47 protein-coding genes, 3 tRNA genes and 2 pseudogenes (1 of these 52 only partly in view) are annotated in these 57,671 nt (G+C 65.2%); 19 read left to right on the top strand and 33 right to left on the bottom strand.

Translation table 11 applies throughout. The features are described from left to right. Positions 1-191, bottom strand: partial view of an endolytic transglycosylase MltG gene (gene mltG, locus QCE69_RS06755; protein WP_309916056.1) — the 5' end (the start) only. 820 nt of this gene lie to the left of the window's left edge; 191 of the gene's 1,011 nt are visible here — the first part of the coding sequence; it begins with the start codon at positions 189-191; the stop codon falls past the left edge of the window. A gap of 100 nt (positions 192-291) precedes the next feature. Here mltG and QCE69_RS06750 point away from each other — a divergent pair, with 100 nt between their 5' ends. Further along, positions 292-1,278, top strand: a complete 987-nt coding sequence (locus tag QCE69_RS06750) for a folate-binding protein (RefSeq protein WP_309930015.1) — start codon at positions 292-294, stop codon at positions 1,276-1,278. A gap of 12 nt (positions 1,279-1,290) precedes the next feature. Beyond that, a complete protein-coding gene (locus QCE69_RS06745; protein ID WP_309930011.1) occupies positions 1,291-2,115 on the top strand; it encodes an NRDE family protein in 825 nt (274 codons plus the stop codon). Positions 2,116-2,122: 7 nt separating this feature from the next. Here QCE69_RS06745 and QCE69_RS06740 read toward each other — a convergent pair whose 3' ends face one another. From QCE69_RS06740 to QCE69_RS06690, 11 genes are all read right to left on the bottom strand, one after another. Beyond that, a complete protein-coding gene (locus tag QCE69_RS06740; RefSeq protein ID WP_309930009.1) occupies positions 2,123-2,371 on the bottom strand; it encodes a hypothetical protein in 249 nt (82 codons plus the stop codon). Between the two features lie 4 nt (positions 2,372-2,375). After that, positions 2,376-2,765: a tlde1 domain-containing protein gene (locus tag QCE69_RS06735; RefSeq protein ID WP_309931583.1), complete on the bottom strand. Its 390-nt coding sequence runs from the start codon at positions 2,763-2,765 to the stop codon at positions 2,376-2,378. Between the two features lie 232 nt (positions 2,766-2,997). Then, complete coding sequence (locus QCE69_RS06730) at positions 2,998-3,954, bottom strand: alpha/beta hydrolase (RefSeq protein WP_309930007.1); 957 nt, start codon at positions 3,952-3,954, stop codon at positions 2,998-3,000. Positions 3,955-3,981: 27 nt separating this feature from the next. Further along, positions 3,982-4,842, bottom strand: a complete 861-nt coding sequence (locus QCE69_RS06725) for an SDR family oxidoreductase (protein ID WP_309916044.1) — start codon at positions 4,840-4,842, stop codon at positions 3,982-3,984. Positions 4,843-4,861: 19 nt separating this feature from the next. Further along, complete coding sequence (locus tag QCE69_RS06720; RefSeq protein ID WP_309930005.1) at positions 4,862-5,866, bottom strand: NADP-dependent oxidoreductase; 1,005 nt, start codon at positions 5,864-5,866, stop codon at positions 4,862-4,864. 37 nt (positions 5,867-5,903) lie between these two features. Beyond that, complete coding sequence (locus tag QCE69_RS06715) at positions 5,904-6,392, bottom strand: PaaI family thioesterase (protein ID WP_309916039.1); 489 nt, start codon at positions 6,390-6,392, stop codon at positions 5,904-5,906. Further along, positions 6,389-6,691 carry a Dabb family protein gene (locus tag QCE69_RS06710; protein WP_309930002.1) on the bottom strand — a complete coding sequence of 101 codons (303 nt, stop codon included), beginning with the start codon at positions 6,689-6,691 and terminating at the stop codon, positions 6,389-6,391. Before QCE69_RS06710 ends, QCE69_RS06715 begins: the two co-directional genes overlap by 4 nt. An 87-nt stretch (positions 6,692-6,778) precedes the next feature. Next, positions 6,779-7,957: an acetyl-CoA C-acyltransferase gene (locus QCE69_RS06705; RefSeq protein WP_309930000.1), complete on the bottom strand. Its 1,179-nt coding sequence runs from the start codon at positions 7,955-7,957 to the stop codon at positions 6,779-6,781. After that, entirely contained in the window at positions 7,954-8,592 is a 639-nt protein-coding gene (gene pncA, locus QCE69_RS06700; RefSeq protein ID WP_309931581.1) for a bifunctional nicotinamidase/pyrazinamidase, read from the bottom strand. The genes QCE69_RS06705 and pncA overlap by 4 nt, the downstream gene beginning before the upstream one ends. 15 nt (positions 8,593-8,607) lie before the next feature. Then, positions 8,608-10,692, bottom strand: coding sequence for a 3-hydroxyacyl-CoA dehydrogenase NAD-binding domain-containing protein (locus tag QCE69_RS06695; RefSeq protein WP_309929998.1), 2,085 nt, complete (start codon positions 10,690-10,692; stop codon positions 8,608-8,610). A 164-nt stretch (positions 10,693-10,856) separates the two neighbouring features. Beyond that, a complete protein-coding gene (locus tag QCE69_RS06690) occupies positions 10,857-12,515 on the bottom strand; it encodes a 3-(methylthio)propionyl-CoA ligase (RefSeq protein ID WP_309929996.1) in 1,659 nt (552 codons plus the stop codon). A 170-nt stretch (positions 12,516-12,685) separates the two neighbouring features. Between QCE69_RS06690 and QCE69_RS06685 the strand changes: the two genes are divergently transcribed. The 5 genes from QCE69_RS06685 (at position 12,686) to QCE69_RS06665 (ending at position 16,602) form a co-directional block, all read left to right on the top strand. After that, positions 12,686-14,212, top strand: a complete 1,527-nt coding sequence (locus QCE69_RS06685; protein WP_404987353.1) for a protein adenylyltransferase SelO — start codon at positions 12,686-12,688, stop codon at positions 14,210-14,212. Positions 14,213-14,261: 49 nt separating this feature from the next. Further along, positions 14,262-14,678: a peptide-methionine (R)-S-oxide reductase MsrB gene (gene msrB, locus QCE69_RS06680; RefSeq protein ID WP_309916024.1), complete on the top strand. Its 417-nt coding sequence runs from the start codon at positions 14,262-14,264 to the stop codon at positions 14,676-14,678. Between the two features lie 159 nt (positions 14,679-14,837). Continuing rightward, positions 14,838-15,374 carry a septation protein A gene (locus QCE69_RS06675; protein WP_309916021.1) on the top strand — a complete coding sequence of 179 codons (537 nt, stop codon included), beginning with the start codon at positions 14,838-14,840 and terminating at the stop codon, positions 15,372-15,374. Further along, positions 15,371-15,685, top strand: coding sequence for a BolA family protein (locus tag QCE69_RS06670; RefSeq protein ID WP_309916019.1), 315 nt, complete (start codon positions 15,371-15,373; stop codon positions 15,683-15,685). The genes QCE69_RS06675 and QCE69_RS06670 overlap by 4 nt, the downstream gene beginning before the upstream one ends. A gap of 134 nt (positions 15,686-15,819) precedes the next feature. Then, a complete protein-coding gene (locus QCE69_RS06665; protein ID WP_309916016.1) occupies positions 15,820-16,602 on the top strand; it encodes a peptidylprolyl isomerase in 783 nt (260 codons plus the stop codon). Positions 16,603-16,786: 184 nt separating this feature from the next. Here the strand turns inward: QCE69_RS06665 and QCE69_RS06660 are convergent, their stop codons facing one another. Continuing rightward, a complete protein-coding gene (locus tag QCE69_RS06660; RefSeq protein ID WP_309929993.1) occupies positions 16,787-19,306 on the bottom strand; it encodes a family 20 glycosylhydrolase in 2,520 nt (839 codons plus the stop codon). A 164-nt stretch (positions 19,307-19,470) separates the two neighbouring features. Continuing rightward, a complete protein-coding gene (purL, locus tag QCE69_RS06655; protein WP_309929991.1) occupies positions 19,471-23,508 on the bottom strand; it encodes a phosphoribosylformylglycinamidine synthase in 4,038 nt (1,345 codons plus the stop codon). A 437-nt stretch (positions 23,509-23,945) separates the two neighbouring features. On the opposite strand from purL, the gene QCE69_RS06650 reads away from it, so the two are divergent. The 3 genes from QCE69_RS06650 to pgi all read left to right on the top strand — a co-directional run bounded on the left by QCE69_RS06650 (position 23,946) and on the right by pgi (position 28,692). Further along, positions 23,946-25,238 (top strand): FAD-dependent oxidoreductase, encoded by a 1,293-nt coding sequence (locus QCE69_RS06650; RefSeq protein WP_309929988.1) that lies wholly within the window; start codon positions 23,946-23,948, stop codon positions 25,236-25,238. A gap of 86 nt (positions 25,239-25,324) precedes the next feature. Further along, positions 25,325-26,890: an NAD(P)H-hydrate dehydratase gene (locus QCE69_RS06645; protein ID WP_309929986.1), complete on the top strand. Its 1,566-nt coding sequence runs from the start codon at positions 25,325-25,327 to the stop codon at positions 26,888-26,890. 167 nt (positions 26,891-27,057) lie between these two features. After that, positions 27,058-28,692, top strand: a complete 1,635-nt coding sequence (pgi, locus tag QCE69_RS06640) for a glucose-6-phosphate isomerase (protein WP_309929984.1) — start codon at positions 27,058-27,060, stop codon at positions 28,690-28,692. A gap of 51 nt (positions 28,693-28,743) precedes the next feature. Here the strand turns inward: pgi and QCE69_RS06635 are convergent, their stop codons facing one another. Further along, positions 28,744-29,445, bottom strand: coding sequence for an ABC transporter ATP-binding protein (locus tag QCE69_RS06635; protein ID WP_309929982.1), 702 nt, complete (start codon positions 29,443-29,445; stop codon positions 28,744-28,746). Between QCE69_RS06635 and QCE69_RS06630 the strand changes: the two genes are divergently transcribed. Together QCE69_RS06630 and QCE69_RS06625 are read left to right on the top strand one after the other, a co-directional pair. Continuing rightward, positions 29,444-30,139, top strand: a complete 696-nt coding sequence (locus QCE69_RS06630) for an arylesterase (protein ID WP_309915998.1) — start codon at positions 29,444-29,446, stop codon at positions 30,137-30,139. The genes QCE69_RS06635 and QCE69_RS06630 overlap by 2 nt on opposite strands. Before the next feature lie 127 nt (positions 30,140-30,266). Continuing rightward, on the top strand, positions 30,267-30,608 hold the full coding sequence (locus QCE69_RS06625; RefSeq protein WP_309808232.1) for a hypothetical protein: 342 nt from the start codon (positions 30,267-30,269) through the stop codon (positions 30,606-30,608). Between the two features lie 110 nt (positions 30,609-30,718). Here QCE69_RS06625 and QCE69_RS06620 read toward each other — a convergent pair whose 3' ends face one another. From QCE69_RS06620 to tig, 8 genes are all read right to left on the bottom strand, one after another. Further along, positions 30,719-32,644 (bottom strand): SurA N-terminal domain-containing protein, encoded by a 1,926-nt coding sequence (locus QCE69_RS06620; RefSeq protein ID WP_309929980.1) that lies wholly within the window; start codon positions 32,642-32,644, stop codon positions 30,719-30,721. A 279-nt stretch (positions 32,645-32,923) separates the two neighbouring features. Next, positions 32,924-33,000 (bottom strand) — tRNA-Asp (locus tag QCE69_RS06615). A 44-nt stretch (positions 33,001-33,044) separates the two neighbouring features. Next, a tRNA-Val gene (locus tag QCE69_RS06610) sits at positions 33,045-33,120 on the bottom strand. A gap of 75 nt (positions 33,121-33,195) precedes the next feature. After that, positions 33,196-33,468 carry an HU family DNA-binding protein gene (locus QCE69_RS06605; protein WP_309808230.1) on the bottom strand — a complete coding sequence of 91 codons (273 nt, stop codon included), beginning with the start codon at positions 33,466-33,468 and terminating at the stop codon, positions 33,196-33,198. A 263-nt stretch (positions 33,469-33,731) separates the two neighbouring features. Further along, positions 33,732-36,158: an endopeptidase La gene (lon, locus tag QCE69_RS06600; protein WP_309915993.1), complete on the bottom strand. Its 2,427-nt coding sequence runs from the start codon at positions 36,156-36,158 to the stop codon at positions 33,732-33,734. Positions 36,159-36,344: 186 nt separating this feature from the next. Then, entirely contained in the window at positions 36,345-37,616 is a 1,272-nt protein-coding gene (clpX, locus tag QCE69_RS06595) for an ATP-dependent Clp protease ATP-binding subunit ClpX (RefSeq protein WP_309808228.1), read from the bottom strand. A 129-nt stretch (positions 37,617-37,745) separates the two neighbouring features. Beyond that, on the bottom strand, positions 37,746-38,399 hold the full coding sequence (gene clpP / locus QCE69_RS06590) for an ATP-dependent Clp endopeptidase proteolytic subunit ClpP (protein WP_008349755.1): 654 nt from the start codon (positions 38,397-38,399) through the stop codon (positions 37,746-37,748). 137 nt (positions 38,400-38,536) lie between these two features. Further along, a complete protein-coding gene (gene tig, locus QCE69_RS06585; RefSeq protein ID WP_309808227.1) occupies positions 38,537-39,883 on the bottom strand; it encodes a trigger factor in 1,347 nt (448 codons plus the stop codon). Between the two features lie 569 nt (positions 39,884-40,452). Between tig and QCE69_RS06580 the strand changes: the two genes are divergently transcribed. Next, positions 40,453-41,598, top strand: a complete 1,146-nt coding sequence (locus QCE69_RS06580; RefSeq protein WP_309915990.1) for a glycerate kinase — start codon at positions 40,453-40,455, stop codon at positions 41,596-41,598. 13 nt (positions 41,599-41,611) lie between these two features. On the opposite strand, the gene QCE69_RS06575 is transcribed toward QCE69_RS06580, so the two are convergent. From QCE69_RS06575 to QCE69_RS06560, 5 genes and pseudogenes are all read right to left on the bottom strand, one after another. Continuing rightward, positions 41,612-43,069, bottom strand: a complete 1,458-nt coding sequence (locus tag QCE69_RS06575) for a PepSY domain-containing protein (RefSeq protein ID WP_309929977.1) — start codon at positions 43,067-43,069, stop codon at positions 41,612-41,614. 41 nt (positions 43,070-43,110) lie between these two features. Further along, positions 43,111-43,233, bottom strand: a complete 123-nt coding sequence (locus QCE69_RS06570) for a hypothetical protein (protein ID WP_309929974.1) — start codon at positions 43,231-43,233, stop codon at positions 43,111-43,113. Next, positions 43,179-43,556: pseudogene (locus QCE69_RS39500) on the bottom strand (TonB-dependent receptor domain-containing protein); the annotation flags it as partial. The gene QCE69_RS06570 and the pseudogene QCE69_RS39500, both read right to left, overlap by 55 nt. 152 nt (positions 43,557-43,708) lie before the next feature. After that, a pseudogene (locus tag QCE69_RS06565) lies at positions 43,709-44,125 on the bottom strand (TonB-dependent receptor plug domain-containing protein); the annotation flags it as partial. A 174-nt stretch (positions 44,126-44,299) separates the two neighbouring features. Further along, positions 44,300-44,704, bottom strand: a complete 405-nt coding sequence (locus QCE69_RS06560; protein ID WP_309929973.1) for a DUF2946 domain-containing protein — start codon at positions 44,702-44,704, stop codon at positions 44,300-44,302. Positions 44,705-44,985: 281 nt separating this feature from the next. Here QCE69_RS06560 and QCE69_RS06555 point away from each other — a divergent pair. Next, positions 44,986-45,072 (top strand) — tRNA-Leu (locus QCE69_RS06555). Between the two features lie 450 nt (positions 45,073-45,522). On the opposite strand, the gene QCE69_RS06550 is transcribed toward QCE69_RS06555, so the two are convergent. Then, positions 45,523-45,909, bottom strand: coding sequence for a hypothetical protein (locus QCE69_RS06550; RefSeq protein ID WP_309929971.1), 387 nt, complete (start codon positions 45,907-45,909; stop codon positions 45,523-45,525). 221 nt (positions 45,910-46,130) lie between these two features. Here QCE69_RS06550 and QCE69_RS06545 point away from each other — a divergent pair, with 221 nt between their 5' ends. Beyond that, entirely contained in the window at positions 46,131-46,973 is an 843-nt protein-coding gene (locus QCE69_RS06545; RefSeq protein ID WP_309931579.1) for a squalene/phytoene synthase family protein, read from the top strand. A gap of 5 nt (positions 46,974-46,978) precedes the next feature. Here QCE69_RS06545 and QCE69_RS06540 read toward each other — a convergent pair whose 3' ends face one another. Further along, a complete protein-coding gene (locus QCE69_RS06540; RefSeq protein WP_309929969.1) occupies positions 46,979-47,893 on the bottom strand; it encodes a DUF1501 domain-containing protein in 915 nt (304 codons plus the stop codon). A gap of 12 nt (positions 47,894-47,905) precedes the next feature. Further along, entirely contained in the window at positions 47,906-48,307 is a 402-nt protein-coding gene (locus QCE69_RS06535; RefSeq protein ID WP_309929968.1) for a hypothetical protein, read from the bottom strand. Positions 48,308-48,550: 243 nt separating this feature from the next. Between QCE69_RS06535 and ompR the strand changes: the two genes are divergently transcribed. From ompR to QCE69_RS06520, 3 genes are all read left to right on the top strand, one after another. Beyond that, positions 48,551-49,276 (top strand): two-component system response regulator OmpR, encoded by a 726-nt coding sequence (ompR, locus tag QCE69_RS06530; RefSeq protein ID WP_016345257.1) that lies wholly within the window; start codon positions 48,551-48,553, stop codon positions 49,274-49,276. Positions 49,277-49,352: 76 nt separating this feature from the next. Further along, positions 49,353-50,717: an ATP-binding protein gene (locus tag QCE69_RS06525; protein WP_309808219.1), complete on the top strand. Its 1,365-nt coding sequence runs from the start codon at positions 49,353-49,355 to the stop codon at positions 50,715-50,717. A gap of 75 nt (positions 50,718-50,792) precedes the next feature. Further along, complete coding sequence (locus tag QCE69_RS06520; protein ID WP_309915773.1) at positions 50,793-51,341, top strand: peroxiredoxin; 549 nt, start codon at positions 50,793-50,795, stop codon at positions 51,339-51,341. A 34-nt stretch (positions 51,342-51,375) separates the two neighbouring features. Here the strand turns inward: QCE69_RS06520 and ispF are convergent, their stop codons facing one another. Both ispF and ispD read right to left on the bottom strand, forming a co-directional pair. After that, the gene (gene ispF, locus QCE69_RS06515; RefSeq protein ID WP_309915770.1) at positions 51,376-51,867 is read right to left on the bottom strand and encodes a 2-C-methyl-D-erythritol 2,4-cyclodiphosphate synthase; all 492 of its coding nucleotides are present in this window, start codon (positions 51,865-51,867) and stop codon (positions 51,376-51,378) included. Positions 51,868-51,904: 37 nt separating this feature from the next. Further along, positions 51,905-52,636, bottom strand: a complete 732-nt coding sequence (gene ispD, locus QCE69_RS06510) for a 2-C-methyl-D-erythritol 4-phosphate cytidylyltransferase (protein ID WP_309915767.1) — start codon at positions 52,634-52,636, stop codon at positions 51,905-51,907. A gap of 134 nt (positions 52,637-52,770) precedes the next feature. On the opposite strand from ispD, the gene mfd reads away from it, so the two are divergent. Further along, positions 52,771-56,247, top strand: a complete 3,477-nt coding sequence (gene mfd / locus QCE69_RS06505) for a transcription-repair coupling factor (RefSeq protein WP_309929966.1) — start codon at positions 52,771-52,773, stop codon at positions 56,245-56,247. Positions 56,248-57,671: the final 1,424 nt, after the last annotated feature.

Genomic DNA, 57,671 nt, shown 5'->3' with positions numbered 1-57,671 from the left:
ACCGGCACGCCGCCGCGGTTCAGCTGATTGCTCACGCTGCGCAGGCTGCTATGCGGTTTGATGGTGACGTCAAGCTCGGGTGTCGCGAGCGCCATGGGACGCTGCGCCCACCAGACGACGCCGCCCGCGACGGCCGCCGCGACCAGCGCGGCGAACACGATGGCCACGACGCATTTCTTCAAGAGGGACATGCGGAACACGCTTGGGATAAGACCAATATAATAACTTGCCGCCTGTGCCGAAGTCGCTTTCACCGGTCCGGGCTTCTCTGAAAGGACAGCCGCGACCTCCATGAATTCCCAGACCCCGACCCTCGCCCCCGCCGATTTCGAAGCCGTCAAGACCGCCGGCGCGTTCATGCCGCTCACGCAGTTCGGCGTGATCGATGTCAGGGGCGAGGACGCCGCGACCTTCCTGCACAACCAGATCACCAACGACGTCCAGCATCTCGATGCCTCCACGGCCCGACTGGCCGGTTATTGCTCGCCGAAGGGACGGCTGCTGGCGTCGTTCCTGATGTGGCGCACGGCCGATGCGGTGCGCCTGCTGATCGCGCAGGACACGCAGGCGGCAGTGCAGAAGCGTCTGTCGATGTTCGTGCTGCGGCTGAAAGCGAAGCTCTCCGACGCGACGCCCGAGGTGGCCGCGGTCGGCTTCGCGGGCGACGTGCGCGCGGCGCTGTCCGGCATCTTCGATGCCCTGCCCGACGGCGTGCACGTGAAGGTCGAAGGTCCGAATGGCGCGCTGATCCGCGTGCCGGATGCGGCGCATCAGCCGCGTTTCCTGTGGGTCGGGCCGAAGGCGCTGGTGGACGAACAGCTCGCGGCCCTCGAAGACAAACTGGTGCGCGTGCCCGGGCAAATGTGGGACTGGCTCGACATCCATGCGGGCGAACCGCGCATCACGCACGCGACGGTCGAGCAGTTCGTGCCGCAGATGGTGAACTTCGACGTGCTCGGCGGCGTGAACTTCAAGAAAGGCTGCTATCCGGGACAGGAGATCGTCGCGCGCAGCCAGTATCGCGGCACGATCAAGCGGCGCACGGCGCTCGCGCACACCGAAGCGGCCGCGCCCGGAGCGGAGCTGTTCCATTCCGACGATCCGGGCCAGCCGTGCGGGCTGGTCGTCAACGCGGCGCCGGCGGAAGCCGGCGGCGTGGACTGCCTGGTCGAGATCAAGCTGGCCGCGCTCGACAACGGCAGCGTTCACGTGGGTTCCGCCGATGGGCCGGCGCTCGAATTTGCGCCGCTGCCCTACGCCTTTCCCGCCGATGCCTGAGGTCCCGCGCGCATGTGCCTGATCGTTTTCGACTGGCAGCCCGCGGCCGCGCCCGGCGAGCGCCGTGCGCTGCTGACGCTGTCGGCGAATCGGGATGAATTCTTGCGCCGCACCGCCGAGCCGATGCACTGGTGGACCGACGCGCGGGGCGTGCTTGCGGGACGCGATCTCACGGGCGGCGGCACATGGCTGGGTGTGTCGCGCGATGGACGCTTCGCGGCGCTGACGAACTATCGCGCGCCGAGCGAGACGCGCCCGGACGCGCCGACGCGCGGCACGCTGGTGAGCGACTTTCTAGCGGGCGAACGGCTTGCGCCGCTGACGTATCTGGAACGCGTGGCCGAGCGAGGTCAGCGTTATAACGGCTTCAACCTGCTGTGCGGCGATTTCGCGCGGCGTGAACTGGGCTGGTATGGCAATCGCGCGGATGCGCCGCCAGCCTTGCTCGAAGCGGGCGTGCATGGCTTGTCGAACAGTCTGCTGAACACGCCTTGGCCAAAGCTGGTGGCTCAGCGCGACGCCTTGCACGACCTGATTCACGCCGACGAGCGGCCGTCACTCGATGTGCTGATCGACACCTTGCGCGATCCGCGTACGGCCAACGACGCGCTGCTGCCCTCCACCGGCATTTCGATCGAGCGGGAACGCGTGTTGTCGGCGGCGTTTATCGAGACGCCCGAGTACGGGACACGCAGCACCACGGCGTTGCGCGTGGACCTGATGCCGCATGGGCTCGCGGTCGATGTCAAGGAACGCAGTGACGATGACGGCTTGCATCGGATCGTGCGGCCCGGCGCGTTCGAGCGGGCTTTTGACTTCGAAGTGGAACGCGGTTGACGCGGGCTTAGCGCGTGTGTCGTATCAGGTACAGAATGCCCCCGATGATCAGTGCGCCGATGCTGTCCACCACGGTCATTAAAGGAATGGGATTTGTCCATTTGTCCATGTTGGTGGTCCGCGAGTAATACGGCGGGCCGTCGCCGTAGTATTCAGTCAGAGCGAGCACATTCCAGGCGACGAGAAGAGCATAGAGAATGGCAACGATGACATATAAGCCCGCTCTCAACAGGGACTGGTAGCTCGTGATCTGCATTGGTTCAGTAGCGAACGGTCAAAGGAATGTAGCATTCCGGAGAATCGGCTGTAGCGGCTTTCAAGTCGCGGACGAAATCCTCCATTCGTGAACGGAGACCGATGCATCCAGCAGTTCTTGCATACACTCCGCCATGAATGAAGAATCCACCGCGACCGAAGGTTTCCGTGCCTGGGAATATGTGGATTGTGAGCCGATGATCTCCCCAGGTTGAACGTAGGCCCGCCTTGTACCATTTGATCGTCCACATCTGTGACGGTTGAATCCAATATCGACCCGGCGGAATGGGACCTTGATTGCGTGTTCGGTATCGGGCGGGAGAGAAATCAAACCTTCCCCCAATTAATGGTTTTCCGGAAATCGCAGGATAGGACCGTCCCTCCTGCGCATGCATCAAAAGCGACGAGCCATTGAACGAGAGAGAGGGTCCCTGAACGTGCACACATGGGACTGCGGGGAACACCGTGCTCTGCTGCATAGTCATCTGACATACATACGAGACAGTAGGATTGGACAGTAGTGCAGGGCAAGCTCGTCCCTGATCACTCAATTTCCCGATCCTATCATCCAGCAATCCTGAGGAATCCACCCGCCTGACATTTCAGACGATACTCAATCTTCATCCCTCACCCTTCAAATGCCTCCCGCAGCGCCCTCACCGCTTCCGCATGCGCATCGGCCACTTCAGGCACGAAGCCGCCCATCTTGAAGAACTCGTGGATCATCCCTTCATAGCGCCTGAGCGTCACCGGCACGCCCTGCTGCTCCAGCTTTTCCGCATACGCGACATCTTCATCGAACAGCGGATCGTGATCCGCCGCCGCGATCCACGCCGGCGCGACGCCCGCCATGTCGGGCACGCCGCCCGCGGCATCGAGCGGTGCGAAGCGCCAGTCATCGCGGTCGCGGTCATCGCGCAGATACTGGGCGAAGAACCACTGGATCGTTTCGCCCGAAAGCAGATAGCCCTCCGCCAGTTGCGCGTGCGACGCGCTCTGCTGCCGCGCGCTCGTGCCCGGATAGATCAGCAGTTGCAGCCGCAAGCCGATGCCCGCATCGCGCGCCAGCACTGCGCACACCGTGGCCAGCGTGCCGCCCGCGCTGTCGCCGCCGATCGCCAGTCGCGCCGCATCGATGCCGAACGTGCCCGCCTCACGCGCCAGCCATTGCAGCGCGTCGAACGCGTCGTTCACCGCGACGGGAAAGCGGTGCTCGGGCGCAAGCCGGTAATCGACCGACACCACCGCGCAGCCCGCATCGTGCGCGAGCTTGCGGCACAGCGCATCGTGCGTCGCCACGCTGCCGACGGTAAAGCCGCCGCCATGCAGATACAGCAGCCCCGCCACCGGCTGCGCCCAGTTCGGCTCGACGGGCTGATACACGCGCACGCCGATCGTCGCGCCGTCGCGCGTGGGCACCTGCACGTCCTCGACGCTGAACAGCGGCAGCGGCGCGATGTCGAGGATCGGCGCGCTCATCGCGTAGGCGGCGCGCGCCTGCTGCGGCGTCAGCGTGTGGAACGGCGGGCGGTTTGCACGCGCCACCATCTCGAGGATTTGGGCGATCTTGGGATTGAGCGGCATCGATTGAGGAGCGTTGAAAATACGCGGCTAACGCGGCCGCCTGAGCGACATCGGATCGGTCGGATTGCGCAGTTGCGCGATGTCGTCGAGCCGCAGTTGCACCGACGCCATGATGGCCGGATGCGTGATGACGTAAAAGCGGCGCGCGCGCACGGCATCGAAGGTCAGTGCGGCGATGTCGTCCGCCGTGAGCTTGCCGCCTTCCACCGCTTTCGTGAGTTGCCGCGCGGCGAGTTTCTGCGACGCGGTGTACGGAGCCGCGTTGGCGAGCGCTTCGGGCCGCGCGCGTTCGGCATCGGCGATCCCCGTCGGCACGAACGCGGGACACAGCAGCGACACGCCGATCAGGTCCGCACCCGCCAGCCGCAAATCATGCTGCAGGGTCTCGGTCAGCGCGACGACCGCGTGTTTCGACGCGTTGTAGACGCCCATCGCGGGCGCGGCGAGCAGGCCCGCCACCGACGCCGTATTGACGATGTGCGCCGGCTCGTTCTGCCGCAGCATGATGGGCACGAACGCACGCAGACCGTTCGCGACACCCATCACGTTGACGCCGAAGACCCATTGCCAGTCGTTGGCGCTGTTTTCCCACACGAAGCCGCCCGCGCCGACGCCCGCGTTGTTGAACAACAGATGCACGCCGCCGAAGGCATCGAGCGCGGCCTGCGCCAGCGCCTCGACCTGCGCCGGGTCCGAGACATCCGCCGTCACGCCGAGCGCTTCGCCGCCCTGCGCGCGGATGGCATCCACCGTGGCGGCGAGGCCGGCAGTGTCGAGATCGGCGAGCACGAGCTTCATGCCGAGCGCCGCGCCTTGCTGCGCGAACGCCCGGCCGAAGCCGCTGCCCGCGCCGGTGATGACGGCAACCTTGCCTGCGAAACTGTCCACGTGAGGTTTCCGGGTTCGATCAGATCAGCTTCACGAGCTGCTTGCCGAAGTTCTTTCCGCGCAGCATGCCGAGCAGCGCCTCGGGCGCTTGCTCGAGACCGTCCGCGATGCTCTCGCGGAACAGCAGCTTCTTCGTCGCGACGCGTTCGCCGAGATCCTTGAGCGCCTGCGGCCAGATATCCAGATGTTCGTAGACGATGAAGCCTTGCAGCAAGAGCCGCTGCGTCAGGATGAGCCGGGGCGCGTCCAGCGGCAGGGGTTTGCCGTCATAGCCGGAGATCATGCCGCACACGGCAATGCGTCCGAACGCGTTCATGCGCGCCAGCACTGCGTTGAGGATCTCGCCGCCGACGTTCTCGAAGTAGCCGTCGATGCCATCTGGCACGGCCGCCTTCAGGTCGGCGCGCAGGTTGCCCGCCTTGTAGTCGACGCAGGCATCGAAGCCGAGCGTCTCCACCACATAGCGGCATTTCTCCGCGCCGCCCGCGATGCCCACTGCGCGGCAGCCGGCCGCCTTCGCCAGTTGCCCGACGACGCTGCCCACCGCGCCGCTCGCCGCTGACACCACCACGGTCTCGCCCGCCTTCGGCTTGATGATGCCGTTCAGGCCGTACCACGCGGTGACGCCCGGCATGCCGAGCGCGCCGAGATAGGCGGAGAGCGGCACGCGCGAGGCATCGACCTGGTTCAGCATCGTGCCGTCCGAGGTGCCGTACTCCTGCCAGCCGAGCATGCCCACGACGTTGTCGCCGACCGCGAACTTCGGATTGCGCGACTCGCTGACGACGCCCACCGTGCCGCCGATCATCACTTCGTTCAGCGGCTGCGGCGGCGCGTAGGACTTGGCGTCGTCCATGCGGCCGCGCATGTACGGATCGAGCGACAGATAGTGGTTGCGGACCCGCACCTCGCCCTCGGCGAGCGGCGCGAGCGGCGTTTCGACGAGCTTGAAGTTGCTCGCCGAGGCTTCGCCATCGGGACGTGAGACGAGCAGGATCTGACGGTTCAGCGGTGCGTCTGCCATGGCGGGTTCTCCTGTCTTCAAAGGGATGATGCCGGTGTTATGCGTCGCTCGGGCCGGGCAGCGCCTTGGGATCGGTACGCATTTTCTGGCGTGCGATGTCGCGTCCGACCGCGAGCCGCTTCATGTACTTGAAGGTGCCGAGCGCCTTGGCCACGAAGTGTCCTTCGCTGTCGCGCACTTCGCCTTCGCAATAAGCCATCGTGGTCGAGCGGTGCAGCACGCGGCCGTAACCGCGCAACTCGCCGCGGCCGGGCTGCATGAAGTTCACCTTCATTTCGACGGTGACGACGCCCATGCCGTCCCCCGCGACGCTGCGCGCGGCGAGCGCGAGCGCGGCGTCGAGCAGGGTCATCGTGACGCCGCCATGGGCGATGCCCCAGGTATTCAGATGCGTGTCGCGCAGCGGCAGGCACACTTCGCTTTCGCCGTCCTGCGCGCGGACGAGATCGACGCCGAGCGAATCGATGAACGGGCTTTCGATGGACACGCCGGCGTTCGCCGGATCGGTGCTGGACATCGCGCTCATACCTCGTAGTCGACGCATTGACGGTCTTCACGGACCGCCGCGACGAAGTCCTTCACGGCCTGATGCTTCGGATGGACCTGATAGGCTTCGAGCGCGGCGCGGTCGTCGAAGTCGGACACCAGCACGACGTCATAGGTGCAGTCGAAGCCCGGCTGAGCGGTGCCGACCTCGAAGTGTCCCTGCCCTTTCACGATGCTGCGGCAGGTTTCGAGCCGGGCCTTCAGCTTCTGCGCATTCTCTGCGCGGCTGGCGCCCTCGGCGGTTTCCTTCAGCTTCCACATGACGATGTGACGCAGCACGGCGGCTCCTGATTCATGATGTCGGTCGAGACCTGAAGCGTAGCAAAAATCGCCGTGCAGTGAGGTGACGCGACGTACGCGCTTTGGTCACACGATCTCGAACAGTCCCGCCGCGCCCTGCCCGCCGCCGACGCACATGGTCACCACGACGAAGCGCGCCCCGCGCCGCTTGCCTTCGAGCAGCGCATGCCCGGTCAGGCGTGCGCCCGACACGCCATACGGATGCCCGACCGCGATCGCGCCGCCGTTCACGTTGAGACGCTCGTCGGGAATGCCCAGCCGGTCGCGGCAATAGAGCACCTGCACGGCGAAGGCTTCGTTCAGTTCCCACAAGCCGATGTCATCGACGGTGAGCCCCGCGCGTTGCAGCAGCTTCGGCACCGCGAACACCGGCCCGATGCCCATCTCGTCAGGCTCGCAGCCCGCGACCGCGAAGCCGCGAAAAATGCCGAGCGGTTGCAGTCCTTCACGCTCGGCAAGCGTCGCGCTCATGACGACGCACGCCGACGCGCCATCCGAAAACTGACTCGCGTTGCCGGCCGTGATGACGCCGCCCGGCAGCGCCGTGCGGATCTTCGCGACGCCTTCGAGCGTCGTGTCCGCGCGAATGCCTTCGTCGGCCGCGAGCGTGACTTCGCGCGTGACATGCCGGCCGCTGGCCTTGTCCGCGATGCCGGCGAGCACGGTGATCGGCACGATCTCGGCATCGAAGCGGCCCGCTGCCTGCGCGGCGGCCGCGCGCTGCTGCGAACGTGCACCGTATTCGTCCTGGCGCTCCCGCGAGATGTCATAGCGCCGCGCGACGTTCTCGGCGGTCTGGAGCATCGGCCAGTAGATCGCGGGCTTGTGCGCGTCGAGCCAGGCTTCCTTCAGCATGTGGCGGTTCATCTCGTTCTGCACGCAGGAAATCGATTCGACGCCGCCCGCGACGAACACTTCGCCCTCGCCCGTCATCACGCGCTGCGCGGCGAGCGCGATGCTCTGCAAACCCGACGAGCAGAAGCGGTTCACCGTCATGCCCGGCACCGCGGCCGGCAAGCCGGCGCGCAACGCGATCTGCCGCGCGACGTTCATGCCGGTGGCGCCTTCGGGAAACGCGCAGCCCATGACGACGTCCTCGATGCGCACCGGGTCGATGCCCGCGCGTTCGACCGCCGCCCGTACGACGTGGCCGCCGAGCGTCGCGCCATGGGTCATGTTGAGTGCGCCGCGCCACGATTTGGCGAGCGCGGTGCGCGCGGTGGCTACGATCACGGCGTCGGTCATGTCGTCTCTCTCGTTTCGATGTCGTTCGAACTCACGCGCCGCACGCCGGCGCCGAGCATGTCCTGCCACGCGCGCGCCAGCGACCCGTCCAGGTCGATCGCGCGGCATGCGTCCTCGATCACGCTCGTTTCAAAGCCGGCCGCGCGCGCATCGAGCGCCGACCACGCAACGCAATAGTCGGTCGCGAGCCCGGCCAGCCACACGCGCCGGACGCCGGTGTCGCGCAGATAGCCTGTCAGGCCGGTCGGCGTCGTGCGGTCCGCTTCGAGGAACGCCGAATAGCTGTCGACGTGCTCGTGATGCCCCTTGCGCACCACCATCCGCGCATGCGGCACGTGCAGGTCGCGATGCAGCGCCGCGCCCTCGGTATCCTGCACGCAGTGCACCGGCCACAGCACCTGCTCGCCGTAGGGCAGCGTCATGGTCTCGAAGGGCTGGCGTCCCGCGTGATTCGCCGCGAACGACACATGCGAGCGCGGATGCCAGTCCTGGGTCAGCACGACATGCGAAAAGCCGGCCGCGATACGGTTGATGACCGGCACGACCTCGTTGCCGCGCGTGACGGCCAGCGCCCCGCCCGGCATGAAATCAGGTTGCACGTCCACGACGATCAGTACGTCTTCCACGGGTTTCATCATGTTCAGGAAAGCTCAGGCGTTGAAGCGGCCGTTGGCGGCGGCGAGTCCGGCGATGCGCGCGGCGGGCTGCCACGCGTCGCCGTTGGGTTGGGCGGCGTACTTGCGCAACGCGCGATCGACGTTAAAAAGGCCGATGGTATCCGCATACAGCATCGGGCCGCCGCGCCACAGCGGGAAGCCATAGCCGGTGAGATACACCATGTCGATGTCGGAGGCCTTTGCCGCGATGCCTTCCTCGAGAATCTTCGCGCCTTCGTTCACGAGCGACAGCACCAGGCGCTCGACGATTTCCTCATCGCCGATCTCGCGCCGCGCCACACCTTGTTCGGCTGAGAACCCCACGATCATTTCGTCGACGGCCTGAGACGGAATGGCATCGCGCTTGCCCGGCGCGTAGTCATACCAGCCCGCGCCGGTCTTCTGTCCGAAGCGGCCCATCTCGCACAAACGGTCGGCCACGCGCGCATAACGCAACTCCGGCTGCTCGCGATAGCGCCGCTTGCGAATAGCCCAGCCGATATCGTTGCCGGCCAGATCGCTCATGCGGAACGGGCCCATCGCGAAGCCGAACTGTTCGATCGCGCGATCCACCTGCGCGGGCAGCGCGCCTTCCTCCAGCATGAAGAGCGCCTGGCGGATGTACTGCTCGATCATGCGGTTGCCGATGAAGCCGTCGCACACGCCCGAAACCACCGCGGTCTTTTTGATCTTCTTCGCAAGCTGCATGACGCTGGCGAGCACGTCTTTCGACGTCTCCTTGCCGCGCACCACTTCGAGCAGCTTCATCACGTTGGCGGGACTGAAGAAGTGCATGCCGATCACATCGCCGGGACGCTTCGTGAACGACGCGATGCGGTTCAGATCGAGCGTCGACGTGTTCGACGCGAGAATCGCGCCCGGCTTCGCCACTTCGTCCAGTTGGCGGAATACCTGCTGTTTCACGTCCAGTTCTTCGAACACCGCTTCGATGATCAGATCGGCCTGGGCGAGATCGGTGAACGAGAGCGTCGGACGAATCAGCGCGATGCGGTCCTCCACCTGTTGCTGCGTGAGCTTGCCCTTCTTGACCTGCGCCTCGTAATTGCGGCGAATCGTCGCGAGACCGCGATCCAGCGCGTCCTGCTTCGTTTCCAGCAGCGTGACGGGCAGCTTCGCGTTGAGGAAGTTCATCGCGATGCCACCGCCCATCGTGCCCGCGCCCACGATGCCGATCTGTTCGATCTTCCTGACCGGCGTGTTCGACGGCACGTCGGCGATCTTGCCGGCCGCGCGTTCGCCGAAGAACGCATGCCGCAGCGCGCGGCTCTCGGGCGTCTGCACCAGCGCAAGGAAGCATTCGCGCTCGAACGCAAGACCGCGTTCGAAGCCTTCCTTGACGCCCTTTTCGATTGCATCGATGCACTTGTGCGGCGCCGGGAAATGGCGTGCCACCGCCGCCACGCTGTTGCGCGCGAACTGGATGAAGCCCTCGGCGTTCGCATGCTCGATGCGGCGCTCGCGCACCTTTGGATATGGCCCGCCACGGTCCGCGGCTCCGCGCGCGAAGCTCAGCGCGGCGTCGAGCAGATCGCCTTGTATCAAGGCGTCGAAGAGCCCGCTTTGCGCGAGCTGTTCGGACGGCACCGGCGTGCCGGACACGATCATGTTGAGCGCCGTCTCCAGGCCGACCGCGCGTGGCAGCCGCTGCGTGCCGCCCGCACCCGGCAGCAGGCCGAGCTTCACTTCCGGCAGCGCGATCTGCGCGTCCGGCGCGGCGACGCGGTAATGCGCGCCGAGCGCGAGTTCCAGGCCGCCGCCCATCGCCACGGCATGAATCGCCGCGACGACCGGCTTGGCGCTGCCCTCGACGGCCTTGATGACGGTCAGGAGCGTCGGTTCCTGCGTGGCCTTCGGGGTATTGAATTCGGTGATGTCGGCGCCGCCCGAGAAGGCCTTGCCCGCGCCGATCAGCACGATGGCGCGCACGGTGGCGTCGCTGTTCGCGCGCCCGATGCCCTCGACGATGCCGAGCCGCGTCGCGTGCCCGAGCCCGTTCACCGGCGGATTGTCGAGCATGATGACGGCGACGCCGTCGCGGATCGAATAATCCACTGCCATGAAGCTGTCTCCCGATGGATCGCGATAAAGGAATGAGCGTGCCGCGCCAGGCGGAAAAGCACGATCGTCACACAGTGCGATCTTAACGCTCAAGCACGCCGAAGACGACAAAGCCCCGGACGCCTGCCTGCATCCGGGGCTTCAAAGACAAGGAAGACCACGTGTCAAATCGGATTTTCGGCCGCAGTGGGCAGCACGTGATCGCGATACTGATCGCGCAGCCGGACCTTCTGCAGCTTGCCGGTCGCGGTATGCGGCAGCTCTTCGGCGAAGATCACGTCGTCGGGGATCCACCACTTCGCCACCTTGCCGTCGAAATGGGCGAGCAGTTCCTCGCGCGTGACGGTCGCGCCCGGCTTCAGCACGGCCACGATCAGCGGCCGCTCGGTCCACTTCGGATGCGCGCACGCAATGCACGCCGCCTCGGCCACCTGCGGATGCGATACCGCGATGTTCTCCAGGTCGATCGAGCTGATCCACTCGCCGCCCGACTTGATCACGTCCTTGCTGCGGTCCGTGATCTGCATGAAGCCGTCCGGGTCGATGGTCGCGACATCGCCGGTCGGGAACCAGCCGTCGACGAGCGGAGAGTCGTCACGCCGGAAATAGCGGTCGATGACCCACGGCCCGCGCACGTACAGGTCGCCGAAGGACTTGCCGTCCCACGGCAGTTCGCGGCCGTCGTCGCCCACCACCTTCATGTCCACGCCGAACAGCGCGCGGCCCTGTTTTTCCAGCAAATGGCGCTGCTCCTCGGGCGGCCGCTGCTTCTGGCGGTAGCTCAGACGCGACAGCGTGCCGAGCGGCGACATCTCCGTCATGCCCCACGCATGGATCACCTGCACGCCGTACTCTTCCTCGAAGATGCGCAGCATCGCCGGCGGGCACGCGGAGCCGCCGATCACCGTACGCGTAAGCGTCGAGAAACGCAGGCCGTGCTGCTTCAGATAGGCGAGCAGGCCCATCCAGACAGTGGGCACGCCGGCTGAATAGGTGACGCCTTCCGCTTCCATCAATTCATACAGCGACTGGCCGTCGAGATCCTTGCCCGGCAGCACGAGCTTCGCGCCGACCAGCGGCGCCGCGTGCGGGATGCCCCAGGCGTTCACATGGAACATCGGCACGACGGGAAGAATGGAGTCGCTCGCGGATGCGCCCATCGCGTCGGGCAGCGCCGCGCCGTACGCGTGCAGCACGGTCGAGCGATGTGAATACAGCGCGCCCTTCGGATTGCCGGTCGTGCCCGACGTGTAGCACAGGAACGAAGCCTGGCGTTCGTCAAGCATCGGCCAGTCGTAGTCGCCGTCATGCGCGCCGATGAGCGTCTCGTAGCTCATCACGGGCACGCTCAGGTCCGACAGATGCGTCTCGATGCACGATGCATCGCCGAGCGCAATCCAGCCTTTCACCTTCGGACACTGCGGCGCGATGATCTCGACCAGCGGCGCGAAGGTCATGTCGAAGCAGACATAGGCGTCGTCGGCGTGATCGATGATGAAGGCGACCTGATCCGGGAACAGGCGCGGATTGATCGTGTGGCACACGGCGCCCATGCCCGACACGCCGTAGTAGCACTCCAGGTGCCGGTAGCCGTTCCATGCGAGCGTGCCGACGCGTTCGCCCTGCGCGACGCCCAACGCGGTCAGCGCCTGCGCGAGTTGCTTCGCGCGCCGTTCGCAGTCGCGCCAGGTGGTGCGGTGGATATCGCCCTCGATACGGCGCGAAACGATCTCGGTATCGCCGAAGTGGCGCGAGGCATGGGACAGCAGGGACGACGCGAGCAACGGTACTTCCATCATCTGGCCGTGGAGCGGCGACATCATGGGCGAAGTCCTCGGAGGGTCGATGGCCTTGGTCGATGGTCTGGTCACGCCCGGGCCGGCCCCTGCAGGCCGGCGGGCGCGGAATTACAATATCGTTTAACTCAGAGGCGCTCAATATGTCGTTTTCCCCAAGCGTTTCGCGAGACGAGACACCCGCGGACGCGCAATCGATGCAGCAGGTCGCCGATGCCGTCGAAGCCGGCAAGCCCGGCTCCTTCGCGGCGCTCGGCACCGCGTTCCTCACCCGTCTGCCTGCCGCGCCCGTGCCGGAGCCGTATCTTGTCGGACTGTCGCGCGAGATGGCGCAGACGCTCGGCTTCGATCCCGACATCGCCACCGGCCCGGAGAAAGACGCCTTCGCCGCGTACTTCGCGGGCAATCCCACGCGTGACTGGCCGGCCGATGCCCTGCCCTACGCCGCCGTGTACTCGGGGCATCAGTTCGGCGTGTGGGCGGGCCAGTTGGGCGACGGACGCGCGCTCACGCTCGGCGAAGTGGAGCACGGCGGCGCGCGCCTCGAAGTGCAGCTGAAGGGCGCCGGACGCACGCCGTATTCACGCATGGGCGATGGCCGCGCGGTGCTGCGCTCGTCGATCCGCGAATTCCTGTGTTCGGAAGCGATGCATCACCTCGGCATTCCGACCACGCGCGCCTTCGCGGTGGTCGGCTCCGACCTGCCGGTGCGCCGCGAGGAGATGGAAACCGCGGCGATCGTTACGCGCGTCGCGCCGAGCTTCGTGCGCTTCGGGCACTTCGAGCATTTCTATTCGAACGACCGCCCCGACGATCTCCGCAAGCTCGCCGATCACGTGATCGACCGCTTCCATCCGCACTGCCGCGCGCAGCCGGACCCATATCTCGCGCTGCTGGCCGAGGCGGTGCGCACGACCGCCGACCTGATGGCGCAATGGCAAGGCGTCGGCTTCTGCCATGGCGTGATGAACACCGACAACATGTCGATCCTCGGTCTCACCATCGACTACGGTCCGTTCGGCTTCATGGACGGCTTCAACGCGCATCACATCTGCAATCATTCGGACACGCAGGGCCGCTATTCGTATGGCCGTCAGCCGCAGGTCGGCTACTGGAACCTGTTCTGTCTCGCGCAGGCGCTCGTGCCGCTGTTCGGCGACACCCTGCCCGAGGAAGGCCGCGCGGAACGTGTCGTCGAGGAAGCGCAGAAAGTGCTGGAAGGCTTCAAGGCGCGCTTCGCTCCGGCGCTCGTCGCGACGATGCGCGCGAAACTGGGCCTGGCTGTCGAACGCGAAGGCGACGACGCGCTCGCCAACGGCCTGTTCGAAATCATGCATGCGAACCGGGCGGACTTCACGCTCACGTTCCGCAATTTGTCGAAGCTGCGCAAGGCCGATGCAAGCGGCGACTCAGCCGTGCGCGACCTGTTCCTCGACCGGGCCGCGTTCGACGCGTGGGCCGTGAAGTATCGCGAACGTCTCGCGCACGAAACCCGCGACGACGCCGCGCGCGCCGACGCGATGAATCGCGTGAATCCGAAATACGTGCTGCGCAATCATCTGGCGGAACAGGCGATCCGCCAGGCAGCTGAGAAGGATTTCTCCGAAGTTGCGCGCCTGCTGGACGTGCTGCGCCGCCCCTACGACGAGCAGCCCGAGAACGAGGCCTATGCCGGCCTGCCGCCCGACTGGGCAAGCGATCTCGAAGTGAGTTGTTCTTCGTAGGATCGTCCTCATATACAGGGCCTTCCCGGCCAGACCAAAGGAACCACAGATGAGCCACGACGACACCCCCGCGAGCTATCCGCTGCAAAAGGACGATGCGACCTATCGCAACGAACTGGACGACATGCAGTACCAGGTGACGCGCCATGCCGCGACCGAGCGGCCGTTCACCGGCAAATACTGGGATCACACGGAACGCGGCGTCTATGATTGCGTGTGCTGCGGCACGCCGCTGTTCGAGTCCGACACGAAATTCGACGCCGGTTGCGGCTGGCCGAGCTATTTCAAGCCGATCAACGGCGAAGTGGTGCAGGAAAAGACCGACCGCTCGCACGGCATGCTGCGTATCGAGGTGGTCTGCAAGAACTGCGGCGCGCATCTCGGCCATGTGTTCGAAGACGGCCCGGCGCCGACCGGCCTGCGCTATTGCATCAACTCGGCTGCGCTACAATTCGAACCCAAGTAAGCGAAACCATGTAATTGGGCGCATGCACGGGACACCGGGTTGCGCTCCTGTTTCAGCTGTCTGATGCCCGCTTGACGCCCGTTCGACGCCCGCTGCAATCCGAGCGGGCGTTCGTTCATGCGCTGCACCTCATCCGCCGCCTTTCATGTCCGGACGCCAATGAAATTTCTGTTCGATCTGTTTCCGATCATTCTCTTTTTCGTCGCATTCAAGGTCTGGGGTATCTACACCGCGACGGCCGTGGCGATCGGGGCGACCTTGCTGCAGATCGCCTGGGTCGCGTTCCGCCACCGCAAGGTCGATCCGATGCTGTGGGTCAGTCTCGGCGTGGTGGTCGTGTTCGGCGGCGCGACGCTCGTGCTGCACAACGACACCTTCATCAAATGGAAGCCCACCGCGCTGTACTGGCTGTTCGCCGTCGCGCTGATCGTCGCGCAACTGGGTTTCAGAAAGAATCTGATCGAAGCGATGATGGGCAAGCAGATCGTGCTGCCGCATCGCGTCTGGGGACAATTGAATGTCGCGTGGGCGGTGTTCTTCGGCTTGCTCGGCATCGTGAACCTGTTCGTCGCGTATCACTTCACGACGGACCAGTGGGTCAACTTCAAGCTGTTCGGCGCCACCGGCTGCCTGGTCGTGTTCATCGTCGCGCAGAGTTTCTGGCTCGCGAAGTACATGAAGGAGGATGGTCAATGAGCGATGCCTTCGATTTCATGAACGCCACGGCCGCCGAAAAGATCGCCCATCTCGAGGCGCGCCTGAACGCGGCGCTGACGCCCCAGTCCGTGCATATCGACGACGACAGCGCGGCTCATGCAGGCCACGCCGGCGCGGCTTCGGGCAGCCACTACACCGTGACGATCGTCGCGGAATGCTTCGCCGGCCGGGCCCGCGTGGGGCGGCATCGGCTGGTGTATGATGCGCTGGCCGACGAAATGCGGCGTGGCGTGCATGCGCTGGCCATCCGGGCTTATACGCCGCAGGAGTTCGCGGAACAATTCGAATAGGTGCGCGAACAGGTGCACCCGGCCACGAATCGTTACGAATTCATGTGACCCGAGACGCGCTCCTTGCTTGCCGCTTTCCCTGCTTTATGAATCTCGCCTGTGAAGGCGTCTGTTTGCTCAGTTAGGACTCTCCGATGACTCTGAAAAAACCCCGCGTCTGGGTGTTGCTGGCTGCGTTCGCGGCGGCTCCCGCGTTCGCGCAGAACGTCGCCGTCGTGAACGGCACGCCGATTCCCACGTCGCGCGCCGATGCGCTCGTGAAGCAACTGGTCGCGCAAGGTCAGCAGGATTCGCCGCAGCTTCAACAAGCCGTGCGCGAAGAACTCATCAATCGCGAAATTCTGATGCAGGAAGCCGCGCGCGAAGGCATCGCGTCGCGTCCCGACGTCAAGGCGCAACTGGCGGTCGCGCAGCAGACCGTGGTGCTGCGCGCGATGATCGAAGATTTCGTCAAGAAGAACACGCCCACCGACGCCGAGATCAAGGCCCGCTATGACCAGCTGGTCAAGCAGAACGGCGGCGGCACGGAACTGCATCTGCATCACATCCTCGTCGACAACGAAGCCCAGGCGAAAGACCTGATCGCCAAGATCAAGGGCGGCGCGAGCTTCGAGGACCTCGCCAAGCAATATTCGAAGGACCCGGGATCGGGCAAGAACGGCGGCGATCTCGACTGGTCGGCGCCGTCGGCGTATGTGCCGGAATTCGGCGCCGCCGCCGAAAAGCTCAAGAAGGGCGAGGTCACGCCGGAGCCGGTCAAGACGCAGTTCGGCTGGCACATCATCCGCCTTGACGATTCCCGCGACGTCGCCCCGCCGCCGCTCGAGCAGGTCAAGCCCCAGATCGCCCAGCAGATCCAGCAGGAGAAGCTGCAGGCGTTCGAAGAAGGTCTGCGCAAGAAGGCCGTGGTGAAGTAAGCGGTACGCGGTACGGCTGGATCGTTCTTGAAGCAAAGCCGCCCTTGGGCGGCTTTGTCGTTTTCGGACGGCGGGTTCGTGTTGTCCCTGAACGTCATGACGATCGCGGGCGGCGCGGCTCAGGCGTCATGCGGTCAATCCGTTTGGCCTCCAAGCCGCTGGGCTCCCGCAAATACGCGCTGACTCACCCGCCGCTCGCAAGCCCGAGGCCTGGCCGAACCGTTGCTCCCGCCCGCACCAGCTTCGGCAGTTCGCGGTTCTCCACCACGCTCATGAAACCGGCCCAGTCATTCGCGAGCGCGGCCTTGTCGACCTTGTTCGTATCGCCCAGGCGATAGCGCTCGCCCGCCGCGAACGGCCGCTCCCACGCCGCCCTATGCCACGCCCGCTCCGCCAGCGCCAGCAGACGCGGATACACCATGTACTCGAACTGCGTGTCCGTGCGCATCACTTCGGCCCAGGCCTGACCCTGCATGCCCTCGATGCGCGGCGCCGAACCCGCGCTCGTCACCTCGAACGGACGGCCGTCGCGGTCGGGCATGATTTCCGCGTTCTGCGGCAGGTTGTCCGGTGCCAGCGAGAAGGTCTTGAAGCTGTCGGTGGCGTGCGAAGCCCAGTAATAACCGCGCTCCTTCGGATCGAACGAATAGGGAAAGTCGAAGTACAGATAGTCGGGCAGCGCGAGCACGGTCTGGTAGCCCTGTGTATCGAGCGTGCGTGCGGTGTCGGCGGCGCCCCAGAAGAGCGTGTCCCACAGCGTCACCATCACGTTCGAGGTCGCGAAATCCTGCGGCCCGTTCGCATGCCGGATGCCGTCCTGCCAGGCCGCCATCGTGCCAATGCCGTTCGTCCGCACGATCTGGCTGACTTGCTGCGCGAACATCGAAGGCAGTTCGTCGACGGAGGCCGCCTGCCCTGACCTGATCAGCGCCGCGCATTGCGGCGAGCGCCCCCACGGCTTGTCCTGCGCGGCGAGATTCACGCGCCCCTTGCCGGGGTCCGTGCCGTCGAGCGGCTGGAAGCCCGCGCCGAGCAGGATGTTCTTCGCTTCGTCGCCGCCGAAATGCCAGATGGCGAGCGGCGCGCCTGCCTCGCGATGCATCGACGCGATCTCGCCGATCACCTTCGACGCAAACCGACGCGCACCGTCCCCGCACGGATTGAGAAAGCTGCGACGGTCGTAGAACTGGACCGTGGTTGCGTTCGTGGTGTCGGCGGGATCGAGCAGGCGGTAGGCGGTGGCCGCCGCTTCGTCGCCTTGTGCGTGCAGGCGCCGGTAACGCGCTTCCATCGACACCACGGCCGCCCGCGCGTGACCCGGCATGTCGATTTCCGGAATGATCTCGACGAAGCGCTCCGCCGCGTAGCGCACCAGCGCCACGTACTCGGCGCGGCTCAGGTAGCCGCCGCCCGAACGGTTGTCCGGCCCCGACGCAAGCTGCGGCACGAGACAGCGGGTTTCGCTGAGGTCATGGCAACGCTTCGCGCCGACCTCGGTGAGTTCGGGCAAGCCTGGAATCTCGATACGCCAGCCCTCGTCGTCCGACAGATGCAGATGCAGCCGGTTGAGCTTGTACGCGCTCATCTGGTCGATCAGGCGGCGCAGCGTGGCCGGCTGGCGAAAGTTGCGCGCGACATCCACCATCATGCCGCGATGCGCATAGCGAGGCGCATCCTCGATGGTCATGGCCGGCACACTGCCGCCGCCCGCGGGCGTCAGCGACAACAGCGTCTGCGTGCCGTAGTAGAGCCCGGCGGCGTCGAAGGCGTCGATGCTGACGCCGCCCGGCGCAATGCTCAGCCGGTAGCCGCCGTGCTTCGCGATATCGGCGGGCAGCGTGCCGGCGGCGATGGCGCCGTTCACGCGCACGGCGGGACCGTTGAGTCCGAGCGTGGCGGCCCGCGTGGCCAGAGCCGCGGTCTGTGCTGCCGTCAGCCCCGGCAGGTTCAGTTCCACCGCGCCGATCTGCGCGACGCCCTGACCGGCCGTCTCGCGCAGCACCGAAGGCAACGCGCGCGCCGCGACCTGCCGGGCATCGGGCAAGGCGGCTTCCGCCCGCGCGCGCAATACTTGAGTGGGCGTCGTGACGAAGGCGGACACGTCGTCCGCAACGGCCGGAAGACGATCGACGTAACGGGTTTCGTCGTCGGTGTCGTTGTTGCGGAGAACGGCCGATCCGGTATCGCCGTCCGCCACGACATACGCGCGCGGCAGCAGGTCGCTGGTGCGCCGGTACCAGTACTCGCCGACGAACGGCACCTCGAGCCGCTCGCCGCTGCCCAGCGTGAACGCGCCTGCCGCGGGCGTCAGCGCATACAGGTCGCCGGTGATGTGCTTCCACGCGATGGCGGGATGCTCGATCATGAGCAACCGCCTGATGCTGTGTACGTACAGCGTCCAGCCGCCAGCTGCCAGCTTGCGCGCCCCGCCGTTCTCCAGGATCAGTCTGCCGCGCGCGCAACTGGCCCAGTCCGCGCCAAGGTCCGCGCAGTTGGTGCCGGTCGCCGCTGCGTCATTGACGTCGATCGCCACGCGCACGGTCAGTGCATCGCCGATGGCGGCAGCCCGCGCCGCAGGCGACAGGCGACTGGCATCCGCATCCGAACTCGAACCGCCGCACGAGGCTACGATGCAAGCCGTAACGACGATGGCCGCCGCTCTTGAAATAGGTATGCCTAAGTAATGTGAAACCCACCGCCGCATTTTGCCTCCGTGATCCACACGCGTCGTCGGGACACGTCGAAGCACTATACCTGCAACTTGCGGCCCTATTTTTTTGGGATAGCGGCCGACAGGCAAGCACAAAACAAAACAAAACACCCCGAAGCGTGAACTTCGGGGTGTTTGTGTGAGACGCGCGCGGCGGATCAGCCGAGGAAGCGTCGCGCGTTCTGGAACACGCGCAGCCACGGGCTGCCGTCGCTGGTCCAGTCTTCCGGCGTCCAGCTCATCTGCACGTTGCGATGCACGCGCTCCATGTGCGGCATCAGCACGGAGAAGCGGCCATCGGGCGTCGTGACCGACGTAATGCCTTGCGGCGAGCCATTCGGATTGAACGGGTACTGTTCGGTCGCGTTGCCGCGATGATCGACGTAACGCATCGCGACGAGCGCCTTCGCCTGATCGCCCTGCTGCGAGAAGTCGGCAAAGCCTTCGCCGTGCGCAACCGCCACCGGAATGCGCGAGCCTTCCATGCCGGCGAAGAAGATCGACGGCGAAGCCTGCACTTCAACCAGCGAGAAGCGCGCCTCGAACTGCTCCGACTTGTTGCGCGTGAACTTCGGCCAGTGTTCGGCGCCGGGGATGATCGACGCCAGGCTCGACATCATCTGGCAGCCATTGCAGATGCCGAGCGCGAAGGTATCCGCGCGGCCGAAGAACGCGGCGAACATGTCCGCGAGTTGCGCATTGAAGCGGATGGTCTTCGCCCAGCCCTCGCCCGCGCCGAGCACGTCGCCGTACGAGAAGCCGCCGCACGCCACCGCGCCCGCGAAATCGGCAAGCGTGGCGCGGCCTTCCAGCAGGTCGCTCATGTGGACGTCGTGTGCGTCGAAACCGGCGCGGTCGAACGCGTACGCCGTTTCCAGATGCGAGTTCACGCCCTGCTCGCGCAGGATCGCGACACGCGGCCGCGCTTTCGTCGCGATGAACGGCGCCGCCACGTCTTCCGCCGGATCGAAGCTCAGGACCGGCGCGATACCGGGATCGGCGGCGTCGAGGAGCGCGTCGTATTCGGCGTCGGCGCAGGCCGGGTTGTCGCGCAGGCGCGCAATGCGCCAGCTGACCTCGCTCCACGCGCGATGCAGTTCGACACGCGGCGCGTCGAAGATCTTCTTCGCGTCGCGATAGATTTCGATGGCGCCGTTTTCGTTCGGCTTGCCGATCACATGCGAACACGCCGACAGACCGTGCTCGCGCAGCGCGCCCAGCACCGCGTCGCGGTCCGCTGCGCGCACCTGCACCACCGCGCCGAGCTCCTCCGAGAACAGCGCGCGCAGCGTGCGGTCTTCGCGGCGGCCGCTGGTCTGCTTGGCCCAGTCTTTCGCGTCGCCGTAATCGGACTCGTGGTTGGGATCGAGCGTCAGCATGTCCACGTTCAGCGATACGCCCACGTGACCCGCGAAAGCCATCTCGCACACGGTGGCCCACAGGCCGCCGTCCGAGCGGTCATGGTAGGCCAGCAGCTTGCCGTCCAAGTTCAGCGCCTGGATGGCCGCGAAGAAGCGCTTGAGGTCTTCCGGATCGTCGACGTCCGGCACCGTGTCGCCCACCTGCTGCGTGACCTGCGCGAGAATGCTGCCGCCCATGCGGTTGCGGCCCCGCCCGAGGTCGATCGCGATCAGCACCGTGCTGGTGTCGTTGACGAGCTGCGGCGTCAGGTGACGGCGCACGTCCTCGACCGGCGCGAACGCCGAGATGATGAGCGACACCGGCGACACCACTTCGCGCGCGCCGCCGCGTGCATCCTGCCACTTGGTGCGCATCGACAGCGAATCCTTGCCGACCGGAATGCTGATGCCGAGCGCCGGGCACAGTTCCATGCCGATGGCCTGCACCGTGTCATACAGCGCGGCGTCTTCGCCGGCGCTGCCGCAGGCGGCCATCCAGTTCGCCGAGAGCTTCAGCTTGTCGAGCGACGCAATGGGCGCCGAAGCGATATTGGTCACCGCCTCGCCCACGGCCATGCGGCCGGATGCGGGCGCGTCGATCACGGCGAGCGGCGTGCGCTCGGCCATCGTCATGGCTTCGCCGCGATAGCCGACGTAGTCCATCGTGGTCACCGCGCAGTCCGCCACCGGCACCTGCCACGGACCGACGAACTGGTCACGCGCGGTCGTGCCGCCCACCGAACGGTCGCCGATGGTGATGAGGAACGACTTGCTCGCGACCGTCGGATGCTTCAGCACCTCGACCGCGACTTCCGACAGCGGCAGACCGGTGACATCGACTTCGTTGAATTGCGCGCGCTCGCGCCTCACGTCGCGATGCATCTTGGGCGGCTTGCCGAGCAGCACGTCCATCGGCATGTCGACGGGTTCCTGGCCGCTGTTGGCTTCATCGACCAGCTTCAGCTGACGCTCTTCCGTCGCCACGCCGACCACGGCCACCGGGCAGCGTTCGCGCTCGCAGAGGGCCTGGAACGCGGGCAGATCGTCCGGCGCAATGGCCAGCACGTAGCGCTCTTGCGCCTCGTTCGACCAGATTTCGCGCGGCGACAAACCGCTCTCCTCCAGCTGGACCTTGCGCAGCTCGAACAGCGCGCCCTTGCCCGCGCCGTCGACGAGTTCCGGGAACGCATTCGAGATGCCGCCCGCGCCGACGTCGTGGATCGACAGGATGGGGTTGTTGTCGCCCAGCTGCCAGCAGCTGTTGATGACTTCCTGGGCGCGCCGCTGGATTTCCGGATTGCCGCGCTGGACGGAATCGAAATCGAGTTCGGCGGTGTTCGCGCCGGTGGCCATCGAGGACGCCGCGCCGCCGCCCATGCCGATGCGCATGCCCGGTCCGCCGATCTGGATCAGCAGTGTGCCGGCCGGCAGGTCGAGCTTGTGGGTGTGCTGGTCGGAGATGTTGCCGATGCCGCCCGCGATCATGATCGGCTTGTGATAGCCGCGCACGCGGCCCGCCACGTTCTGCTCGAAGGTGCGGAAGTAGCCGCCGAGGTTCGGCCGGCCGAATTCGTTGTTGAAGGCGGCGGCGCCAATCGGGCCGTCGATCATGATCTGCAACGGCGACGCGATGCGGTCCGGGCGGCCATACGGCTGATGCGCGTCGGCGGGATTGCGCGAGGCGAGCGGCACGGCGGCGTCGCGGTCGTTTTCCCAGTTGCGGCGGGCGTCGGGCAGATCCAGGTTCGACACCGTGAAGCCCGCAAGACCCGCCTTCGGACGCGCGCCGCGGCCGGTGGCGCCTTCGTCGCGAATCTCGCCGCCGGAGCCGGTGGCCGCGCCCGCGAACGGCGAAATGGCGGTCGGGTGATTGTGGGTCTCGACCTTCATCAGCGTGTGGGTCATCTCCACGTGACGCCGGTATTGCTCGTCCTTGCCGCGCGGGAACCAGCGCTCGGCCATGCCGCCCTGCATGATCGCCGAATTGTCCGAATACGCGACGATCGTGCCCGCGTGATTCAGCTTCTCGGTGTTGCGGATCATCTGAAACAGCGACATGTCCTGCTTCGCGCCGTCGATGGTCCATTCGCCGTTGAAGATCTTGTGGCGGCAGTGCTCGCTGTTGGCCTGCGCGAACATCATCAGCTCGACGTCGGTGGGGTTGCGCTTCAGTTCTTCGAACGCGCTCACCAGATAGTCGATTTCGTCGTCGGCGAGCGCGAGGCCCAGTTCCAGGTTGGCGGCTTCGAGCGCGCTGCGGCCCGCGCCGATGATGTCGACCGTTTGCAGCGGCCGGGCAGGCAGTTCGTCGAAGAGATGCAGCGCCTGCTCGCGCGAGGCCGCGACGCTTTCGGTCATGCGGTCGTGCAGCGCGTCGGCGACGGCGGCGCGCGCCGCGTCCGTGAGCGCCTTCTTGCCGCCGAGGAAGCCGCTCTTCATGATCACCGTGTACTCGACGCCGCGCTCGATGCGCCGTACCTTCGTGAGCCCGCAGTGATGGGCGATGTCGCTGGCCTTGCTGGCCCAAGGCGACACGGTGCCGAAGCGCGGCACGACCATGAAGGTTTCCGTCGCGCCGCGCTCCTTCGATGCCTCGAAGGGTGCGCCGTAGTGCATCAGCGCCTCGATGCGGCGATTGTCTTCATCCGTGAGCGGTTCCGACGCATTCACGAAATGCAGGAACTGGCCGCGCACGCCGACGATGTTGGCGTCGATGCGGGCGAGCGTTTCGAGAAGGCGGGTCTGACGGAAATCGGAGAGGGCCGAAGCGCCGGGGAAACACGAGAAGTGGGCCATTGTGACGGTGCGTCGATGACGTCTGTGTGCCGCTCGCGAGGCGCTCGCTGGTGCGCGAAACAAGGCTTGGCGCTCCGTCTGCGAATCTGGACATTCGCAAAACCGGACCCGAGCACGCGAAACGACATGAGGCAAAAGGAAGACCGCGATTATAACCCGGAAGCGGCGCCTGACTGGTCGCGTCCCGTTGGCGCGGGGCGCGCAGTCTGCGCGCTTGTCGCGAACCGTTCCTTTCGATCGCCCGTCGCGCGCGGACTACCCGAGGATTACCCACGGTTTACCAGCAGATTGCCGTCCCCCGCAAACGGTTTTGACGCTATCATGGCGCGCTTTCTCCCGGTGCGCGCCGCGCTCGGCGCCGGTCCGCCGCGCTTCCCGTTTCATCGCGCAACGCCGCGTTTCTCGCCCCTGCGGGCGCCATTCAGCATCAGACAGTCATGGATGTCATCGTCATCGGCGGAGGAATCGCCGGCATCGCCACCGCTTATCAGCTGCATGCGGCCGGTCATCGCGTCTGCGTGATCGAGCGGCACGCGACCGTCGCGCAAGGCGCCACCTACGGCCAGGGCGGCGCGCTCCTGCCCTCGCCGCTCGATGTCTGGTTCGGCCCGACCTTCATGACCTCGAGCCGCGCGAAGCAGAGCGGGATGGTGGTCAAGACCGGTTTCGACTCCGGCGCGCGCGAGTTCGTCAGGCAACTGTCGCTGCTGCGCGAGCCCGATGCGTTCACGGCCCAGTACACGAAGCTGGCACCGCTCGTCGAACTGTCGCGGCAGGTGATCGGCGACATCGAGCAGCGGCTGGAACTGGATTTCGAGCAACGGCGCGGCGTCCTGCACGTGTTCCGCCAGCCGCGCGAGCTGGAGGACGCCCACGCCGCCATCGAACTGCTCAAGCGCTTCCAGGTGCCGCATCGGGTGCTGACGCCGGCAGAATGCGTCGCCATCGAGCCTTCCGTGCCGGACGACCCCGCTTTTGCCGGCGGCGTGCTGTTGCCCGAAGAGCGCACCGCGAACTGCCCGCTGTTCACCAAACAACTGAAGCAGTTCCTCGAGGAACAAGGCGTGCAATTCCGCATGCAGCAGACCGTCGCATCGTTGCGTCTCGACGGCGCGCGAGCGGCGGTCGTCTTGTCTTCGTCAGGCGAAGGCGGGAAGCGCGCGCACGACGCCGAAACGCTCACGGCCGACGCGCTGGTCGTCGCGGCCGGAACGGACACCCCCGCGCTGGCGGGCGCAGGCAAGGCGGCCTCCGCGCTGTTTCCGCTGCGCGTGCATACGCTCACGGCGCCGGTCGCGTACGAAGAGCGCGCGCCGCATCTGAGCGTCGTCGATTCGGTGAAGCGCATCACGATGACGCGCATTCACCAGCGGCTGCGCGTCGGCGGCGCGGGCGTGCTGCAGAGCGCCGCCAAGGCCGACAAGCCGCTGGATGCCGCGCTCTCGCGCCGCGCGCTCGATCTGCTGGGCCAGGGCACGCACGACTGGATTCCCGGCGCGGCACGGGTGTCCGCCGCGCGCGCCTGGGACGGCCTGCGCCTCCTGAGCGCCGATGGCCTGCCGGTCGCCGGTGCGACGCGCCACCCGCGGCTGTTCGTCAACGCGGCGCACGGCCCGGCGGGCTGGGGCCTGGCGTGCGGCTCTGCTAAAGTAATTGCGGATCTCGTCTCCGGCGTCACGCCCGATCTCCCCGCCGACACCCTCGCCGCGCTGAGTCTCGAACGCTTCTAGTTCGCGCGGCGCGCCGGGCACGATTGCTGCAACGGCGTCGGGTTTCCGACCGCTCCGATTCCCGGAGCGCCCTTCCCTGCGCCGCCATGACCGTTCCCCGCTCGCCCTGGTTCACGCCGAAAGACGAACCGCTCCCGCTCCTCACGCTGAACGAACTGCGCGCGCTCGAAGCACGCGGCGCGGCCGGGCTGCCGCCGCATACGCTGATGGCGCGCGCGGGCGCGGCCGCCGGGCAATGGCTGGAAGAGGTCCTGTCGCACGATGCCGCGAGCCGCGCGCAGCCCGTGTGGCTGGTCGCCGGCCCGGGCAACAACGGCGGCGATGCGCTCGTGATGGCCGAAAGGCTGCATCGGTCGGGCATTGCCGTGCAGGTGTGCATGCCCGTCGAGGTCAAGCCCGACGACGCGCGCTGGGCGCTCGCGTCCGCGCGCGCGGCGGGCGTGCCCATCGATACCGCGCCGCCCGCTTCGTTCGACGGCTTCGGCTGGCTGGTCGACGGCATGTTCGGCATCGGCCTCACGCGGCCGCTCGAAGGCGTGTTCGCGGAGCTTGCCGCGCGCCTCACGCGCCGGGCGCGCAGCACGGGCCGCGTGCTGGCGCTCGACGTGCCGAGCGGCCTCGACAGCGACACCGGTACGCCGGTGCGCGGCGGCGACGCCGTGCGCGCGACCGACACGCTCACCTTCATCGGCGCGAAGCCGGGGCATTTCACGTCGCAGGGACGTGATCTCACGGGCCGGCTGTGCGTCGCCACGCTGGAACTGGAAGCGAGCGCGGCGCCGTCGCTCGTGCTGAACGCGCCCGCGCTGTTCGGCGCAGCCTTGCCGCCGCGCGACAACGCGACTAACAAGGGCACCTTCGGCTCGCTCGCGGTGATCGGCGGCGACACCGGCATGTGCGGCGCGCCGGTGCTGGCAGCGCGCATGGCGCTTTACAGCGGCGCCGGCAAGGTGAACATCGCCTTTCTCGGCGATGGCTTTCCGCCCTACGACCCGCCTCATCCGGAACTGATGCTGCATCACGTCGAAGGCTTTGCGCTCGACAAGATGGACGCGCTCGCGATCGGCTGCGGCATGGGCACGAGCGCGCGCGCCCGCAAGGTGCTCGAGGACGTCCTGAAGCTCGACGTCCCGAAGCTGCTCGACGCCGATGCGCTCAATCTCGTCGCCCGCGACGAGCCGCTGGCGGCCGCCGTCGCGGCACGCGGCGCGCAGGGTGACCCGTGCGTGCTGACGCCGCATCCGCTCGAAGCGGCGCGTCTGTTGCAAAGCGATGCGCAGGCGGTCCAGGCCGACCGCATCGCGGCGGCGCGGCAGTTGTCGGCGCGTTATGGCGCTGTCGCCGTGCTGAAAGGCTCGGGCACCGTGATCGCGGCGCCGGACGGCCGGGTGGCCGTGAATCCGACCGGCAATGCCGGGCTGGCTACGGGCGGCACCGGCGACGTGCTCGGCGGTTTGATCGGAGCATTGCTCGCGCAGAAGCTGCCGGCGTATGAAGCGGCGCTGGCCGGCGTCTATCTGCACGGCCTGGCCGCGCAGACGCTCACCGACGACGGCATCGGCCCGGCCGGCCTGACCGCGGGCGAGCTTGCGCCGGCGGTGCGCGCGCTGCTCAACCGGCGCTTCTATGCGGCACGCGAAGATCACGCCTGAAGGCGCCTGCGACACGTTGCAAGCAGCCGTTCATGCATCGTCGCTATACTCTTTTCGATTCGGGCATCCGCGGCATCCGTCACCGCGTTCACGACACACGCTGACCCAGGCCGCGCAGGCATTGCACGAACGTTTTCCTCTGTCACCCTCAGACTAACGGACCGCTCATGACCCAAACCTCGACGCTCAATTCGCTTCCTGCCTGGTCGGCGCTCCAGTCGCACTACGACTCCATTTCCGGCGAGCGCCTGCGCGACTGGTTCGCGCCGCAAAACGACAGCGCGCCCACGCGCGCCGAACGTCTGACGTTCGAAGGCGGCGGGCTCACCATCGACTTTTCCAAGAACCGCGTCACCGACGCCACGCTCAAGCTGCTGATCCAGCTCGCCGAGGAAGCCGGCGTGACGAAGAAGCGCGACGCGATGTTCAATGGCGATATCGTCAACGTCACCGAGCATCGCGCGGTCTTGCACACCGCCTTGCGCGCCCAGTCGCCGGATGCGCCCTTCCATGCGCAAGTGGAGGCCGAAAAGGCCAAGATGGCCGCCTTCGCCACCAAGGTCCGCGACGGCGCGTGGACCGGCTACACCGGCAAGCGCATCCGCCATGTGGTGAACATCGGCATCGGCGGCTCGGATCTCGGGCCGAAGATGGTCGTCCATGCGCTGCATCATCTCAGCTCGAAGGAGCTCGACACGCACTTCGTGTCCAACGTCGACGGCGCCGACATCTACAACGTGCTGCAACAGATCGACGCAGAGGAAACGCTCGCGATCATCGTCTCGAAGACCTTCACGACGCTCGAGACGATGACCAACGCCCACTCGATGCGCGACTGGTTCCTCAAGTCCGGCTGCCCGGAAAACCAGTTGTCGAAACATTTTGTCGGCGTGTCGGCGAATCCGGCCGAAGTGGTCAAGTTCGGCATCGCGAAAGAGAACGTCTTCGAGATGTGGGACTGGGTGGGCGGGCGCTATTCGCTGTGGTCGGCGGTCGGCCTCTCGATCATGATCTCGGTCGGCCCGGACAACTTCGACGCGCTGCTGCAAGGCGCGGACACGATGGACCAGCATTTCCGCACCGCGCCGCTCAACGTGAACCTGCCGGTGCTGATGGGCATGATCGGCATCTGGTATCGCAACTTCTTCGGCTCGCAGAGCGATCTGATCGCGCCGTATTCAGAAGCGCTGCATTTCCTGCCTTCGTATCTGCAACAGCTGGAGATGGAGAGCAACGGCAAGTCGGCGCGTCTGGACGGCACGATGGTCGATTACCCCACCGCCGCCGTGATCTGGGGCGAGCCGGGCACGAACGGCCAGCACGCGTTCTTCCAGATGCTGCACCAGGGCCCGACAATCATCCCGATCGACTTCATCGCGGTGCTGACGCCGGAGCATCCGCTCGTCGATCATCACGCGAAGCTGCTGGCGAACTGTTTCGCGCAGAGCGAAGCGCTGATGCTCGGCCGCACGCTGGAGGAAGCGAAGAAGGTGGCGGGTCCGGGCAAGGAAGAACTGGCGACGCACCTGAGCTTCCCCGGCAACCGTCCGACCACCACCATCATGCTCGACGCGCTGACGCCGCAGACGCTCGGCGCGCTGATCGCGCTGTATGAACACAAGGTGCTGGTGCAAGGCGCCGTGTGGAACATCAACTCGTTCGATCAGTGGGGCGTGGAGCTCGGCAAGATTCTCGGCAAGGTAGTCGAGGCCGACATCACCGCGGCGAGTGCCGATCCGGCAAAGCACGATTCGTCGACGTCGGCGCTGATCGCGCGGGCGCGCAAGGCCCTGAAGCGCTGACGCTGTCTCGTTGCAATGGAGCCCGCGCGCCCTACGCGTCGCGGGCTTTTTTTATACGCCCGATCCGTTGACGATGCGTCCGGCTTCGATGGTCACAGTGGCGTCGCAACGCTCGGCGAGTTCCGCGTCATGCGTGACCAGCACGAGCGTCGCGCCATTGCGGCGGTTCATCTCGAACATCAGGTCGATGATCGCGTAGCCGGTGGCGGCGTCGAGGCTGCCGGTGGGTTCGTCGGCGAACAATACGGCAGGATGCGTGACGAACGCCCGCGCCAGCGCGACGCGTTGTTGTTCGCCGCCGGACAACAGTTTCGGATAATGTCCCATGCGTTGCGCAAGACCGACCTGATCGAGCAATGCGCGGGCGCGTGCGGCGATCTCATGGTGCGGCATCTCGGCGCGCAGTTCGAGCGGCAGCATCACGTTCTCGAGCGCGGTCAGATGCGGCATCAACTGGAACGACTGGAACACGAAGCCCACGGCCCCGCTGCGCAGCGCGGCGCGCTGGTCTTCATCGAGCGTGGAGAGCTCCTTGCCGAGCAGGCGAACCGAGCCCTCCGTCGCGCTGTCCAATCCCGCGAGCAGGCCGAGCAGCGTCGACTTGCCCGACCCCGACGCACCGACGATCGCCACGCTGCTGCCCTGCGCGATCGACAGGTTGATCTGATTCAGGATGGTCAGTTCGCCCGTTGCGTCCTTCACCCGCTTGTTCAATCCCCGAACTTCGATGACCGGCTCGATATTGTTTTGCATGGACACCCTGAAGAAAAACTTGCGCGGCACGCTTCCCGTGCTGGGCCTGATGATGGCGGTCTGCGTCACGGCGCACGCAGCAGATGCCCAGGCGGCGCCTCAACCCGCTCCTCCCGCACAGACACAGACCAGGCCCGCGATCGTCGTGCTGGGCGACAGCCTCTCCGCGGAATACGGCCTGCCGCGTGATACCGGCTGGGTCAATCTGCTGCGCGGCAAGCTCGCGCAAGAGCGCTTCGATTATAGCGTTGCGAATTCGAGCATCAGCGGCGACACCACGAGCGGCGGGCGCGCGCGTCTCACCGCCGTGCTCGCGCGGCTCAAGCCTGCCGTGGTGATTGTCGAACTGGGTGGCAACGATGCACTGCGCGGCGTGCCGCTCACGACGACCGAGGCGAACCTGCGCGGTATCGTCGATGCATCGCAGGCCGCGCATGCGAAGGTTTTACTCATCGGCATGTACGTTCCACCCAATTACGGCCCCGACTACACGCAAAAGTTCCACGCGGTCTACGAGCGCATCGCGAAGGAGAAGAAGGTGCCGCTCGTGCCGTTCCTGCTGGCGGGCATAGCCGAAACGCCCTCGATGTTCCAGGCCGATCAGATCCATCCGACCGTGCAGGCCCAGCCTTTGCTATTGAACAACGTCTGGCCAACCTTGAAACCCTTGCTGGGCGCGGGCGCGTCGCATTAGGCGATACGCCGGCCGCACGGCTTGATCACATTGACGCGGAACCCGGCCACGATTCAGTCATCTGAAACTTTCGCGTAACTCTTATAACCCCGCTCGTACTGAGAGAGCGATCCGACAAGGAGGTCACGTGAAATTTATCCCTCTTCTCGCCCTGACCGTTGCAATCTCGGCCTGTGCCGCTCAACCGCCTGCCGGCGTGCAGCAAGTCGGCACGAGCCAGAAGGCGCCAAAGGCCGTGGCGCAATGCGTCGCCCAGAAGTGGGCCGACAAGTCGCAGCAGCAAGTCGTGTCGCAGGACACGCTGGCGAACGACCAGGCCGTCGATGTCTACGTTCCCGGCCAGCAGCCGCCGAACGGCGCCGCAGCCGTGGTTCGTCCGGCCTACACCGGTTCGGGCTCGTGGGTGGGCTTCCGCGCTTCGGGCGCGGCCGGCAGCGAGGCCAGCGGCGACGTGCAGGCTTGCCTGTAAGGTCGTGTCGAGGTCCTGCGCCCGCACGCTGGCAGTGCGCCGGGCGTGAATGAAAAAAAGCCCCGCTACTCTTCGGATAGCGGGGCTTTTTGCATCATGCGATCAACGGATCAGTTCGACGGATCCTGCGCCGTTGCGTGGCTCAGCTTGATCTTCGAACGCGCCTTCAGCGCATCCGTATAGGCTTCCATTTCCGCCTGCGCGTAGACCTGCGCGATCTGTTGCTGCGCGCCGGCGAGACGGTCCGCCGCGACCGCTGCGGGCTTCTCGACCGAGTTCACGCGATAGATGGCATAGCCGTCCGCACCGAGGTCGACGCCCACGTAAGCCGGCAGCTTCGCCGCATCCGCCTTGAAGATCGCGCTGAGCGCCGCGGGCGGCAACCCCTGTGCATCGTTGCGCGACACGGTGATCGGCGACGTGAAGCCGTCGGTCGACTTCGACTTCTGCAGGTCAGCAAGCTTCGTCTCGCCTTCCTTCTTCGCCATGGCAGCCGCCATCTCCGCGATGACCTGCTTGCGCACCTGGTCCTTCACGGCGTCGAACGCGGGCACGGCGGACGGCTTGTAGTCGGTCACGCGCGCGGCGATCATCGTGTTGTTGCCGACGTCGATGGCCTGCGTGTTGTTGCGCTCCTTCACCGCATCGGGTGCGAATACGGCGGCGAGGAACTTCGCGTTGTTGAGCGGGTTGTCCTGCGGCAACTGCGGATTCGGCTTCGGACCGACGGTCGCGGTCTGAATGGACAGCTTGTACTTGTCGGCGGCCGGCTGCAGCGACTTCGACTTCTCGTAGACGAGGTCCGTGAACCCTTGCGAGTCGTCGGCGAAACCCTTCGCGCCCTGTTGCGCCGCATAGTCCTTGGCGAGCGCGTCCTTCACTTCGTCGAACGGCTTCGTGACAGCGGGCTTCACGTCGGTGGCCTGGATGATGTGATAGCCAAAGTCCGACTCGACGATGTTGCTCACCTCGCCCTTTTTCAGGCTGAACGCGGCGTCGTCGAAGTCCTTGCCGCCCGCGATCTGGCCGCGTGCGAAGTAACCGAGATCGCCGCCCTTGCTGGCCGAGCCCGGATCTTCCGAATTCTTCTGGGCGATCTGCGCGAACTGGTCCGGATGCGCCTTCACCTGCGCGAGCAGCGCTTCGGCCTTCTGCTTGGCCTTGGCCTTGTCGGCGGCGCTGGCGTCCTTCGGTGCGTTGATCAGGATGTGGCTCGCGCGCACCTGCGCTTCCGTACGGTAGCGCTGGATGTTGTCGTCGTAGTACTTCTTGAGGTCCGCGTCGCTCGGCTTCGAGGCCGCCGCGAGCGCGCCCGGCGACAGCACCAGATACTGGATCGTGGCCGTCTCGGGCGTGGCGAAGGCGTTGCGATGCGCGTCGTAGTATGCGGTGAGCTGGGCGTCGGTCGGCTGGATCTTCGCCGTGTAGTCGGCCGTGCGCAGCGACATGCCCTGCACCGCGCGCTTCTGCTCGGCAAGTTCGGTGAGGCTTTGCGCGAGCGACTTCGACGTGAACGAGGTCGATTGAATGCTGCCCGGGATCTGCTCGGTGGCAATGCTGTAGCGCATGCGCTCGTCGTATTGCGCGGGCGTCATGCCCTGCATGGCGAGCAACTGCTTGTAGCGCTCGACGTCGATGGTGCCATCCGGCTTGCGCAGTGACGAGATCACCGGGTCGGCGAGCAGTGCGCGGCGCACGGCGTCATCGGAGGCGGTCAGATGCAGGCGCTGGGTTTCGTCGGCGAGTGCGCGCTGTTGCACGAGACTGTCGACCATCGCGGCTCGGGCTTCGGGCGTGTCGAACATCTTGGCGTCGAACTGCGCACCGAGCATCGAACGGGCGCGGTCCACTTGCTGGCGGAAGGCGTTATCGAAATCGGGACGGGTGATCTTGTGACCATTGACACTGGCGACCCAGGCGCTTTCGTCGAAGAAGTTGCTGAAACCCTGGATACCCACGATACCCAGACCGGGCACCACGATCAGGATCAGCAGGGCCATCATCAGGCGCTGGTGATTTCGGAAGAAGTCGAGCATGTAGCGCTGCGTTGTCGGAACAAAACGCTCGATATTACAACAGTGGCCGGGGAAAAGGCGAAAGGTGACGGGGAATTGGCCGCGCGAGGCAGGCAGCCATGGTGATGAGGTCCGCACGTGCCAGCCGAAACGGCCGATGAATCAGTGAGTTGAACGTCTCTGTGACACACTCGCCCGCAGTGTTTCGGCGAAGCGTTGAGGACTAGAAAGGCACCGCATCAGAACGCATAAAACAAAAGTCCCGCAGGCCATGAAGCGTGCGGGACTTTCGTTTGAATCTGGCGGAGCGGACGGGACTCGAACCCGCGACCCCCGGCGTGACAGGCCGGTATTCTAACCAACTGAACTACCGCTCCAGATACTACGTGCGGCGAGTTGAGTGTGTAATGTCATGCAGACCTGGTGGGTGCTGAGAGGCTCGAACTCCCGACCTACGCCTTGTAAGGGCGCCGCTCTACCAACTGAGCTAAGCACCCGGCCGATGACTTCTTCAACTTGCGCTGCGCTGGTTCAGTGACTCGTCATGCGAGACGCCGTATCCAGCAAGTCCGCTAGTTTAGCGCATCCTTCAGAGCTTTGCCAGGGCGAAATTTCGGTACCTTCGCGGCCTTGATCTTGATCTCGGCGCCCGTGCGCGGATTGCGTCCGGTGCGCGCCGTGCGCTTGCCGACCGCAAACGTGCCGAAGCCCACGAGTGTCACGGTGCCGCCCTTCGAGAGCGTCGCGCGCACGCCGCCGATGAGCGCATCCAGCGCGCGGCCGGCGGTGGCTTTGGAGATGTCGGCTTCCTGCGCAATGTGGTCGATCAGTTCCGTCTTGTTCATGATGATCCCCGAATCGTTGATGGCACGTTGTAGTGACAGTTGTAGTCAGCCGGATGGTGTCCGGATGCGGCGCTCATTAGACGCAGCCGAAAGCGCGGTGTCAACGAGGGTTGAGCCTGATTCCGCGGGCCTTTCGGGGAATTGGAGGCGCTTCACTAAACGGCGCGGGCAATAAAAAACCCGCGGGAAAATCCCGCGGGTTTCGAGTCCTGCCTTGAGCGATGCAGCGCCGATCACCTCGCGCCGCACTCCAGGACAGAGGCTTAGTGCTTCACGAACTCGCCTGCTGCCGGCGCATCCTTCTGCTGTTCGGCAGCGACGGGTGCAGCAGCCTTCGCCTCTTCTTCGGGCAGCGCTTCCGGCGTGCGTTCGAGCGCCAGTTCCAGCACGCGGTCGATCCAGCGCACCGGCACGATCTCGATGGCGTTCTTCACGTTGTCGGGGATGTCGGCCAGATCCTTGGTGTTCTCTTCCGGGATCAGCACGAGCTTGATGCCGCCGCGATGCGCCGCCAGCAGCTTCTCCTTCAACCCGCCAATCGGCAGCACTTCGCCGCGCAGCGTGATTTCGCCCGTCATCGCGACATCCGCGCGAACCGGAATACCGGTCAGCACCGACACCAGCGCCGTGGTCATCGCGATACCGGCGGACGGACCGTCCTTCGGCGTCGCGCCTTCGGGCACGTGGATGTGGATGTCCTTCTTTTCAAACGACTCGTCCGTGATGCCGAGACGGCGCGAACGCGAACGCACGACCGAGCGCGCCGCTTCCACCGATTCCTTCATCACGTCGCCGAGCGAACCGGTGCGGATCACGCCGCCCTTGCCGGGCATCACGGCCGCTTCGATCGTCAGCAGATCGCCGCCCACTTCCGTCCACGCGAGACCGGTGACCTGACCGGTCTGGTTTTCCTTCGCGGCCAAACCGAAGTCGTACTTGCGCACGCCGAGGAAGGTATCGAGATTGGAGCCGTCGACCTTCACGGCGCCCTCGGCCTTCTTGAGCAGCAGCATCTTCACGACCTTGCGGCAGATCTTCGACACTTCACGCTCGAGCGAACGCACGCCCGCTTCACGCGTGTAGTAGCGGATGATGTCGCGGATAGCCTGCTCCGTGACTTCGATCTCGCCTTCCTTCAGGCCGTTGTTGCGCTTCTGCTTCGGCAGCAGGTAACGCTGCGCGATGCTGACCTTCTCGTCTTCCGTGTAACCCGACAGACGGATGACTTCCATCCGGTCGAGCAGCGGCGGCGGGATGTTCAGCGAGTTCGACGTGGCAACGAACATCACGTCGGACAGGTCGAAGTCCACTTCGATGTAGTGGTCCGCGAACGTGTGATTCTGTTCCGGGTCGAGCACTTCGAGCAGCGCGGAGGCCGGATCGCCGCGGAAATCCATGCCCATCTTGTCGACTTCGTCGAGCAGGAAGAGCGGATTGCGCACGCCGACCTTGGTCAGGCTCTGCAGGATCTTGCCGGGCATCGAACCGATATAGGTGCGGCGGTGACCGCGAATCTCGGATTCGTCATGCACGCCGCCCAGCGCCATGCGCACGAACTTGCGGTTCGTGGCGCGGGCAATGGACTGCCCGAGCGAGGTCTTGCCGACGCCCGGAGGCCCGACGAGACACAGGATGGGCGCCTTCACCTTCTCGACGCGTTGCTGGACCGCGAGATACTCGAGAATGCGTTCCTTGACCTTTTCGAGGCCGAAGTGATCTTCGTCGAGCACGCGCTCGGCGTTGGTCAGGTCGTTGTTGACCTTGCTCTTCTTGCGCCACGGCAGGCCGATCAGCGTGTCGATGTAGTTGCGCACGACGGTCGCTTCCGCGGACATGGGCGACATCAACTTGAGCTTTTTCAGCTCGGCGTCGGCCTTCTTCTTGGCTTCCTTCGGCATGCGCGCAGCGGTGATGCGCTTCTCGAGTTCCTCGAGATCCGCGCCCTCTTCGCCTTCGCCCAGTTCCTTCTGGATGGCCTTGACCTGCTCGTTCAGGTAGTACTCGCGCTGGCTCTTCTCCATCTGGCGCTTGACGCGGCCACGGATGCGCTTTTCAACCTGGAGAATGTCGATTTCGGCTTCGAGTTGCGCGAGCAGATGCTCGAGGCGCTCGATGACCGGGAACATCTCGAGGATGTGCTGCTTCTGGTCGAGCTTGAGCGGCAGATGCGCCGCGATGGTGTCCGCCAGACGACCCGCTTCGTCGATGCCCGACAGCGACGTCAGGATCTCCGGCGGAATCTTCTTGTTGAGCTTCACGTATTGATCGAACTGCGACACGATCGCGCGGCGCAGCGCTTCGGTTTCGGCGCTGTCGGCGTGATCGGGTTCGAGCGGCATCACGTCGCAGGAAAACTGCGTTTCCTGTTCTTCGATCGTGAGCGTCTTCGCGCGCTGCAGGCCTTCGACGAGCACTTTCACGGTGCCGTCAGGCAGCTTCAGCATTTGCAGGATGTTGGCGATACATCCCACTTCATACATGTCTTTTTCGGTCGGCTCGTCCTTCGCCGCCGTCTTCTGGGCGACCAGCATGATGTGCTTGCCGCCTTCCATCGCGGCTTCGAGGGCCTTGATCGACTTGGGTCGCCCGACGAAGAGCGGAATCACCATATGCGGGAAAACGACTACGTCGCGCAGCGGGAGCAGCGGCAGCGTAATGCGTTCCTGCGGGAGGAGTTGGGTTCCTGACATTTCATTTCCCCATGAGTGGAATCAGTTCAGTCGTAAGTAAGGCCGTTCAGAGCTATTGCAAGCCTTTATCGGAAGGGAAAAGTCGGTAGTCAAAGATCGCGTCAGTCACGTCCACACAATAAACCGAAAAAAATAAAAGGCCGTTCACGTTGCCATGAACGGCCTCTCGCCGAGCCACAGCCTGCTTCAGTTGGAACCCGCCACCTTGGGCGCATCTTCATAGATGAGCAGGGGCTTGCCGTCGCCGTCGATGGTGTTGTCGTCGAGGATCACCTTCGAGACGCCCTTCATGGTCGGCAGTTCGTACATCACGTCGAGCAACGCTTGTTCCAGAATGGAACGCAGCCCGCGCGCGCCCGTCTTGCGACGGATGGCCTTCTGCGCGATGGCCTGCAGCGCCGCCGGACGGATCTCGAGTTCCACGCGTTCCATGGCGAACAGCTTGTGATATTGCTTCACGAGCGCGTTCTTCGGCTCGATCAGGATTTTCACAAGCGCGGCTTCGTCGAGCTTGCCGAGCGTGGCGACCACCGGCAGGCGGCCGATCAGTTCAGGAATCAGACCGAACTTGATCAGATCCTCGGGTTCCACGTCACGCAGCACTTCGCCCGCGTCGCGATCCTGCTTGCTCTTCACGCTGGCTGCGAAACCGATGCCGGTCTTCTCGGTGCGGTCGGTGATGACCTTTTCGAGGCCGTCGAACGCGCCGCCGCAGATGAACAGGATGTTGGTCGTGTCGACCTGGATGAAGTCCTGGTTCGGATGCTTGCGTCCGCCTTGCGGCGGCACCGACGCCATCGTGCCTTCGACCAGCTTGAGCAGCGCCTGCTGGACGCCTTCGCCCGACACGTCGCGCGTGATGGACGGGTTGTCCGACTTGCGGCTGATCTTGTCGATTTCGTCGATATAGACGATGCCGCGCTGCGCCTTGTCGACTTCGTAGTTGCAGTTTTGCAGCAGCTTCTGAATGATGTTCTCGACGTCCTCGCCGACATAGCCGGCTTCGGTCAGCGTCGTGGCATCCGCGATGACGAACGGCACGTTCAGCATGCGCGCCAGCGTCTGCGCGAGCAGCGTCTTGCCGGAGCCGGTCGGCCCGATCAGCAGGATGTTGCTCTTGGACAGCTCGATGTCGTCCTTCTTGTCCAGATGCTTGAGCCGCTTGTAGTGGTTGTACACCGCGACCGCGAGAATCTTCTTCGCGCGTTCCTGGCCAATCACGTACTGGTTGAGGATGTCGCTGATTTCCTGCGGGCTCGGCAAGTCGGACTTGGTCAGTCCGGCCTCTTCCGCCGCACCGGCCGCTTCGTCGCGAATGATCTCGTTGCAGAGGTCGATACATTCATCGCAGATGAACACCGACGGGCCCGCGATGAGCTTCTTCACCTCATGCTGACTTTTTCCGCAGAACGAGCAATAGAGCAGCTTTTCGCTACTGGAACCTTTCTTGTCCGCCATAAATGTGTACGCCTCCGGACACGCTTGTTACATGATACGCCCTTCAATCCGGCCACGCAGATTCGCACCCGCGCGGCCTGGTTGAAGCGCTGTGTGGCGCGGCGCCGCTTCGTGCGCCCTCAAGTCTGCTTAGGGACGCTTGTGCAACACCTGATCGACGAGGCCATAAGCCTGCGCGTCATCGCCCGACATGAAGTTGTCGCGGTCGGTGTCGCGCGCAATGCGCTCGACCGGCTGACCGGTGTGATGCGACAACAGCTGGTTCAGACGTTCCTTCAGGTACAGGATCTCGCGCGCCTGGATCTCGATGTCCGATGCCTGGCCACGTGCGCCGCCGAGCGGCTGGTGGATCATCACGCGGGCGTTCGGCAGCGCGACGCGCTTGCCCTTCGCGCCTGCGGCCAGCAGGAACGCACCCATGCTGGCGGCGAGACCCATGCACAGCGTGGAGACGTCCGGCTTGACGAACTGCATCGTGTCGTAGATCGCCATGCCGGCCGATACCGAGCCACCCGGGCTGTTGATGTACAGGCTGATGTCCTTGTCGGGATTCTCGCTTTCGAGGAACAGCAACTGTGCCACGACGAGATTCGCCGACTGATCGTTCACTTCTCCGACCAGGAACACCACGCGCTCCTTGAGAAGACGCGAATAAATGTCGTAGGCACGCTCGCCGCGGCCGCTCGTTTCGACGACCATCGGAACGAGGCCAAGCGCCTGGGCTTCGAAGTCCCGTGGTGCGTGGGATGCCAGCGTGTCGAGCAATTCAGCGCGAAAGGTCATGCAATTTCCTTGTTCGGAATAGGGATACTGGATGACAAAGGAACATCACTAGAACGGCCTGGAAACGCCCAAACTTTAATGCAAAAAAGGCGTGAGAGCCGTGAACCCACGACTCGCACGCCCCTTGCCACCGCGCGTCAGGCTTGCGCCGTTGCGCTGGCCAGTTCCTCGAAGCTGACTTCCTTGTCGGTCACCTTGGCCTTGCCGAGGACGAAGTCGACGACGTTGCTCTCAACGACGAACGCTTCCATTTCGGCGAGGCGCTGCTGGTTCGAATAATACCAGCGGACGACTTCCTTCGGGTCTTCGTAGCTTTTGGCGAATTCGTCCACTTCAGCGCGGATCTGCTCGGGCTTCGCCTGCAGTTCGTTGGCCTTCACCAGTTCGGCCAGCACCAGGCCCAGCTTGACGCGGCGCTCGGCTTGCTCGGCGAACATTTCGGCCGGGATCGGCGCGTCCGCGGCGTTCGGCACGCCACGTTGCTGCAGGTCCTGACGGGCCATTTCGACCAGACGCTGCTGATCCTGCTCGATCAGCGCCTTCGGCACGTCGAGTTCGGAAATCTTGAGCAGTGCGTCCATGACCTGGTTCTTCACGATCTGCTGCGTGCGGCGCTTGGCTTCGCGCTCCAGGTTGTCCTTGATCTCGCCGCGCATCTTCGTCAGGTCACCGTCTTCAATACCCAGCGACTTCGCGAAATCCGCGTTGATTTCCGGCAGATGCGGCCATTCGATCTTCTTGATCGTGACGGTGAATTGCGCCGTCTTGCCCGCCACGTCCTTGCCGTGGTAGTCCTCGGGGAACTTGAGGTCGAAGTCCTTCGACTCGCCCACCTTCAGCCCCGTCGCAGCCTGTTCGAACTCCGGCAGCATGCGGCCTTCGCCCAGCACGAACGCGAAGTCCTGCGCGCTGCCGCCTTCGAATGCGACGCCGTCGAGCTTGCCGACGAAGTCCAGCGTCACGCGGTCGCCTTCCTTGGCGGCCGTGTCGCCGCCGCCGTCGCCATGCTCGCCGGCTTCGCCGCGTGCGTGGAAGTGCACGCGCTGCTTGCGCAGGATGTCCAGCGTGCGGTCCACTTCGGCTTCGGAAATGGTGGTGACCGTGCGTTCGATTTCAGCGTCGGCGACGTCGCCCAGTTTCACGTCCGGATAGACCTCGAAGGTGGCGTCGAACGCGTAGGCGTCGGCGGCGTCTTCGACCTTCGGCGCGAAGCTCGGCTGGCCTGCGACGCGCAGGTTTTCCGCGCGGGTGACATCGAAGAATTCCTTGCCGACCTTGTCGCTCAGCACTTCAGCTTCCACTTGGCCGGCGTACTGCTGGGTCACCATCTTGAGCGGCACCTTGCCCGGGCGGAAACCCGGCATGCGCACGTTCTTGGCCAACTGGCGGATTCGCGAATCCACTTCCTTCTGCACTGTCTCTTTCGGCAGGGAAATCGTCACGCGGCGTTCGAGCTTGCCGAGGTTCTCAACTACGTTAGCCATGGCTGAAATCGTCCTAAAGTGAAACGTCAATTCGGTGTTCGGTTCTTCCGCGGTTCTAAAGGCGCGGGTCCGGATGCGGGCTCTGGCCGGATCTGTTCCCAGAATCCGGCTGCTGCCGCCGGCCGGGATCGGTGACCGGCACCGCGGCGCGCATTGCAGCGCATTGAATGCGTCGTGAGCGTCTCGCGGAGTGCCGGGCCGTCGCCCGACACGGTGTCAGCCAACAGAGCCCAGTAGTTTAGCAAACAAATCAGACCGCTCTGTCCGACGCATCCGCGCAGCGCCCGTGACGTCCCTGCACGGCTCGAAAAACGCCTCGTTTGCGCCTGAATTCGGCGTAATTCCGCGTTTTCCCGGCTTCGCCGCGCGCGCAGAATCCCCATTATCCGCACGCGGCTATTTTGCGCGGCGCGCCACGCTGATAAGCTTGCCTGCGCACGATTCACGCGATCAATCGGCACCTTGCGCAATCCATGACCGAAAGGCATGAGGCGCATGCAATAAATGAATGGCCGATGACGCCTCGCACGTGCGTTCGTACACTTTCAAACCAGAACATTCGAGACACCATGTCCAACGTCATGTCCGCTCCAGTCGTCGTCATCGCTCCCGATTCGTTCAAGGGCTCGCTTTCCGCGGAAGGCGTCGCGGACGCGATCGCCGAGGGCATCCGGCGCGCGCGGCCGGACGCCGAGATCCGCATCCGTCCGATGGCCGACGGCGGCGAAGGCACGCTCGACGCAATGCTGGCCGCCGGCGGCGAGCGCCGCCTGCTCAACGTGCGCGGCGCGGCGGCGGCACGGCGCGACGCCGCGACCGGTCTGCTCGCCGACGGCGGCGCGATCATCGAGACGGCCGAAGTGGTCGGCATCACCGATCCGGACGGCATGGCGGTGCCCGTCACCGAGCGCAGCACGCTCGGCATGGGCGAGGCGATCCGCGCGCTGCTCGACTCGGGCGCCCGCACCTTCTACGTCGCGCTGGGCGGCAGCAGCACCAACGACGGCGGCGCGGGCCTGCTCGTCGGCCTCGGGCTCAGATTGCTCGATGCCGGCGGCAACGAACTCGAGCCGGTGCCTTCCGCGCTGGCGAAGATCGCGCGCATCGATGCGTCGGGGCTCGATCCGCGTGTGAAGGAGGCGCAGTTCATCGGCATGTCGGACGTGGACAATCCGCTCACCGGCGAGCACGGCGCCACCGCGATCTTCGGTCCGCAGAAAGGCGTGACGCCGGAACAGATCGCCCCGGTCGACGCCGCGCTCGGTCATTTCGCGGATCTGCTGGAACCGGCGCTGGGCGTCGTGAAGCGCGACGCGCCCGGTGCGGGCGCCGCGGGCGGGCTCGGTTTCGCGCTGCACATGCTGGGCGCGCGCTTCGAAACGGGCGCGGAAGTGGTGGCGCGCGAGATCGCACTCGACGACGCCCTCGCCGGCGCAAACTGGCTCATCACCGGCGAAGGCCGTTCGGATGTGCAGACGCTGCACGGCAAGGCGCCGTTCATCGCCTGCAAGCACGCGCGGGCGGCGAGCGTGCCGGCGTCGCTGCTGTCGGGCGCGGTGGATTCGGCGGCGCTGCCGCGTTTGTCGGAATTCTTCGAGGGATGCTTTTCGCCCGCGCCCGGCCCAATCACGCTCGACACCGCCATCCGCGACGCCGCGCGGCTGCTCGCCAACGAAGCCGAGCAGCTCACGCGGCTGAAGTTTGGTTCGCGCTGATTCGCGTTGAGCCTCACGCGGCCACGCGCTTCCCGCCAAGAGCAATCCGGTCGATGCACCACACCGCGAGCATCGTCGCGCCCATCAGCGGAAAGATCATGCCGAGCAGCGTCAGGCCGCCGCGCCAGGCGCGCATCGGCGGACGCCGTGCCGGACGCGACGGTGCGCCGATAGTCCGCGCCGGCCGGCGCTTCAGCCACATGACGAAACCCGTCAGCGCCAGCGCGGCGAGTCCGAGCGAAATCGCCGCGCAGACGATCTGGTTCGCCAGACCGAAATACCGCCCCATGTGCAGCGACGTGCCGTACGAGATCCACTGCGCGACGCGGCCATAGTTCGGGTACGCGATGTCGGCGAGCACGCGGCCGCTGTACTGGTCGATGTGCAGCGTGCGTTCATCGCGTGGATCGGCGGGGAACGACGACACCGTATAGACGCCGCCCGGTGTGTTCGGCAGCGCGATGCCGTAGTCGTCGGCGACACCTTTGCGCGCGGCGAGCACCACCACCTGATGCAGCGACAGCCGCGCAGCCGCGACCGGCGCCGCCATGCCGCCCGGCACGGCCGTCGCGCCGACGGCCCACGGCGTCTGCTTGAGCGGCAGGTCGTCCATGGTCAACGGCATCGCGTGTCCGGCATGTCCGGAATGTGCGGCGTGGGCATCGGCTTCCTGCGCGCGCGCCGCGGGCACGCTCGAATGCACGTGCGCCTCGCCCCACGCGCCTTTCGGATAACCCAGCGAAGCGGACGTCGCGAGCGCCTTGAACTCGCGCCCCCACGATCCCGACCACGGCAGTCCCGACAGCACGAAGAACAGCGCGCCCGCCGCGAGCCACACGCCGCCGACCGCATGCAGGTCCCGCCACCACGCGCGGCCCCGCAATGACAATCGCGGCAGCCAGACCCCGCCGTGGCGGACATTCGTGCGATCCGGCCACCACAGCGCGACGCCCGTGCCGATCATCACGAGCGTCCAGCATCCGGCCAGTTCCATCAGCAGTTCGCCGGTCTTGCCGAGCATCAGTCCGCGATGCAGGTCGCGCACCTGTTTCATCAGCCGATGCTCGACCGACAGCGTGCCGAGCACCGCGCCGTCGTAAGGATTCACATACACGCTTTCGCTTTCGCCCGAAGGCAGGCGAAACACGAATTCGGCGCTGCGCGTGCGGTCAGTTTCGATCTGCGCGAGCGTCGCGACGGCGCCGCGCGGTTCGCTTGCGGCGGCCCTGGCGAGCAGGACATCGCGCGGCAAGGGCGGCACGTGCGGATCCGCGACGACCATCCGGTCGCGATACATGAGCGGTTCGAGTTGCGGCTGGAAACAGTAGATCGTGCCGGTGATGGCGAGCACGAGCAGCAGCGGCATGACGAACAGGCCGGCATAGAAGTGCCAGCGCCAGAGCGTGCGGCGCTGCGCGATGACATCGCCTTGATTGGGATGAACGGCGGCAGGGGATACAGGTGCGAGCATGGCGATTCTCTGAAGGGGTTGTGCGTGTCCGGTCGATGGCATCAGATCCCGATGCGCCCTTCCACATAAAACGTGCGCCCTGCATACGGGTGATACACGTAATAACGTTCGTCGAACAGGTTGTCGACGCCCACGCCCAGGTCGCCGCGAGGTTCGCCCGCCACAACGGGATGCGATAGAAGTACTTCCCCACCGACGCCGGATTGCCGCTGTTCGCGATGATCTTCGACTGCGTGTACGCGACATTGGCCACGAGATCGAGGCCGCGCACGAGCACGTCCTGGCCTTCATAGGCGAACTCGGCGCCGCGCGAACGCACGCGGTCGATGTTCTGGACGTTAGTGATGTTAGGAATCACGGTCGTGTTGGTCTGGCTGAGGATCGTGTTCTTTACGTCGTCCTGGAACAGCGTGAAGCGATAGAGACCGTTGCCGTGCACCCACTCCGCGCTGAGCTCCTTCGAGAGATCGTCTCGTTCTACGTGCATCAGTGCGTGCTGCTGGCCATGGACGGCGAACCCGTGTGGTATGGGCGCGGCCAGGCGAATTGGGTCGGCATGCGCGTGGTGATGGCCACGGTCGCGCCGATCGAATTGCCCGGATAAAGCGCCGAGTAAGGGCCGTAGATAACGTCGGTGCGTTCGATGTCGTCCGCGAAGATCATCGACCAGCGCGGCGCGAAGTTCCACATGTTGCCGAGGAAGTTGCCGAGCAGCAGGCCGTCGGCATAGACCAGGCCGCGCGCCGTCTGCGCATTGCTGGCGCCGCGCACTGCGATCGTCGAATGGAGGTCGCCGATGAAACGCTTGCGCACGGCCAGATTCGGCGCGTACTTGAGCACGTCTTCGGCCGACGTCACGTTCCAGTACTGGAACTGGTCGGCGGTGACGGTGTTGACGGTCGCGGGCAGGTTCGGGGCCAGCGACGACGCGCGCGGCGCGGACTGCGCGCTGATGTGTACTGGCGCAAAGGCGGTGTCGGCTGTCTCGGTGGGATCGGCGGACTCCACTGCCGATGCGGCAGGCGTAGCAGCGGCCGATAGCGCCGCGTGCGCCATCAGCGAGATGGGAAGCCATGCGCGTGAATGCGCGAAGCCACGGCGGCGCGAACACTGCCGCGCGCGCGTGATGAGCGGGACCATCGTGAATTCCTGAAAGGACGGACGAGCGGTCACGCGACCGTCGTGCTCATGCGCGCGACGGATGTCGGTCGGACCGGACGAAGGACGGATTCAGGAAAGGACGGGCGGCGCGCGTGGACGCGCGGCGTTGAATGACTTCGAATGAATCGAGACAATCTGCGCGCGCGGTGCCACCCGCGCCACGCGCTCGATGCGCGCGGCCTGCGGCGTGATGCCCGGCGTGACCGGCAAATGATGCGCAAGCAGGCCGCAATAGGAGCAGGCGTCGAAATGGCCGGCGTCTTCGTGATGGCTTGCGGCATCGTGCGACGGCAGCAACGCCGATGTTGCATGCGCGGCTTGACCGGAAGGCGAGACGGCGCAGAGCGCCGCGAGCGGATCATCGGCGGCTGCACGGGCCGCGAGCGTCTGGCTGATGACCGGCGCGACAATGGCGAGCCACATGGCGGCAATGCCGAGCCAGGCGACGAAGCGATTGCGCGCGTTGCGGGTCATGAGAGCGGAGTGGAGGTCAAAGCGAAGAGTCGGACGAGATTGTAGGCAGCGCGCCGGCAGGCCGCAATCTCATGATGCACATGGAGAGCATCACGCGCGCAATTGACTCAATTGACGCAGGCGCGGCGCCGTCGCCGCATTGCCGCAAATTCCCGGACATCGACAGATGAATCGGTTAGAATCTCGGGCTTGGCACGTTGGACCGGTGCCGGACACGGCGGCATCGCCGGGCATCGAGACAGGCCGCAAGGCGTCGAGAACCCCGCCGCGCAAGCCGTGATGCGAGGATGGCGAAATTGGTAGACGCACCAGGTTTAGGTCCTGACGCCCGCAAGGGTGTGCGGGTTCGAGTCCCGCTCCTCGCACCACCCATCCCTCTCTGAATCAAGAGCCTGGATAAGCCAGGCGATCTTTGATTTGCCTGCATTCGCGCTGTTTTGCCATTCGAAAGACAGCAATGCGACAGCACAAAAAAAGCCACCGGGAAGGTGGCTTTTTGGTTTGTGCGCGAGTCAGCTTCCGCGGTGATGATCTGGCGCGCCGGGCGCGACTGAGACCGTGGGTAGCCGCGCTGGCAATGATCGAGTCATGGTTGGGGTCTACGCCGCATCGGGCCGAATATCAGCCTGCCGTATTCTCATGCAGTACAGGCGGCCGGAAACCCGTCAGACCCGTTTCTCTCGCCCGGACCTGAAACAAACCCGCGCCGGTTCCGGCTGACGCGGGTTTTTTTCGTCGACTCGATTCCGCTCGGACAGATCCCGTCCACGTCTCGCGCAAGCTCGCGATCGCGATCGCGAAGCATCCCGAATCATTCGCTAGACGCTGATATCGCCGAGTTCGACCATCATCACCTCGCCCTTCTCCTGCGAGCGGCCCGCGAAGTCCACTCCGGACTGATTCATCACCCGCCGGATCTCGTTCGGCAACAATTCGCTCGCGCGCGCCGCCGCGATCGGCCGATCCACGTGCGACAGGAACTGCCGCACGCCCGAGGGCTGCCAGAACACGAAGACATTGAGCGGATAGGACAGCGTGGCATCGGCCTTGCGATTCGCCGTGATGTGCAGACCCACCGTCGGCGACACATGCATCTGGCGCGGACACACACGGAAGTCGAAGCCTAAATCCGTCGCCACGCTCTTGACGAGGAACGGCAGGCATCGATCGCCGAATTGCTTGTTCTCGGATTTGCTCAGGGCCATGGGCGCCTCCCGACTGCGCGCACTGCAATGGAACGTCATACTCGGACGGATTGCGGCAGTGTTGCGCCGGGCGCGGGCGGCGTCAGTGGTGCGCCGCACATCCGGAACCAGCGGCGTTCGCCGGCAAGCGGCGGCAAAGGCATTGCGGGGCGGATAAAATGGGCGCCCATGCGTCGGCGGATATCGCCCCGCCCACCCTTGCCTCCCCACACATCAAGTTCGTGAATTTCGACGACTACTGCCAGCAGAAAGCCGCACCCGAAGGCTCCGGCACGTATTACGCCTTGCGCCGCGCCCCCGCCGCCGTGCAGCCGCTCCTGACCGCCCTGTTCGCGCTGCGGCGCGAGCTGGAGGAAACGGTCAAGGAAACCAGCGATCCGACCATCGGCCGCACCAAGCACGCCTGGTGGCAAAGCGAACTCGGCCGGCTCGACGAAGGCACGCCGACCCATCCCGTCACCAAGGCGCTGCAGGCGCACGCCGGCGACGCCCGGTATGCCGTGCTCGACGAGGCCGGGCGCGGGTTGCTGGCGACGGTCGTCGACGGCTTCGGCATGGATCTGGATCAGGCGCGCTATCTCGACTGGCCCGGCTTGCGGCGCTATCTCGACCAGACCGGCGGCGCGTTCGCCACGGCGATCGCCCGTGTGACCGCGCGCGAGCCGCAACAGGCCGCCGCGTGGGCCGCTCCGCTCGGCGCGGCGCTGCAACTGGCCGAACGCGTGCAGAACATCGGCGACGACGCGCGTCATGGCCGCATCTACATTCCGATCGACGAATTGCAGCGCTTCAACGTGACGGCGGCGGACATCATCAACCGCAAATATGGCGACGCTTTCGCCGAGCTGATGCGCTTCCAGACGACGCGCGCCCGCCAGACGCTCGACACGGCCCTCGCCGCCCTGCCGCCCGCCGAACGCGCCACGCAGCGCGTGCTGCGCGCCGAGGCGGCGCTCGCTTATGCCTTGTTCGATGAAATCGAGCGGGAAGACTTCAAGGTGCTGCATCAACGCATTTCACTCACGCCGATCCGCAAGCTGTGGATCACCTGGCGCACGCGTTGACTGCACTAGGCGCGCAATAGCGGCAGCGGCGCGAAGCGTTCCACCGATGACGACGGCACGACGCCCAGATGCGCGCACGCCGTGGCGTGCAGTTGCCTGAAGTCGAGGGTCACGGGTATGCCCTCATCGCCTTCGAGCCCATCGAGGCGCGGCGCCGCGCCCCACAGGCCGCCGCGCACGTTGCCGCCCATCAGGAAATGCGCCGCGGCGGCGCCGTGATCCGTGCCGCCGGCCGCATTCTCACGCACCGACCGTCCGAAATCCGAGCTCGTCATGACGAGCGTCCGATGCCAGTCGCCGGATGCGATCAACTGCGCTCGCAGCACCATCAGCCCCTTCGCCAGTTGCCCCAGCAGCGCCGCATGCCGCGACGCCTGGCTCTCGTGCGTGTCGAAGCCGTGCAGCGCGATGCGCGCCACGGCCGCTTCGCGTTGCGCGATCGAGCGCGCGGCGTCCTCGCATGAAGCAGCGAACGAGCCGGCGGGCGAGCTTGGGGCAAGCGGCACGCCCGCGTTTGCAAACCAGCTGTCGTCGCGGTATTCATGCGTATCGGAGGCCGTGTCCCAGATCTGCCGTGAACGGAAATGCGAGCGGTTGCACGCGTCATGACCGACGCCCTGCACGATCGCCAGTTCCTGTCCACGCCAGGCCCCGAGCAAGGGTAAAAGCGACGGATGCAAACCCGTGCGTGCATCGAGCGTCAAGACCTGCTCTTCCGGTACGGCGAGCGTCGGCCGCAGCGCACGGTACAGCGGATCGCCGATCGGGATGACGGTATTCACGCCATCGTTGCCGCCATCCAGGTCGACGAGCACCAGCGCGCGATCGAATGTGGAAGCTCCTGCAAGCGGCCGGCATGCGACGCCGCCCGACCATCCCGCGAACGCGCCGGCCGTGCAGAGAAACTGGCGTCGGTTCATCGGCGTGGGCGCCTAGCGCTTGTACAGATCGCGCACCGCTTCTTCGATGTGCTGCCGCAAGAGACGGCGCTCGTCGGCGGTCATCACGGTGTGGCGCGGCGGGCGCGCGGGCGGCGCCTGATCGACCTGCTGAATGGGTTGCATCGCGGGCGCCTGGCTGTCATGCGCACTGGTCGCACCGGACCCGCGCTTGCTCACGCGCTGCTGTGCGCGAATCATGCGGCCATCGAAACGTTTGGGTGATGTGGTGACGTTGCTGTCGAAACGGTCGGAACGGTTGCCGTCGAGCGCGAAACCGGCGTTCTGCGCATGCGCGTGAGGCGTGCTCAGTACTGCATAGAGCGCACTGGCAAGAAGTGTCTTTCTGAAAATGCGCTCGGCGCGCACGGGTCCGCGTTGCCGCGCTCCCTTCATATTGTTCCCTTCGTTGCTCGACAACCGGACAGCCTCAGTCTTTTCATGCACGTCCTGCCATGGCTGGTCGGGCCGCACGACGCGCTGGTCTAATGGAGTATCTACCGAATGGCGGGCTCAGGTAACGCAGTGTACGGCCCAAACCCTTAGGCCGTGCCACAGGCCCCGTAAATTTTGTAACCAACTGTTACACTCGCTTTTGTTACAAACTCGACGTTTGACTAATCGCGCTAAGATGCCGCCATGGAAACCAAGAACCCTTCAAAAATTCTCGTAGTCGACGACGACCCGCGCCTGCGTGACCTCTTGCGCCGTTACCTCGGCGAGCAAGGCTTCAACGTGTACGTCGCGGAAAACGCCCCGGCCATGAACAAGCTCTGGGTGCGCGAGCGTTTCGACCTGCTGGTGCTCGACCTGATGCTCCCCGGCGAAGACGGCCTTTCCATCTGTCGTCGTCTGCGCGGCAGCAATGACCGCACGCCCATCATCATGCTGACCGCGAAGGGCGAAGATGTGGATCGTATCGTCGGGCTGGAAATGGGCGCCGACGATTATTTGCCGAAGCCGTTCAACCCGCGCGAACTCGTGGCGCGCATTCATGCGGTGCTGCGTCGCCAGACGCCGTCCGAACTGCCGGGCGCGCCGTCGGAAACCACCGAGGTGTTCGAGTTCGGCGAATTCGCGCTGAACCTCGCAACGCGTACGCTCACGAAAAACGGCCAGGAAATTCCGCTGACCACCGGCGAATTCTCGGTGCTGAAAGTCTTCGCGCGTCATCCGCGCCAGCCGCTTTCGCGCGAAAAGCTGATGGAGCTCGCACGCGGCCGTGAATACGAAGTGTTCGACCGAAGTCTCGACGTACAGATCTCGCGTCTGCGCAAGCTGATCGAGCCCGATCCGAGCAGTCCGCGCTTCATTCAGACGGTGTGGGGCCTGGGCTACGTGTTCATTCCCGACGGCGCGGCCTGAGTGTTTCTAAGCTTCTTGAGCTTGAGCGAGTTTGGTCACGCTTTCTTCCCTTACCCGAGCTGAACCCGACAGACCCATGCGCATCGACAGGCGGCTACTGGCGCTCGCGTTCGGCGGCCTGTTCTGGCGTACCTTCGCGCTGATCGCGCTGCTCATCGCGGTCAGCCTGACCGCATGGTTCCAGAGCTTTCGCGTGATCGAACGCGAGCCGCGCGCGCAGCGCGTGGCGCTGCAGCTCGTCGCGGTCGTCAAGCTGACGCGCACCGCCCTGCTCTATTCCGATCCCGACCTGCGCCGCGCGCTGTTGCAGGATCTGGAGAGCAACGAGGGTGTGCGCGTCTATCCGCGCGAAACCACCGACAAGTACAAGCTCCAGCCCGACGAGTCGCTCAACCGGCTGATCGAGCGCGACGTGCGCGGCCGGCTCGGCAACGACACGATCATCGCCCAGTCGGTGAACGAGATTCCCGGCGTGTGGATCAGCTTCAAGATCGATGACGACGATTACTGGGTCGCACTCGACCGCGACCAGCTCGACACCGTCACCGGCCTGCAATGGGCCGGCTGGGGCGTGTTCGCGCTGGCGCTGTCGCTGTTCGGCGCGGCTTTCATTACAAGCCTCGTGAACCGGCCGTTCGCGCGGCTGGCGCTGGCTGCGCGCAAGCTCGGTTCGGGACAGTCGCCGGAACCCTTGCCGGAGCGCGGCATGGGCGTTGCCGCCGAGACCAACCGCAGCTTCAACCAGATGGTGCAGGACCTCGAACAACTCGAGGCGGACCGCGCACTGATGCTCGCGGGCATTTCGCACGACTTGCGCACGCCGCTCGCGCGGCTGCGGCTCGAAACCGAAATGAGTCCGTCGGACGAGGCCACCAAGCTCGCGATGATCGACGACATCGAGCAGATGGACATGATCATCGGCCGCTTCCTGGACTACGCGCGGCCGATGCAGCGCATGCCTGAAGCCGTCGATCTCTCGATGATCGCCAGCGAACTGGCCGCACGTTTCCACGCCGACGAAGGCGTCGTGATGCGCACCGATCTCGCGCCCGGCGCGGTGATCGAGGGCGATCCGACCGATGCGCGCCGCGTCGTCGGCAACCTGCTGGAGAACGCGCGCAAGTACGGCCGCAGCGAGCACGACGACATCGCCCGCATCACGCTGCAGACGCGGGTGTCGCACGGCAAGGTGGAGCTCTCGGTGATGGACGAAGGCCGCGGCATCCCCGACGACCAGGTCGCGCTGATCACGCGTCCGTTCTATCGCGTCGATACCGCGCGCACCCAGGCGAACGGCACGGGCCTCGGCATGGCGATCGTGCAGCGCCTCGTCACGCGGCAGCGCGGCACGCTGCGCCTGCGCAACCGCGCGCCGCTGGCGGGCTTCGAGGTGACGATCGATTTCCCGTCGATGAAGGGCGGCGCGCGCTTCGAAGGCTGAATCGCGGCTTGAAACCCGGCGACGTCATGGGTGTCTGATTCGAACGCGTTCTATTTCTTCCTCAGGAGTCTCTGCATGAAGACCGTCGGCGACAAAGTCGAGGCTTTCACCGTCACCGCGGCGAAGCCGGGCTTCAACCATTACGAGGAAAACGGCCAGTTTGCCTTCGAGGACATCACGGAGCAATCCTTTCCGGGCAAGTGGAAGATCATCTACTTCTACCCGCGCGATTTCGGCTTCGTGTGCCCGACGGAGATCATCGAGTTCGCGCGCATTGCACGGGACTTCGAGGATCGTGACGCGGTGCTGATGGGCGGCAGCGTCGACAACGAGTTCGTCAAGCTGGCCTGGCGCCGTGAGCACCGGGAACTGAGCAAGCTCAATCACTATGCCTTCGGCGACGTGAAGGGCGAACTGATCGATCAGCTGGGCATCCGCGACAAGGAAGCGGGCGTGGCGTTGCGCGCGACCTTCATCGTCGATCCCGACAACATCATCCAGCACGTGTCGGTCAATAACCTGAACGTAGGCCGCAGCCCCGAGGAAGTACTGCGCGTGCTCGACGCGCTGCAAACCGGCGAGCTGTGTGCCTGCGAGCGCCCGGCCGGCGGCGCGACGCTCTGAGCGCGCGCCGCTCGCCTGTCGCCTATAAAACGCGTCAAGCGTCGATGGACGTCCTGCGCAGCAGCACGGCCGCCTGCGCCTCGATGCCTTCCTTGCGGCCGAGGTAGCCGAGCTTCTCGTTGGTCTTGGCCTTGACGTTGACGCGGTCGAGCGGCAGGTCGAGGTCGTCGGCGATGTTCGCGCGCATGGCCTCGATATGCGGCGCGAGCTTCGGCGCCTGGGCGATCACGGTGCTGTCCACATTGACGATCGCGAAACCGGCGTCTGTCACGCGGTGCATCGCTTCTCGCAACAGCACGCGGCTGTCGGCGCCGGCGAATTCGGTCGCGGTATCCGGAAAATGCCGGCCGATATCGCCGAGCGACGCCGCGCCGAACAGCGCGTCGGTGATGGCGTGCAGCAGGACGTCCGCGTCCGAGTGGCCGAGCAGGCCGCGTTCGTAAGGCACCGTCACGCCGCCGATGATGAGCGGGCGGCCCTCGACGAGCTGGTGGACGTCGTAGCCCTGTCCGATTCTGAAATCCATCGATGCAAACCTTGGTTGAGTGAGAGGTGGACGAGCTTCAGGCGTGCGCGGCGAGCATCGCGCCGGCGAGCGCGAAGTCTTCCGGATACGTCACCTTGAAGTTGCGCAGGCTGCCCTGAACTAGCTTCGGCGAGTGGCCGAGCCATTCGATGGCGCTGGCTTCGTCGGTCAGGTCGTGGCCGTCGTGACGCGCACGTTCGATCGCCTCGCGCAGCATGCCGACGCGGAACATCTGCGGCGTCTGCGCTTGCCAGAGGCCGTCGCGCGATTCCGTGCGGGCGATCCGTACATCATGGACGTCGTTGCTGGGCACGTCGGGCATGTTCGGTGCGACGCGCTTGAGCGTGTCCGCGACCGGCAGCGCGAGAATGCCGCCCACTGCGTCGTCGCGCAGTTCCGCGACGAGCTTGCGGATCATCTCCGGCGTGATGCCGGGGCGCGCGGCGTCATGCACGAGCACCCAGTCGTCGTCGCGCGCGCCGAAGCCGGCGAGCGCGAGCAGACCGTTGTACACCGAGGCCTGCCGCGAAGGGCCGCCGCAGCGCGCCACCACGAAGCGCAGGCCGGCGAAGCGGCGCGCGTCGAAGTGCGGGTCGTCCGGTGCAAGCACGACCAGGGTCTGCGAGAATTCGGAACATGCGTCGAATGCCGCGAGCGTGTAGGCGAGCATCGGGCGGCCTGCGACGGTCTGGTATTGCTTCGGCATCGGCGCGCCGGAACGGCTGCCGGTGCCGGCGCAGGGAATCAGTGAGAAGAGGCGCGAAGTCACGGGCGGGTAACGTGGTTTAACGTGGCCAAGTCAAAGTCGAAGCCCGGATTTTATAATAGGTCCATCGCGACCACGTCCGGCGCACGCCAGTTCGCTCCTTCGAACGGCCTGCCGGACGGCTCCATGCACACCCTATGCCTTCCAAAGCCGTCACCGCGCAGTCCAGTTCTCCCATTGCCCTAGTCAAGCCTGGTCAGCGTTTCGTCTTCTCCGGCGCGACCGTTTCGTCCGACGCCCTCGCCCTCGCCCGCTATCACGCGGCGTATCGCGACAGCGTGCCGTTGCTGACGATCGTCACGGCCAGCGCGGTCGATGCCCAGCGTCTCGCGGCCGAAATTCCCTACTTCGCGCCCGATGCCCGCGTGCGGCTGCTGCCCGACTGGGAAACGCTTCCGTACGACACCTTTTCCCCACATCAGGACCTGGTGTCGGAGCGTCTGGCGACGCTGCATGATCTCGGCGAAGGCCGCTGCGACATCCTGATCGTGCCGGCGACCACGGCGCTGTACCGGATGCCGCCGGCGTCGTTCCTGGCGGCCTATACGTTCTCGTTCAAGCAGGGCGAGCGCCTCGACGAAGCGAAGCTCAAGGCACAGCTGACGCTGGCGGGCTACGAACATGTGAGCCAGGTCGTGCGGCCGGGCGAATACTGTGTGCGCGGTTCGCTGATCGATCTCTACCCGATGGGTTCGCCGCTGCCCTACCGGCTCGATTTGTTCGACGACCAGGTGGATTCGATCCGCGCGTTCGATCCCGACACGCAACGCAGCCTCTATCCGGTGAAGGACGTGCGCCTGCTGCCGGGCCGCGAGTTTCCCTTCGACGAAGCCGCGCGCACGGCCTTTCGCAGCCGTTGGCGGGAAGTGTTCGAGGGGGATCCGAGCCGCTCGCAGATCTACAAGGACATGGGCAACGGCGTGCCGTCGGCGGGCATCGAATACTACTTGCCGCTGTTCTTCGACGACACCGCGACGCTCTTCCACTATCTGCCCGAAGGCTCGCAACTGGCTTTCGTCGGCGACCTGGATGCGGCCATCAAGCGTTTCACGCACGACACCAAGCAGCGCCACGCCTTCCTGTCGCACGATCGCGAGCGGCCGCTGCTTGAACCGCGCCGCCTGTTCCTGACGGACGACGACTTCTTCACCTTCGCGAAGCCGTTCGCGCAGCTCAAGTTCCCGGCCGTGCCCGAAGGCGGCTGGGCCGCGCCCTTGCCGGGGCTCGCGCTCGACCGCCACGCCGACGAGCCCCTGCTCGCGCTGCGCCATTACCTGGAGCAGACGGAGAATCGCGTGATGCTGGTGGCGGAATCGGCGGGGCGGCGCGAGACCATCCAGCAGTTGCTCGCCGAGAATCACCTGCGCGGCGAGACGCACGACACCTTCCACGAGTGGCTGACGAGCGACGGCAAGTTCACGCTCGGCATCGCGCCGCTGGCGAACGGTTTTTCGCTGCCGTCCGAGAAGCTCGCGATCATCACGGAGACCGAACTCTACGGACCGCTGGCGCGCCGGCCCGGACGGCGCCGTCAGGAACAGGCGAGCAATGTCGATTCGATGGTGCGCGACCTTGCCGAACTGAAGGTGGGCGATCCGGTCGTGCATGCGCAGCACGGTATTGGCCGCTACATGGGATTGGTGTCGATGGATCTCGGCGAGGGCGAAACCGAGTTCCTGCATCTCGAGTATCAGAACGAGGCGAAGCTGTACGTGCCGGTGTCGCAACTGCATGTGATCTCGCGCTATAGCGGCGCGGATCCGGAGAGCGCGCCGCTGCATCAGCTGGGTTCGGGACAATGGGAAAAGGCCAAGCGCAAGGCGGCCCAGCAGATCCGCGATACCGCCGCCGAACTGCTCAACCTCTATGCACGCCGTGCCGCGCGAGAGGGCTACGCGTTCAAGCTGGAGCCGCGCGACTACACGAAGTTCGCGGAGAGCTTCGGCTTCGAGGAAACGCCCGATCAGGCGGCGGCGATTGCCGCGGTCATCGGCGACATGACGAGCGGCAAGCCGATGGACCGTCTCGTGTGCGGCGACGTCGGCTTCGGCAAGACGGAGGTGGCGTTGCGGGCTGCGTTCATCGCGGTGATGGCGGGCAAGCAGGTGGCGATTCTCTCGCCGACGACGCTGCTTGCCGAGCAGCATACGCAGACCTTCACCGATCGCTTCGCGGACTGGCCGGTGCGCATCGCGGAGCTGTCGCGCTTCAAGACGGGCAAGGAAGTCTCGACGGCCGTGCAGCAGATCAACGATGGCTCGGTCGATATCGTCATCGGCACGCACAAGCTCTTGTCCGGCGACGTGAAGTTCAAACGGCTGGGGCTGGTGATCATCGACGAGGAGCATCGTTTTGGCGTGCGTCAGAAGGAAGGGTTGAAGGCGTTGCGCGCCGAGGTTGACGTGCTCACGCTGACCGCCACGCCGATCCCGCGTACGCTCGGCATGGCGCTGGAAGGCTTGCGCGATTTCTCGGTGATCGCGACGGCGCCGCAGAAGCGTCTGGCCATCAAGACCTTCGTGCGTCGCGAGGAAGACGGCGTGATACGCGAGGCGATGTTGCGCGAACTGAAGCGCGGCGGCCAGGTGTACTTCCTGCACAACGAGGTGGAGACCATCGAGAATCGCCGCGCGATGCTGGAGGCGCTGGTGCCTGAGGCGCGCATTGCGGTGGCGCATGGACAGATGCATGAGCGCGAACTCGAACGCGTGATGCGTGACTTTGTCGGGCAGCGTGCGAATGTGCTGTTGTGCACGACGATCATCGAGACTGGCATCGATGTGCCGAGTGCGAACACGATTCTCATGCATCGGGCGGACAAGTTCGGTCTGGCGCAGTTGCATCAGTTGCGTGGGCGGGTCGGGCGTTCGCATCACCAGGCGTATGCGTATTTGCTGGTGCATGATCCGCAGTCGCTGACGAAGCAGGCGCAGCGTCGGCTGGAGGCGATCCAGCAGATGGAGGAACTGGGTTCGGGCTTCTATCTAGCGATGCATGACCTGGAGATTCGCGGCACGGGTGAGGTGCTGGGCGACAAGCAGTCGGGCGAGATTCACGAGATTGGCTTTCAGCTTTACACCGACATGCTGAACGACGCCGTGCGGGCGCTGAAGGATGGGCGCGAGCCGGATCTGAATGCGCCGCTTGCCGCGACGACGGAGATCAATCTGCATGCGCCGGCCATTCTTCCTGCGGATTATTGCGGCGATGTGCAGGAGCGTCTGTCGCTGTACAAGCGGCTGGCCAACTGCGAATCGAGCGATGCGATCGACGGGATTCTCGAGGAGCTGGTGGACCGCTTTGGCAAGTTGCCGCCGCAGGCGCATGCGCTGGTGGAGACGCATCGGTTGAGGCTTGCCGCCAAGCCGTTGGGCATCTCCAAGATCGATGCTGGGGAGCAGGCCATTTCGTTGCAGTTCGTGCCGAATCCTCCGGTTGATGGGATGAAGATCATCGAGATGGTGCAGAAGCACAAGCACATCAAGCTGGCGGGGCAGGACAAGTTGCGGATCGAGACGAGGAGTCCGGATCTGGCTGTGCGGATCGGGACGGTGAAGGAGACGCTCCGAGCGTTGGGGGCGCCGGTCAGGCAGCCGGCGGTTTCTGGGCGGTGAAAAGGGGCTTCTTCTGAGGGATCTGTTTCGTTGGCTTTGCGCTTCGATGGACTTCCTGTATTCGCTTCGGTCTATTGGCACTGCCCCTCCCCGGGGCGGGGGGCTTCGCTCTCGTCCTTCGCGTGGGTTGCTTGTGTTCGCTTGCGCTTCTATGGACTTCCTGTTTTCGCGTCGGTGTATTAGCACTGCCCCTCCCCGGGGCGGGGGTAACTTTCTTTGCCGCTGCAAAGAAAGTCACCAAAGAAAGCAGCTTTTCTTCTCGCCCAGCGTCATTTAGCGGCACGACACAGAACCACGTTTCTGGCGCCGCAGTAGAGAGTGCCCTCATAGGCCACACCCGGCGTGGATCGCGGACCCACTGTGAAAATTGCACCACAGAACAGACCGGTGCAGCCCTTGCATGCTCCGGCGCTGCGCTACGCGCCGCCGTCCGGTCAATCGGGGATGCCAGTGCACTCTTGCTTACGCGTCCATCTCATTGCTCTTGCCTCCCACTGGTTTCCCTTGCATACCCTCCGGCAGCGCGTAGCGCTGGGCCGGAACCCTCAGGTGCTGCACCAGTTCGCTGAACGGCAGTTTGTCCCAGTGGGTCCGCGATCCACGCCCGGTATGGCCTACGAGGGCACTCGCTAGTGCCGGGCCAGTGAGGCTTTTCTGTGTCGTGCCGCTGGTGGACCTTGGGCGGTAAGAAAGCTGCTTTCTTTGGTGACCTTCTTTGCAGAAAAAAAGAATGTAGACCGAAAAAAACCTGAAAAACGGTTTCAATTCAACGCGATACGTCGTCGACCCTGAACAACGCGCCGAGCCCTGCACGAGTTGAGTTACGAGAGGAACATCCGAGGAGGCATGCTGAAGAACAAGCTCAGCATTAAGACGTAAAAGCGTGATCGAATTGCGCGAGCTCAACAAGAGCGGCGAGGACGCCCATCAGGACCACGCGGCACAGGCACAGGATCCGCAACAAGCCGAAGAACCCGAGCGAGCTTAAAAGGAGGATCAACGTCAGCACGGCATGCGCGCGCAGCGTGCCGTGCTCGTCATCGTTTCACCGTGCGCGCCATTGCTTGCGTGATCGCGCCATAACGAAAAAATTGGACAACAGGCAACGAATCACGCACAGTCAACGCATCGCATAATTCGGAATCTTCTCAAAGGCAAACGCGCAGTTGTGCGTACTCTCTGCGTTTAGGTGAATGCGTCGTCTATTTAGGCGATTGCACCGCCGAAGCAGGTCTTGACTGGACTTGTGAGCCGTAAATGAGAAGAACCCCGCTTCGCCTGTCATGGGCGAGGCGGTTAAATCTGCATGTCTGCGATCTCTCACGTCCTTGCACGGACGTGCATCGTGTCCGACCGTTCAATGGCGGGCCGTAGTAGAGGGTGCAGAGCGATTTGGGTTCTTCGTCGCTCCGCCCAGTCAACTC

Source organism: Caballeronia sp. LZ032 (assembly GCF_031451315.1).
In the GTDB taxonomy this organism is placed as follows: domain Bacteria; phylum Pseudomonadota; class Gammaproteobacteria; order Burkholderiales; family Burkholderiaceae; genus Caballeronia.
The sequence above is the reverse complement of the archived record's forward strand: the minus strand, read 5'-3'. Positions and strand labels throughout refer to the sequence as shown.

Excerpts from the sequence above, each read along its gene's own strand:
- QCE69_RS06675 (WP_309916021.1), top strand. The coding sequence starts at position 14,838 with ATGAAATTTCTGTTCGATCTGTTTCCGATCATTCTCTTTTTCGTCGCA.
- msrB (WP_309916024.1), top strand. The coding sequence starts at position 14,262 with ATGAGCCACGACGACACCCCCGCGAGCTATCCGCTGCAAAAGGACGAT.
- tig (WP_309808227.1), bottom strand. The coding sequence starts at position 39,883 with ATGGCTAACGTAGTTGAGAACCTCGGCAAGCTCGAACGCCGCGTGACG.
- QCE69_RS06715 (WP_309916039.1), bottom strand. The coding sequence starts at position 6,392 with ATGAGCGCGATGTCCAGCACCGATCCGGCGAACGCCGGCGTGTCCATC.
- QCE69_RS06750 (WP_309930015.1), top strand. The coding sequence starts at position 292 with ATGAATTCCCAGACCCCGACCCTCGCCCCCGCCGATTTCGAAGCCGTC.
- QCE69_RS06560 (WP_309929973.1), bottom strand. The coding sequence starts at position 44,704 with ATGACCCGCAACGCGCGCAATCGCTTCGTCGCCTGGCTCGGCATTGCC.
- QCE69_RS06745 (WP_309930011.1), top strand. The coding sequence starts at position 1,291 with ATGTGCCTGATCGTTTTCGACTGGCAGCCCGCGGCCGCGCCCGGCGAG.
- clpX (WP_309808228.1), bottom strand. The coding sequence starts at position 37,616 with ATGGCGGACAAGAAAGGTTCCAGTAGCGAAAAGCTGCTCTATTGCTCG.
- QCE69_RS06685 (WP_404987353.1), top strand. The coding sequence starts at position 12,686 with ATGCAGCAGGTCGCCGATGCCGTCGAAGCCGGCAAGCCCGGCTCCTTC.
- QCE69_RS06635 (WP_309929982.1), bottom strand. The coding sequence starts at position 29,445 with ATGCAAAACAATATCGAGCCGGTCATCGAAGTTCGGGGATTGAACAAG.
- QCE69_RS06645 (WP_309929986.1), top strand. The coding sequence starts at position 25,325 with ATGACCGTTCCCCGCTCGCCCTGGTTCACGCCGAAAGACGAACCGCTC.
- QCE69_RS06550 (WP_309929971.1), bottom strand. The coding sequence starts at position 45,909 with ATGGCCCTGAGCAAATCCGAGAACAAGCAATTCGGCGATCGATGCCTG.
- QCE69_RS06650 (WP_309929988.1), top strand. The coding sequence starts at position 23,946 with ATGGATGTCATCGTCATCGGCGGAGGAATCGCCGGCATCGCCACCGCT.
- QCE69_RS06720 (WP_309930005.1), bottom strand. The coding sequence starts at position 5,866 with ATGGCAGACGCACCGCTGAACCGTCAGATCCTGCTCGTCTCACGTCCC.
- QCE69_RS06665 (WP_309916016.1), top strand. The coding sequence starts at position 15,820 with ATGACTCTGAAAAAACCCCGCGTCTGGGTGTTGCTGGCTGCGTTCGCG.
- QCE69_RS06580 (WP_309915990.1), top strand. The coding sequence starts at position 40,453 with ATGTCCAACGTCATGTCCGCTCCAGTCGTCGTCATCGCTCCCGATTCG.
- pgi (WP_309929984.1), top strand. The coding sequence starts at position 27,058 with ATGACCCAAACCTCGACGCTCAATTCGCTTCCTGCCTGGTCGGCGCTC.
- QCE69_RS06660 (WP_309929993.1), bottom strand. The coding sequence starts at position 19,306 with ATGCGGCGGTGGGTTTCACATTACTTAGGCATACCTATTTCAAGAGCG.
- QCE69_RS06605 (WP_309808230.1), bottom strand. The coding sequence starts at position 33,468 with ATGAACAAGACGGAACTGATCGACCACATTGCGCAGGAAGCCGACATC.
- purL (WP_309929991.1), bottom strand. The coding sequence starts at position 23,508 with ATGGCCCACTTCTCGTGTTTCCCCGGCGCTTCGGCCCTCTCCGATTTC.
- pncA (WP_309931581.1), bottom strand. The coding sequence starts at position 8,592 with ATGAAACCCGTGGAAGACGTACTGATCGTCGTGGACGTGCAACCTGAT.
- QCE69_RS06740 (WP_309930009.1), bottom strand. The coding sequence starts at position 2,371 with ATGCAGATCACGAGCTACCAGTCCCTGTTGAGAGCGGGCTTATATGTC.
- QCE69_RS06520 (WP_309915773.1), top strand. The coding sequence starts at position 50,793 with ATGAAGACCGTCGGCGACAAAGTCGAGGCTTTCACCGTCACCGCGGCG.
- mfd (WP_309929966.1), top strand. The coding sequence starts at position 52,771 with ATGCCTTCCAAAGCCGTCACCGCGCAGTCCAGTTCTCCCATTGCCCTA.
- QCE69_RS06670 (WP_309916019.1), top strand. The coding sequence starts at position 15,371 with ATGAGCGATGCCTTCGATTTCATGAACGCCACGGCCGCCGAAAAGATC.
- QCE69_RS06540 (WP_309929969.1), bottom strand. The coding sequence starts at position 47,893 with ATGAACCGACGCCAGTTTCTCTGCACGGCCGGCGCGTTCGCGGGATGG.
- QCE69_RS06690 (WP_309929996.1), bottom strand. The coding sequence starts at position 12,515 with ATGATGTCGCCGCTCCACGGCCAGATGATGGAAGTACCGTTGCTCGCG.
- ompR (WP_016345257.1), top strand. The coding sequence starts at position 48,551 with ATGGAAACCAAGAACCCTTCAAAAATTCTCGTAGTCGACGACGACCCG.
- QCE69_RS06735 (WP_309931583.1), bottom strand. The coding sequence starts at position 2,765 with ATGCATGCGCAGGAGGGACGGTCCTATCCTGCGATTTCCGGAAAACCA.
- QCE69_RS06630 (WP_309915998.1), top strand. The coding sequence starts at position 29,444 with ATGGACACCCTGAAGAAAAACTTGCGCGGCACGCTTCCCGTGCTGGGC.
- QCE69_RS06705 (WP_309930000.1), bottom strand. The coding sequence starts at position 7,957 with ATGACCGACGCCGTGATCGTAGCCACCGCGCGCACCGCGCTCGCCAAA.
- QCE69_RS06525 (WP_309808219.1), top strand. The coding sequence starts at position 49,353 with ATGCGCATCGACAGGCGGCTACTGGCGCTCGCGTTCGGCGGCCTGTTC.
- clpP (WP_008349755.1), bottom strand. The coding sequence starts at position 38,399 with ATGACCTTTCGCGCTGAATTGCTCGACACGCTGGCATCCCACGCACCA.
- QCE69_RS06730 (WP_309930007.1), bottom strand. The coding sequence starts at position 3,954 with ATGCCGCTCAATCCCAAGATCGCCCAAATCCTCGAGATGGTGGCGCGT.
- lon (WP_309915993.1), bottom strand. The coding sequence starts at position 36,158 with ATGTCAGGAACCCAACTCCTCCCGCAGGAACGCATTACGCTGCCGCTG.
- QCE69_RS06575 (WP_309929977.1), bottom strand. The coding sequence starts at position 43,069 with ATGCTCGCACCTGTATCCCCTGCCGCCGTTCATCCCAATCAAGGCGAT.
- QCE69_RS06535 (WP_309929968.1), bottom strand. The coding sequence starts at position 48,307 with ATGAAGGGAGCGCGGCAACGCGGACCCGTGCGCGCCGAGCGCATTTTC.
- QCE69_RS06695 (WP_309929998.1), bottom strand. The coding sequence starts at position 10,692 with ATGGCAGTGGATTATTCGATCCGCGACGGCGTCGCCGTCATCATGCTC.
- QCE69_RS06620 (WP_309929980.1), bottom strand. The coding sequence starts at position 32,644 with ATGCTCGACTTCTTCCGAAATCACCAGCGCCTGATGATGGCCCTGCTG.
- ispF (WP_309915770.1), bottom strand. The coding sequence starts at position 51,867 with ATGGATTTCAGAATCGGACAGGGCTACGACGTCCACCAGCTCGTCGAG.